The organism is Chlorogloea sp. CCALA 695 (assembly GCF_003003885.1).
Classification (GTDB): Bacteria; Cyanobacteriota; Cyanobacteriia; order Cyanobacteriales; family Chroococcidiopsidaceae; genus Aliterella.
The window spans coordinates 115,037-171,232 of the sequence record NZ_PVWN01000002.1 but is presented as its reverse complement, the minus strand read 5'-3'; the positions used below and the strand labels follow the sequence as shown (position 1 = coordinate 171,232).

Here is a 56,196-nt window from a genome sequence, read left to right as displayed (position 1 = left end):
CTAAAACAAGTGCGTAAGAACCTGTACCAGCACCAATATCTGCAATGGTCGCAGCCTGGGAGGGTGCAAGAATTTCTAGTAATTTTTCAGTAATACGTGGATCGCTTCTTCTCGTTTGGGCGTAGCTTTTCCCAATTACGTCATAGAGTGACATCCCATATCCTCAAGACACTTTAAGAAATTTTCTGAATATATTTTAAGGTACAAGAATAAAAGACTTTGCACGTTGCGTAGCAATTTAGATAGCCACTACAACATTTCTTGGTAGGAGTCACTTGAGTAAACGGATAAAACCTGCTTGCTCAAAATGTCGGTCAGTGGTCAACGCCTCTTGACAACCTTTATGTTTCATCACAATGAAAGATGTACAGTCAACCAAAGACCAAGCTTTGTCTACTCTACTTTTGCATGGTTTCCAAGCTAGAGCATCTGTTACATCATCAATATGAATAACCTCAACATAAGCAACTGTTTTAATCGCATCAACAATTTCAAATATCCGCGATCGCTCAACCCGCAGTGGGCTATTTAATAATGCTACCAATTCAGTAATTACATAATTTGTCGTACAAATTTTTGTTTGTTGTTGAACCGCTAAACGAAAATATTGCTCTGCTTGTGGATAGTAAGGTTGAGTGTTAACAAAAAGACTTGCCCAACCGGACGTATCAACAAACAAACTACTCATCCCTTTTTAATTCCTGACAAAGAGATTGTCCAATATAGTAGTCATGATTCTCGGCTAAATCGGGAACATCTACACTGAGAGAACCAATTAGTCTTAAAAGTGGGTCTGTTTCTACTTTTGGTACTGAGTTAGATGGCAGTAAAGTTGTTAACTGCTGTGATAGGACTTGTAACACGATTTCCTCTAAAGACTTGTTTAAGCGTTCTGCTTGGGCGGTTAATGCCTGCTCTAAATCATCGGAAAGAGTAATCGTAAATATTTTAGCCATAGCTCCTCTTTCGGGCGGGATTGAAACTATTTTAATTGATTGCGAAGTCTCAACGCATCAAAATAAAAGACTTCGCACGTTGCGTAGCAATTTAGATAGCGGTAGATGATTGTTTTGAGGAAGTGCGATCGCATCTATGTACTGTTCCTACTGCGATCGCATCTATTGTTATGGCTTACTTACTATGTTGAAACAACACTAGAATGACCAGCGACAATTTGAATAGAGCCAGTAGAGGATTTTGACCAAACACGAGTGTACCGAATCCGAACATCAATTGCTGTGGCTTCGTAGCTGCCCAGCAGGTGCATTTGAACCGAAACAATCGCAAACTCTTGATTGAACCCAATACGCTGCTCGGAGGGCGTAAGTTCTCTTAATTTAAGCGCTCCAGATTGGTGAATAGCAAGGTCTTCTTGCTTACTAATAATCTGACCTAAATGGTTCGTGAAGATAAGTTCAGGTGCAATAAGTGCGTCTAGCTCGGCTACATCGGAGTGCAGCATCGCTTGCCTAAGACGTTCTTCCAATTCAACAACTTTCACTTGAGAATGTTGAGCCATAAGAAATTTTTTGCAGGATGCCTAGATATTAATTATGTGGAAACTTTCTGCCTTACACCCTTACTGCTTGCTTCAAGCAAAACGAATTTTTAAGTAATCTTCTTCCATTTTTGCTCCCGCAGGTTGCAGCGCTGCTAAAGCTTGAGGCAAAACTAAATTCCGCCGATGATTGCCAATAGTAATATTTAGCTCATCACCCGTTTTATTTAGCTGAACTTGGTTTTTAGGAATACCTGGTAAGTAAATCTCTAAGCTGTATTGATTTTCTTCTCTAACAACTCTTAAGGTAGTTTCTTTGTAATAAACTTGCGTCGGATCTTCGTTGTCGTATAAGGTATCTTTCAATCTTTCCAATGCTGCTAAACCGCACATTTCCTCGGAATACAAAGGAACTTCTTTAACGGGTAAAGGGTGGAAATTTTCGTGAATTTCTTGGCGATATTGCTCTTGATTTTCTTTCCAACGTTTAAAAAATGGATCTTGAACTTCGGCGGGAATAATTCTATTTGCTACTACTAAATCGGTTGCTACGTTGTACAAACTTAAGTAAGCATGGGCGCGTAAAGATTCTTTAATTACCATTTTTTCCGGGTTGGTAACTAACCGCACAGAAGTTTGCGTATTATCGGTTAATACTTTTTCTAAAGCCTCAATTTGTTCGTAAAATTCGTAAGGAGCGTCCATTACTTCTTTATTAGGCAAAGAAAACCCGGCAATTGGTCTGAAAAATGGCTCTACAAGCGGTCTTAAGGCTACAGATATATTTTGAAATGGTTTGTAAAAGCGGCGCATATACCAGCCGCCAACTTCTGGTAAGCTTAGTAAGCGCAAAGCTGTACCTGTAGGCGCAGAATCGATAATTAATACATCAAATTCGCCTTCGTCGTAGTGGCGTTTCATCCGTACTAAACCAAAGATTTCATCCATCCCTGGCAAAATTGCTAATTCCTCCGCCTGAATGCCGTCTAAGCCACGCGCTTGCAATACTTGGGTAATGTAGCGTTTGACGGCTCCCCAGTTGCCTTCTAGCTCCATTAGCGCGTCTAATTCTGCTCCCCAGAGGTTAGGGCGTATTTGTTGCGCTTCGTGTCCTAATTCTAAGTCAAAACTATCTGCTAAAGAGTGCGCGGGATCGGTACTTAATACCAGTGTACGGTAGCCAAGCTCTGCACAACGTAGCCCTGTAGCCGCCGCTACAGAAGTTTTGCCAACTCCGCCTTTACCTGTCATTAAAATTACGCGCATGATATAGTTTTGTCCTATTGTGAGAAATTATTAATATTTATTTACTTTATCTTATATACAGATCGCACTGTAGCAACATTTTTGTCATGGTTGCCCCTAAACCAATTTGGCGGATTTAGATTAAGGTTGATTTAACTAAGGCGTTTTGTAGCAATAGTGGCTCAATAATGCTAAGAATCTTTTGTTGGAGAGGGTTTAGGTGCATATTAAATCAGTTGACTTAATAGCTATAGAAATTAAAATTATGTAAATATTTAAGAATTAATTAAGAAAGTGCGATCGCACTATGAGAGATAATAGAGATGAATTATTTAAGGTTTCTTGGCACAATCTACCTTGCGAGTGGGTTGTGCTATTCATTAAGTATTAATCTCCCCCAAACTCCACAAGCTTACCAATATTAAAATCTATCCTGATCCAACCTGCTAGTCGGCGCAGATTGTCTAATAATAGTAAAGGGATTTGCCAATGATGCACCATCAGAAAAGGTAAGGGATCGTTAAAGGCAAAAATTGACTCTTTCCCGCGCCTAATATTTTTAAACCATGTCTGCAATTGCTGCAACGATCTAATTTCATTTAGCCGCCAAACCTCATGATATAGCCAGTAAGTGGGCTTGCTATCAGTTAGCGGTTGCAAGGGCTTTAATGGTTGACTGCTCAAATAAGCTGACGCTACCCCTGGATGGTTGTAAAACATCGTAATGGCGGAGTGCGTGCGGGGGTTGCATTCAATAGCGTAGATATTCCCGTTTTCTGCTCTAATAAAGTCAAAAGAAGCTTGTCCGGTGACTCCCAATTGTTTAACAAAATGGCTCACCCATTGCAAAATCTCTGGTTGATCGACGTTTTCATAATTCACTTGAAAAGCTGAGGATTCACAACAGCAATGCAATCTCAACTCTCCATCTCTGACGGTGCTATGAGTGCAATACTCTTTCCCTGTGATAAATTCTTGCATAATCCAGGGCTTTTCCTCGCTGATGGGTAAGCTATTTACAAAAGCTGCGGTTTCTGCGCGGGTATTACAGGGAAGTTTAGTTAAGTTTAAGCGTCTAACAGAATCGTAGGGAATGCTTTTAAGAATATATTTATTTTGCTCAGTAGAGAAATCAAAGTCAAGGACTTGTTGAGGATGAGTAATTTTGTAGGATTTGGGGACAGATAAACCAAAACTTTGCGCTGTTTGAGCAAAAGCAAATTTATCATCGAGCATTTTAGTAATATCAGCATCAAAGTGAAACACCTCGCAGCAGCCAGCTAAAGCGGGTTTAGCTAAAGAGTCATAATAGCTAGAAATTGGACTGCATACAGGAATGTATACATCAATATTTTCTTTTTTTGCAATGTTAACTAACGCTTGAATATAAGCTTCGGGATCTTTTTGTGGTGCAGGTACAGTATAAAAAGCATCGACAGCGCGAGAAAATCGATGTCCAGTTAACCAATATTTATCAGTCTCAATTAAAACTACTCGATGTCCCGCCGCATAAAACGATCGCGCTAATTGCAACGCTTTTGTCATTTTACCGCCACTAATCAAGATATTTTGAGCTTTCGCAACGGTAGCTTGGGGAAGTTTTGGTTTTGTTAGTAACGCTACTAAAACAACGATGCAATTAAAGGGAAATGCCAAAGCAAGTAGTAATAGAGTACCCAGATTTTGAAACAATGCCAACACTTGCGCGTCTCCCCATCAAAAATTTGTTGAGGGCGCACAACATAGGTACGCCCTTAAAAGTTAAACTCGCCGAATAATCGTCAAACCATCACGAATTGGTAACAATACTTGCTCCGTGCGCGGATCTTCTGCCACTATCTGGTTAAACTCGGCGATCGCTTTGCCATTGGCGGATTGCTCTGATAAGTAAGGCTGCCCTTGCAACAAGGTATTATCTACACAGATAAAGCCTTGGGGCGCTAAGAGATTGGAGTCTAACAGTTTTTTGTAATACTCTACGTATTCCTCTTTATCGGCATCAATAAACGCCAAATCGAAACACTCTCCCTTAGCGGCTAACTTATCTAAAGTTTCTAAAGCCCCACCTACTTCTACTTCTATTTTTGCCCCGTGAGGAGAAGATTCAAACAACTTTTGAGCAAATTTAGCAACGTAAGCATCCACCTCGCAAGCTACCAAACGTCCATTTTCTGGCAAAGCTTCCGCCATTGCTAACGCCGAGTAGCCTGTAAACATCCCAATGTCTAAAATACTTTGAGCGCGACTCATATAAACAAACATTTTTAATGCTTGTCCTTCTAAGTGTCCCGAAAGCATTTCTTGTTCTAACTCTCGCCCAGTAGCACCATCATTAAACTTTTCGCTCCATTTTTCCGCTTGGGTACTTAAAGCGATTTCTCTTAATGCTGGCGATTGGGTGGTAGTACAATTTTCTATGTAAGGATCTATCCCCGCCGCTAGCAACAGCGCTGTTTCTAACTGTTTGATGACAGGAGTTGCTACAAGCGCCTCTCTTGCCATCATTAGCGCCGTTTCTAGTTTTTCTACCAGTATTCCCAAAGGAGTAACCGGGCGAGGAACTAATTTAGACATTATTAGTTCCTACCAATTGTTGAACGCTACCAACATAACCATCAATTCCTGCCCCTGCACGAGGATAGGTTGCACAAAGGCGCTTATGTTCGCTTAAAGCCGCCTCTAATTCTTCAATGGTTAAATCGTTCACAAAGCAGCATTCGCCGATTGGTTTAGGCATGGCGGCGCGTTGCAAGCCGTCTCTAGTTTGGGTGATAGACTCGGTGGCATACCACAGTAAATCGATATCTAGGAGAGGATGATCTAAAGCTAAACCGATTTTGCTCATTAAACCCAAAATGCGATCGCGTTCTGCAACGGTAATGTAACCTCGTAATTGGGCGATCGTTGCAGTCAATGCCATGTCAATATTTACTGCATGACCGTGTAATAAAGGCACAGAAGGCGATAATTCTAATGTTGGACTCCAGGTGTGTCCGTAAGCAATTACCCGGTCTAAATCCAATTCATGCAAGTTGGGGGTTTCTAATTCCAGCATGGTTTGGATTGCTTTATAGGTTACTTCTTGAGCAACAAGTTTAATTTTTTCGCTTGCGTCAATGTAGCCAAAATGAGTATTAAGTAATTCTTCCCCATACTCCGCTAATAGCTCGAATACTTCAGAGTTTGAAACTACAGCAATTTTGACTAATTCTGCCATTCCATTGCGTACTTCTGAAGTTGGCAAGGTTTGTAAAAATGAAAAGTCTAAAATTACTTTTTTTGGTGCGTGGTAAGCGCCTAAACGGTTTTTAAGTTTGCCGTGATTGACTGCAACTTTAATTGCTACTCCCGCATCTACTAAGCCAATTAACGTTGTCGGGATGCGAATATAGTTTGTACGGCGACGATAAGAGGCGCAAGCAAAACCTGCTACATCGGTTGTCAAGCCACCACCTACTACCAAAACAGGCTCTTTGCGGACTAAACCAAAGTCAGCAAACCCATCGATAATTGCTTCAAAGGTTTCTAACGTCTTTGTGGGTTCGGTAATTGCAAGTTCAAATACAGTTAAATCAATGTTGTAGTGCTTAAAGTATGCTTCAAGTTGACTACCATACAACCGATTGACATTGCGATCTACTACTGCTAAACATCGCCCAAAATTGTTATAGCTTTGCGCTAATTCTGGGTTGTTGATGTCAAAAGCTCCGTTGACGAAAACCAGACTAAAATCAATTTTTTCGTATCCTTCTACATGAAAGGCAGTTTCAGTCGCTTCAAATTTTGCTTGAACAATACTCATGGTTTTTAGTTTCCTTACAGTTAACAGCGATTAATACAACAAGTGTTGCACATTTGAAAACGTTGCTATTGAGTCCAAAGCATCGCTTGATAGCGCGAACTAATGAAAACTAGGAGCCTTCTAAATTTTTCATTTAAAAATGACGGTATAATCCCAAAAATCACCGTTTCTAGCAGTTGCGAAAGGATAAATTGATCTCGTACCTAATTTAACATCGCCCCAAGATTTTTACACTACCAAAAGGTAGAAATAATATTAAAAAGTTAGGATTTAGGGTTAGGAAAGTGCTAAGGAAATCATGGGGTTAGATTTAAGGTATTTATGCTTGTTTTTGCTCTAAAATCGCGTTAAAGACGATTTAACTAATGTTGCTTTCTGGCTTAACTGAGATTGAAACAGTTTCTAAGGCTCAACCTCTCTTAGACTTAGAGTTGTCAGCAGTTTTTTTTCGCCGATAGTCAAAGTTAGGCGATAAAAACTGCTGTTTGAACTAATTGCTTTGCTCAACTAATTTCTATGAATGAAGACAAAAAATCAATAGAAGCGCCTTTGTGGTTGAGGGTTTGGCGCTCCCAGCAAGAGAATTTTCAGCTAATTTTTATTGCTTTGTGTTTGGCGCTGCTGATTCGTGCTTTTGTTGCCGAACCGCGCTATATTCCCTCAGATTCTATGCTACCAACTTTACATACAGGCGATCGCTTAGTGGTCGAGAAACTCTCTTATCATTTCCACGCGCCAACAAAGGGAGACATTGTCGTTTTCCATACTCCCCTGCAACTACAAACTGCCTACGATAAAGAACAAGCCTTTATCAAGCGTGTAATTGCGACTCCTCAAGAAACCGTAAGCGTTACCAATGGCAAAGTATATTTAAACAACCATCCTTTGCAAGAAAGCTATATTGCCGAACCTCCAGCTTACCGCTTATTACCCCAACAAGTTCCTGCACATAATTTGTTTGTAATGGGCGATAACCGCAATGATAGTAACGATTCTCACGTTTGGGGATTTTTACCAGAACAAAATATTATTGGACGGGCGAGGTTTCGTTTTTGGCCGCTTAACCGCATCGGCTTTGTCTAAAACTGCAAATAATACATCAACTGGCTAATTACAGCCCCACTTAGCGATAGCCGCCGTTGAAAATCTACTAAGTTGCGGTACGTACCTTGCAAGTGACGATTTTGGACTATAAATTGAGCTAAAGCTAAATCAATGGCGGGAATTTCTGCTAATTGCTCAATTGTGGCAATATTTGGGCTAATTGCTTTTACAGCAGAAATTTCATCGTAGTAGCAAAACTTGAGTACAGGTACTAAAGGTTGCAAGTGTTGAACAGAAATACTTAAAGCTGCGGCAATATCTTCAATGCAGCAAAATTGTACTCCAGCTTGACATAGTTGCACCAAGTTTCGCGCTTGATGGATGGATAACCCAGGTAGTCGCAACCAATCGTCTACCTTGGCTGTATTGACATCGATCATAATACCCAAATCGGCAGCGATCGCAATTTCTGCATTTGTTTGCATTCGATAAAAAGGATCGTTTAATAGCTTAGTGCGAATTGAAGGTAGCCATTGCATGAATTAATTGATTGTAAATGCTTAAGCAATTTTATCTAACATTTGGCGGCGTTTCTGCTCAAACTCGTATTCCGAGATTAGCCCATCTTCGCGCAAAGAGTCTAGTTGACGCATGGCTTCAGAAATTGCTTTAACGTTATTTGGCGCTATTAATATCTGAGGCGAACTTTGGTTAAAGTTTTCGTCAAATTCTGCTTCATTTTGTAGTAAATACCATACACCCTCAATGGCACTAGCGGCGCGTGGGATGGGTGTCCAAGACAATAGCAAATATACCACCCCCCACAAAGGCTGACCCAAATAAAACTTATGCCATCCAGCAATGGGGCTAAGGATTCCTGTTAAAGCTAAAACTGCGGCAATTTTTCGACTTTTTGAGCGCTCAATCATTTTCCGGCAACTCTACATAGCAAGATAATTTATATACATATAATTGCTATATAGTCAAGGAGAGAAATCTCGCTCTTTAGGATATTCAAGCTAAACCTTAAGCCTAGACTAGAATGATACTAAACGCCAAAGTACACATATTTTGGGCGATCGCACCTTTGTTATCCAACGCTATGGGATTTTTTGACTCTGAGATAGTCCAACAAGAAGCCAAACAACTGTTTGAAGAATACCAAGCCTTAGTAAAGCTTGGTAATAGTTACGGCAAATTCGACCGCGACGGCAAAAAGCTATTTATTGAGCAGATGGAGGCGATGATGGAGCGCTATAAAATCTTTATGAAGCGCTTTGAGCTATCAGAAGATTTCATGGCGCAGATGACGGTAGAACAGCTCAAAACCCAACTAAATCAATTTGGGGTGACTCCGCAGCAAATGTTCGACCAAATGAACTTTACTTTGGAGCGGATGAAAGCTGAGTTAGAAAAGGGAGTGTAGAGACGTTGCAACGCAACGTCTTTGCTATCTCTTAGGGCGATCAAAATCCGATGCCGGACGAAAGTTTTGAGCAGGTATACCTTTCAAAGCTTTACTCATAAAGTCGCGCCAAATCGGAGCGACAAAAGTACCACCAGTAGAACCTTGACCCAAAGGTCGATAGTTATCATTTCCTACCCATACAGCCGTAGCCAGTTGCGGTACATAGCCCACAAACCAAATATCCCGCTCGGAAGATGTTGTTCCCGTTTTCCCGGCGGCGGGGCGACCAATTTGGGCAGCTTTTCCTGTACCGTTATTAATTACCCCTTGCATGACACTTGTTAGTGAAGCTGCTGCCCAAGGCTCAAGGACTAATTGCGGTTTGGGGGTATTGTCTAATAAAACATTTCCACTGCTATCGGTGACACGGGCAATCACCGTAGGATCCGATTGCCAACCATAACTTGCAAACGTGGCATAGGCATTAGCCATTTCTAAAGGAGTTACGCCAATTGCTCCCAATGGCAGAGAGGTTACAGGCTCCATTGGGCTATTGATACCCAAAATACGGCAAGTTTCGATCACTTTATTCATCCCCACAGCCCGTCCGATTTTAATTGCTGGAATATTGCGCGATACTTCCAAAGCTTTCCGAATCGACATAGATCCGCTAAAAGAGCTATCGTAGTTTTTGGGATAATAGTAACCACTAGCTTCTCGATACCGGACGGGTGTATCGGAAACAATCGAATTGGGCGTATATTTGCCCGATGCAAAAGCTGCATAGTAAACAAAGGGTTTAAACGCCGAGCCAGGCTGACGAATAGCTTGAATTGCGCGGTTAAATTCGCTCTTTTTAGGATTTACACCCCCTACCAAGGCTTTAATAAAGTGCGTGCGCGGATCGATCGCCACTAGAGCCATTTGATCAGCGCGAACACCTTGACGACGCAACCTGCGATGGGAATTAACTACTGTTTCTTCTGCCATAGTTTGCATTTTGGCATCAATCGTAGTTTGTACCCGCATTCCACCTTTTAAAACTGCATCGCGCCCAAAGCGTTGAATTAACTCGCCCGAAGCGGCATTTGTCACATAGGGACTTGCACTACCTTGGAAAGATTTAATCTTACCTAGCTTAATTTTTTGGGTGCGGGCTTTGGTTTCCTCTTGGGGTGTAATCCAGCCTAAATCGCGCATTCGTCGTAATACTATATGCTGTTGCTCGGTTGCCTTTTTAATATCTACAAACGGGCTGTATTCTTGAGGTGCTTTGATTAAACCTGCAAGCATTGCCGATTCAGCTAAGGTTAAAGTTCCTGCCGATTTGTTGAAATAGCTACGAGCAGCAGTTTGTACGCCATAGTTGTTATGTCCCCAATAAATTTGATTGAGGTACATTTCCAAAATTTGGTCTTTGGTCAAAATTTGTTCAATCCGAATTGCCAATACGCCCTCGGCTAGTTTGCGGCTAAAGGTACGCTGGCGTGAGAGAAAAACATTTTTCATCAACTGCATAGTCAAGGTTGAGCTACCTTCTCTCACTGAACCTTTTTGATAGTTGACTACTAACGCCCGTCCGACACTGATCGGGTTGATGCCTCTGTGGTAATAAAAATTGCTGTCTTCAATCGCAATTACTGCCCTTTTTAATTCTGGGGAAATTTTATCTAGAGGTGTAACCTCGCGGTTAGCTTCCCCGTGAATACTAGAGAAAAGCTTGCCTTTAATGTCGTAAATGTAGCTAGTCTCCGCAGGAACATAGGTGCGTAAAGCTCGCACATCGGGCAAGTCACGGAAGCTAATTGCTAAACCAACTAATCCTCCTGCCGCGATCGCACTACTTAACATTGTAATTGTGAGGAGGGTTCCCCCCGTTACTTTGGTTATGTCCCTAACAAACTTAAAACTAGGGCTACTTTTATCTTTTTTGTGAATAATACTCGTTGACACAGTTACTTAACTTCCTCACTTAGATAATTAGGATTAGTAGTGGTAGTAGCAGATTTTTTTAATAATTGGTTAAAGAAATTTTCTCCCGATTTCCAGAGACAAGAGAGTTAATTTTTGCAATTATAGTAGGTTGACGAGCCGAACAATAAAAGTAAATTGCTAGTGAATGTAACTAATTTAGCTAAAAAAGCAGCCAATAGTAATTTGGGGTTAAGAGAAAAGTTTACATTAGAGTTGAAAAAACAACTTGTTGAGCGGATGCAAAACCTAGAAATAACTAACATTGAAACCGTTTCCCAACTTGGCACAGGTAATAATTGGCTGCATCGGGGGACAAGTGAAATTTTCCCCAATCGCCCAGATAGCAATAATCCCCAAGAAAGTCTAGCAAGACTGATTGAAACTACAAAGCGACCTTTGCGGATAAAACTGGGCATCGATCCAACAGGAGCAGATATACATCTCGGTCATAGTATCCCTGTGCGAAAACTACGGGCGTTTCAAGATGCGGGACATATAGCAGTTTTGATTATTGGTGATTTTACTGCTAGAATTGGCGATCCGACAGGCAAATCAGAAGTACGCCGTCAGCTAACCGAGGAAATGGTAGCGCAAAATGCCCAAAATTATCTAGACCAAGTTCGACCGATTTTAGATTTTGATACCCCTGGAAGGTTGGAAATTCGTTACAACTCGCAGTGGTTGGCAAAACTAGATTTATCAGAAATTTTAAACTTGCTGTCAACGATGACTGTAGGGCAAATGTTGGCAAAAGAAGGATTCAGCGATCGCTTTACCCAAGAAAATCCGATTTATCTGCACGAATTTCTTTACCCATTAATGCAAGGTTATGATTCAGTTGCTATTGACGCAGATGTAGAATTAGGCGGTACAGACCAAAAATTTAACATCGCAGTGGGGCGAGACTTGCAAAAACATTTCGGCAAAACACCCCAGTTTGGGTTATTAATGCCAATTTTGTTAGGGACAGATGGCGTACAGAAAATGTCTAAGTCGCTGCACAATTATGTAGGCTTATCCGAAGATCCGTTAACCATGTACTCAAAGCTCGAAAAAACCCCTGATAGCTTACTAGAGCAATATTTTGAGTTGTTGACAGATTTAACTGTAGAACAATTGCCAGCACAGGCGCGCGATCGCCAAAAACTCCTAGCTTTAAACATTGTTACTCAATATCACGGCAAAGAATCCGCGCTGCAAGCTCAAAGCGCAGCTTTATCAATAGTCAGTGGTAGTACAACGCAATCGGCTGCTGTACCAGAGTTTTCCCTTTCCTCAATCCAGTTTCCGACCAAGCTCGTAAATATTTTAAGTGGTAGCAGTTTATGTAAAAGTAATGGAGACGCGCGGCGGCAAATTCAGGGGGGCGCTATTCGCTTGGATGGAGAAAAAATCGAGCAAGCCGATTTAGGTTTTGATGAACCTAATCCTTTATATGACAAGGTTTTACAGTTTGGCAAAACCAAATTTATCCGCCTAGTACCGTAAATAGTATGTCATCTCAAATTATTGTCCCTCTAGACGTAGCTACCGAAGCTGATGCGATTACTTTAATTGACAAGTTGCCAGAAGTTACTTTTTGGAAAGTGGGTTTAGAGTTATTTGTCAGCACTGGCGCTAATGTAGTAAAAATCCTCAAAGAGCGGCAAAAAAAGGTATTTTTAGACCTCAAGCTGCACGATATTCCTAATACCGTTGCTGGAGCAAGTCGGGCGGCGGCGCGGTACGGTGTAGATTTACTTACAATCCATAGTACCTGTGGTAGAGAAGCGCTGACTTTGGCTCATGAGGCAATTCAACAAGGAGCAATAGAGGCGGGGGTTACACCAACTAAATTGATTGCAATTACTGTACTGACAAGCCTCTCATCGCGGCAGCTTGCCTTCGAGCTAAAAATCCCTTTAGAATTACCAGAATATGCGCTGCATATGGCTTTAATGGCTCAAGAATCGGGGCTAGAAGGGGCAGTTTGTTCGCCGCTTGAAGTAAAGCAACTAAAAGATAGTTGTGGTAAAGATTTTTTGCTAGTTTGTCCGGGTGTACGTCCAACTTGGGCAGAATTGGGAGATCAAAAGCGGAGTATGACACCTTCAAAAGCGATCACACTAGGGGCAGATTATTTAGTCATTGGTCGTCCAATTACGGCGGCGGTGGAGCCTAGAGTAGCTTGGCAGCGCATTTGTGACGAAATAGCAGCAGCATGAGATTCCTAGGGATTGTAGCTTGTCTGTTATGGCTTACGGGTTGTGGTGCGATCGCTCAAGTTCCTGTATCTGAATGCCAAAAACAAGATATAGAAACTCTCACAACTGGTTTAGTCAAAGACTTACCCAACTATACTAATCGCGTCAATCAAAAGTCTCGCCGTTTAAAACGAAGCGTAGATATTTATAGTTACGTACTGATAGCTGGAAAAGCAGAATTTGCCCCCTTATCTCTTGGCCCTGGGGAGTATTTGCCAACGTTACCAGTTGCCGAGCAGCCGCAGCAAGTGTTTATCACTACTTTAGAGCGACAGTATACGAGCAAAAAATTAGTTCAATTGCAACAGTATCATTGGCTATTTTTGACCCAAACAACGGGCGGTTGGCGGTTGGCGTTTATGTTTTCGCGGACGGGGACTTATCCCAACTCTCAACCACCCACGCCGCCAAGAGAAAGCAGTAATGGCTCCGTTGCTCAAGCTGTAAAAACTTGGCTGCGAGATTGCCAAGCGGGAACACTACGATAATTAATTAGGCGAAAATTTTGGGGTGTGGCTTTCTCTTCCGAAACTCTGTGGAGGGAAACCCTCAAGAGCAGATTTTGCGCTGCCTTCCAACAAAGGCGATGCTTGCTAAACTTAAATCAGCAATCTGTACCTAAAATAGTTATGTCTGTTGCCAAAGATTCAGAACTTATCGAAAGTACCGCCGAAGATGTTATCTTTCCTCCAGGAGAAATCTATAGCGACGAGCCACCTTTGGAAACCGAATTGCATTTGCGGCAAATTATCCTACTATTACAGTGCCTTGAATTGTGTTGGCAAGACCGAAACGATTTTTATGCTGTAGGTAATTTAACTATTTACTATAGCCAACGCCAGCGCAAAAGCGAGGATTTTCGGGGCCCAGATTTTTTTGTTGTTTTGGGGACAGAGCGCAAACCTCGCAAAAGTTGGGTAGTTTGGCATGAAAACGGCTTGTATCCCAATATAATTATCGAGTTATTGTCTGAGTCAACAGCTAAAGTAGATCGAGGCTTAAAAAAGCAGATTTATCAAGATACTTTCCACACTCCCGAATACTTTTGGTTCGATCCAGACAGTTTAGAATTTGTCGGATTTTGTCTAATTGACGGCACGTATCAGCCTATAGAACCAAATGCTCAAGGCTGGATGTGGAGTCAGCAGTTAGAACTATATTTAGGTATTCACGAGCAAAAATTACGCTTTTTTACAGCCGTTGGGTTGTTAGTTGCGACACCTATGGAACTTGCTCAACAACAAACTCAACTTGCTCAACAGCAAACTCAAAAAGTAGTAACTTTAGCCGCCAAATTACGCGAATTAGGTATCGATCCAGATACAGTTTAAGAAAAAAGGGCGATCGCATTACTACTTAATGCGATCGCCCTTTTTTAACTATTCTTCAGGATAAACCCACTTTGGCGGTTCATTCATTCTTTTTTTTAGCCTTTCTTCCGCAATTTCTAGCATCCGATCTAAAGAAGTTTCCTGGATAAATTTCGCTGACTCTTGCTTATACTCTAAGTTGGGGCATTTGTCGCCCAAAACACAGCCATTAATGCAGGCAGTGGCACAGTCAATCGTAGTTTCTGGCATATAAAAGTACGAAAATTGTTGTATTGGTAACTGTTTCTGATTATAAAACTTCGACTAGCGCGATAGAGCCACAAGCTCGCAGCGCTTCGCATTTCTACTATGTTATAGCTAGTATAAGTAGCGATACGCCTAGAGATTGTGAATGTTAGCAACCAATGAAACTATAGCTGCGATCGCAACGGCGATTGTTCCGACTCAAGGTAGTGTAGGAATTGTGCGCTTATCAGGGACTACGGCGCTAAAAATTGCTCAACAGATTTTTCACTCCCCAGGTTCGCAAGTATGGGAGTCTCACCGCATTCTTTATGGCTACATTCGCCATCCTCAGACGCAAAAACTAATTGATGAAGCTTTGCTATTAATTATGCTTTCTCCCCGCTCCTACACCCGCGAGGATGTAATAGAACTTCATTGTCACGGGGGAATTATGGCGGTACAGCAAGTCTTGCAACTATGTTTAGAAGCTGGTGCAAGGTTGGCGCAACCGGGAGAATTTACTTTAAGAGCATTTTTAAACGGGCGCTTAGACTTATCTCAAGCAGAAAGTATTAACGATTTAGTAGGGGCAAAATCTCCCCAAGCAGCACAGGCGGCTTTAATGGGGTTACAAGGGTTCTTGCGATCGCCTATTGTTCAATTACGAGCTACTTGCTTGGATATACTAGCAGAAATTGAAGCCCGGATTGATTTTGAAGAAGATTTAATACCGCTTGATATCGAGGATATTACAGCCAAAATCAGGCAATTATTAGCGGAAGTAAGTGAAATACTAGCAACGGCTGACCGAGGCGAACTATTACGCAGTGGATTGAAGGTAGCTATAGTTGGTAGACCAAACGTTGGTAAATCTAGCTTACTAAATGCGTGGAGTAAATGCGATCGCGCGATCGTCACAGATTTACCCGGTACAACCCGTGATGTAGTAGAATCTCAGCTAGTTGTCGGCGGTATTCCGGTACAAGTGTTAGATACGGCGGGAATCCGAGAAACAAACGATAAAGTAGAAAAAATCGGTGTAGAAAGAAGTCTTACCAGCGCTCAAGGTGCAGATTTAGTATTGCTGACAATTGATGCTGACGCAGGTTGGACAGAAGCGGACGCAGACATCTATATTTCTGTACAACATCGTCCGGTAATTGTAGTCATTAATAAGATTGACTTAGTAGAAACCAAACCCCAACTACCCGATCATATTACACGTATCGTTGTGACGGCGGCGGCACAAAATAGAGGTATTGAGGCGTTAGAGCAAGCAATTTTGACCACCGCACAAACGGGAATTGTCAAGTCTGCTGACATGAATTTAGCCATTAATCAAAGACAAGCGGCGGCGTTGACAAAAGCCAAAATCTCGTTAGAACAAGTAATTGAAGCAGTAAATGCTACCTTACCGTTAGATTTTTGGACAATTGACTTGAGGGGAGCAATTCAAGCCTTGGGGGAAATTACTGGCGAAGAAGTTACAGAATCAGTGCTTGACCGAATTTTCAGCCGTTTTTGCATTGGGAAATAATTTTTAAGATGTAAATTTACTTTTTTTGCTGCAATACAAGACTAAGAGCGTAAATAGGATAATCCCGACTAAATATTTAATTGCGTCGTTAACATTGGGATTGGGTGAGAAAAAGCCCTCAATAGTCCCAGCAATTACCAACATTGGTACTATAGCAAATATTAACTGTACTGCCTTAGAACCATAAAATCGCAAAGCATCTAGGCGGCGATACTTACCAGGAAACAAAATTGCTCTGGCGATTAATAACCCCGCACCGCCAGCAAAAAATATAGCTGGTAATTCCAGCGCACCGTGAGGGAAAACAAAAGCCCAAAATGGATAAGCTAAATTATTTTGCCCGACTAAAGTAGCGATCGCCCCAATACTTAACCCGTTATAGCCCATGATATAAGCTGTATATAATCCGGCGGTCATACCTCCAGTTATTGCTGCAAAAGATACAGAGATGTTGTTGACTGTAATACCGCTAGAAGCTAATGGCTCAATCCCAACAATTGAACCCATCCATAGCTCATGCTTGTCTCTAACTTTTGTAATTAATTCTTGCGGCACTATTAAGGGCAAAAATGCCGGATCTTGCCAAGCATACCACCAGGCGATCGCTGCCCCGAATAAAAATATCCCCGTCGCCAGGGCAATATATCCTGATGTCTGCTGGATTAACAGTGGTAAACCTGTGCGATAAAACTCTTTTACCGCTTGCCATTCTTGTCGCCTTGAACCTTGATAAATTTGGTTATAGCCGCGAGTTGTTAATGATTGTAAATTTTGAGTAATTAAATTACCTGCTTGTTGGGTACGAGCGCGGGCAAAATCTGCGGCTACCGAGCGATACAAGCTTGCTAGGGTTGCTATTTCCTCAGCTTTTAACGATTTAATCCCTTTTTTCTCTACCTGCCCTAGTAACGCATCTAGACGCTTCCAGTCTGTTTCTCGTCTGGCAATCCAACGTTGAATGTTCATTAACTTTGTGGGCAATAAGACTTTGCTAACTTAAGATAGCGCTATTCCCCTAGATAGATATGTAAAATCCCTGGAGAATTATTATGGCTCAAAGTTCAGCGCAGCCTCTAAGTGTTGGTAATATTGTTACTACCGCTTTTCAACTCTATAAAAATCGTTTTAAGCCTTACTTTTTGTTGGCGCTTAAAGCCTACTTTTGGTTGCTAGTTCCGGTTTATGGTTGGGCGAAGTTTTTTGCAATTTCGGCGCTGATTTCTCGTTTGGCTTACGGGGAATTAGTTAATCAACCAGAAACTATCAAGGATGGGACATACTTTGTCAATTCTAAAATGTGGCAGTTTTTAGTTGCAGCCATACTCCTCGGATTAATTGCTTTAGGTGCGTACATTGCTTTGGTGATCGCTATTGGTATTGCGGTAGTGTTTGGCGGATTAGTTGGCTCTCAACTAGGTAATAGTGCGCTTATAGCGATCGCTTTTATTGTGGCTGGAGTCGCTTTTATTGCTTTTATTGTAGGATTTTTGTTGATTTTAGTCCGCTTTTATATATATGAGTTACCTTTAGCCATTGAAGATAATACTGATTCAACTTCAACTATTAGTCGTAGTTGGGAGTTAACTAAGGGCTTTGTGGGGCGGATTCTGTTAATTTCTTTTGTCGCGGTTTTAATTACCCTTCCTTTATTAGTTTTAGGACAAATTGTTAGCGCAACACTTCAATCTTCCTTGGCAGTCTTAATCGAACAACAATCTATCTTAAGCCTACCCCTAGTTGTTATTTATTTGGGCTTAAATTTTGTGTTGGGTGCTATACAGTTACCTTTTACCCAAGCAGTCAAAGCCGTGGTTTACTACGATTTGCGGACTCGTAAAGAAGGATTGGGATTGAATCTACGCGATCGCAATATTTAATCAGATAATTATTATGGCTCAAAGTTCATCGCAGCCTTTAAGTGTTGGTAACATAGTTACGACTGGCTTTCAACTCTATAAAAATCGTTTTCAGCCTTACTTTGTATTAGCGCTTAAAGCCTACTTTTGGTTGTTAGTTCCGGTTTATGGTTGGGCAAAATTCCTCGCAATTTCGGCGTTAATTTCTCGCTTAGTTTACGGTGAATTAACAAATCAACCAGAAACAATTAATGGTGGGACAAGGTACGTCAATTCTAAAATGTGGCAGTTTTTACTTGCAGGATTACTTTTAGGTCTTATTAGTTTAAGTGTATGGATTATTTTGCTGATCGCATTGATTATTGTATTTGTTGTTATATTTGTGAGCGTAGCTTTAGTATTTAGGGAATTGGTTTCAACCTTACAACAAAATACTACCACGAGTACAGTTATTGGTGCGATTATTCTTACAATTAGCATCATTGGATTAATGTTGCTTCTGCTACGCTTTTTTGTATTGGAATTACCCTTAGCAATTGAAGATAATATCAATGCGACTTTAACTATCCGCCGTAGCTGGAAGTTAACTAAAGGTTTTGAAAGTCACATTCTATTAATTTATATTGTAACTTTTCTAATTACTTTACCTTTATTAGCTTTATTAGAGAGTGCTTGCTATTTAATATATAAATCCTCTTTTGGTAACTTTTTAACTGCCTATCCTTTGGTTGCTTTAGTTATTTTAGAGGAAATTATCCGTAAAATGTTTCAAGTTTTGCTTAACGAGTCAAATGGGCAGAAACAAATTTTTAATTTGCTGCTTTGGATTTTAAGTCTTTGCTTGAGTATTGTAGTTGGCGCTATACAATTACCTTTTTGGCAAGCAGTTAAAGCAGTGGTTTACTATGACTTGCGGACTCGCAAAGAAGGCTTAGGATTAAAATTACGCGATCGCAATATTTAACTTATTATGCACATTTTTAATCGTGTCACTCACCAAACACCCGAAAGTATAGAACTAGAATTTACTCTAGCAGGCATTGGTAGCCGGGCTTGGGCATTGGTAATTGATTATAATATTTTGGGGGCGATTTTAGTCGGCTTTTTAGCGATTATCTGGGCAATTTCTAGCGTATTAATAGAGGGTTGGGGGAGAACTTTCGGTACTCGAAATATAGAATTATGGTTAGGTGCGATCGCCTTTATAACTGCCTTTGCAATTTATACCAGCTATTTTGTCTTTTTTGAGACTTTGTGGCAAGGACAAACGCCGGGAAAAAGGTTAGCTAAAATTCGTGTTATTCAAGATGATGGCAGATTAATCGGGCTGCAACAAGCAACTTTGCGAGCTTTAATTAGAAGTGTTGATGACACCTTTTTTATTGGTGCATTGCTAATTATGCTTACAAAAAAAGAAAAGCGATTAGGAGATTTGTTAGGGGGAACTATTGTGATTCAAACTGAAGCATCAACCACCTCTGCAAGTTTTCCCGTATCTAGCAAGGCGCAGGAAATAGCTGCTCAACTACAACAAAGTTCAGCTAATTTTAGTCAGTTATTACCCGATGAATTTGCAACTATCCGCGACTATCTCCAACGACGGGAGAAAATGACCCCAAAAGCAAAAAATGAGGTAAGTTTGCAACTTGCCAAGCAGACTAAAGCAATTATCGGCTTAGATAAGCTTCCTACACCCGTTGAACCTGATGTATTTTTAGAGGCTGTCTATTGGGCATATCAACAACAATAAACCTCCTGCACGAATAAACCGAGAGATTTCATGCAAGGACTTTAAAGGAATCTAATAGATATTTTCCCCCCTTTTTTAAGGGGAGTCAAAAAGCGGTGTAGCTGAGCCTGACCGCTTTGTTGACGTGTTCTTGGGGGCTGTCTTTAAAACATCCTCCAATCTCAAAGTTATTTCCTACTCTTACCCACCCATACCAGGAATTAAACTACCACTAAGACGCTTGAGCGCACGTCCCGCCACCTCGCTGTAACCCATTTCGCCACAAAGGATTTTACCCATGCGCTGAGTAGCAGAGGGGCGCTTAACTCCGACTCTGTAGCCAATTCCGGGAACTCGGTAAAATACCGCCGCCAAACGCTGCGCCCAGATCATTTCCGATCCCCATTCTTCGGTAATAACTTGGGTGTACTTCTCCAAAGCATTCAAATCGCCACCAATGGCGCGATCAATTGATTCTGCGGCTTTTAAACCGCTAAAAATTGAGGGGCGAATCCCCTCGGCGGTCATTGGATCGACAATACAAGCGGCTTCCCCGGCTAAAACGGCATTTTGAGTATGCAATCGTTGATTGCCATCCCACAAACAGAGGGGATGCCCGTATTGTTTGGTAGTTTTCATATCAATGCCAAACAAGGTGCTGTATTCGCCTAAAATCTTCTTAAAGTCTTGCCCTTCACCCCCTCGAAAAGTCCCAATCCCAATCGAATAACCGTCAGCTTTAGGGAAGTTCCAAATATAGCCATTTTTGACCATCCCAAACTCGAAATGAGCAATATTACTGTTTTCGACCTTGGCGATCGCCTCTGCCTCTAAAGCTGCTCCCAAACGGCGCTGACGCTCTTTAAAACCTAGTAGCTTCGCCATTGGCCCTTTAGCACCATCGGCTGCAATCAAAAACCGTCCGTTAAAGGAACCATTGCTAGTATTAACTTGCCAAGAGTCGTTTTTAAACTCAATGCTTTTAACTTCGGTACTATCTTTTAATTCTGCGCCTTGTTTCTGGGCTTGCTGAATCAAAAAATGATCGAAAACATCACGCCTGACCATCCACATCGGTTCTGGTGTATTTAATTCTGCTTGTACCGGATCGTCCATTTTCCAGGTGTAACGAATGGTATTGACTTTAACAGAAATTGCTGGAGAAAAGTCAAAATCAAACCACTTGGCGATCGCAGGCGATACGCCACCGCCACAAGGCTTATAACGTGGCAGCGATTCTTTTTCTAACACTAAAACGGAATGCCCTTTTTTAGCTAAATGATAAGCAGCCGTGCCACCTGCGGGGCCTGCCCCGACAATAATGCAATCGTACATAATCCTAAATTTAGCTCCGTTTTATACTTAAACTGGTAGATATCCTGAGAAGACTTTAACTAATTTTGCGCTTTTATTTACAGACCTGTTGGGAGCAAATAAGCATTTTACAAAAACAATACAATTGCCTAAAGAGCAATAAATACGTCTAAGTTACTCTTAGATCCTGAATTTGCCAAGGGCTGAGAGAATATTAATTATCCTGTTTTGAGTTAGATAGTTGTGATTCCTCCTAGTTCCCCCTTCCAAACCCAAACCCGCAAAGCCGATCATTTACGAATCTGTCTAGAGGAGGATGTGCAATTTTATGCTAATACCAACGGATTAGAACGTTATCGTTTTACTCATTGTTGTTTGCCAGAATTAGATCGCAGCGAAATCGATTTAACTACTACCTTTTTGGGCAAACAGCTATCAGCACCTTTACTAATCTCTTCAATGACGGGCGGTACAGAACAAGCCCGAATCATTAACCAGCGTCTAGCCACTGTTGCCCAACACTATAAAATAGCTATGGGTGTGGGTTCTCAAAGAGTAGCTGTAGAAAAGCCGATTGTTGCTTCTACCTTTGCTGTGCGATCGCTCGCTCCTGATATTCTCCTATTTGCTAATTTGGGCGCGGTGCAACTCAACTATAACTACGGTTTAGATCAATGTCTGCAAATGGTCGATTTGCTCGAAGCTGATGCCTTAATTTTGCACCTTAACCCCCTACAAGAGTGTATTCAAACTAAAGGAGATACAAATTTTCGCGGACTGCTTGACAAAATTAGCATTTTGTGCGGCAAGTTACCTGTGCCAGTAATTGCTAAAGAAGTAGGGAACGGGATTTCGGCAGCAATGACGAAAAAACTAATAGAAGCGGGAGTAAAAGCAATTGATGTAGCTGGAGCGGGGGGGACATCTTGGGCAAGAGTAGAAAGCGAAAGAGCCGAAACACCCTTGCAAAGGCGCTTAGGCATGACTTTTGCTGATTGGGGTTTGCCTACGGCGGAGTGTATTACAAGCATCCGCGCCGCCGCGCCAGGAATACCTTTAATTGCTTCTGGTGGCTTGCGTCATGGCTTAGATATCGCAAAGGCTTTAGCGTTAGGCGCAGATATTGGGGGGATGGCATTACCCTTTTTGCAGGCGGCGGCTCAATCGGAGGCGGCTCTAGATGAGTTAGTTAAGGTGTTGATTGCCGAAATGACAACGGTGCTATTTTGTACAGGAAATGCCACGATAGAGCAACTAAAATCATCGTCAGCTTTGCAAGCGCTAACAGGAGAAGTCGCCTAACCCACGAATTGGCTACTCTTTAAGTTAGATTGGTGGTTTATCTTACTGGCAGCAAAACGTAAACATAGTTAGCTGTTAGCTAACCGTTAGGAATATCAAAATGCGTAATTTTATTAAACAAACCTTTACAAGCGCGATTGGTAGCTTGCTAGGGCTATTTATTTTTTTTGGACTGGGAACTGTGGGATTGATAGGACTGCTAATCGCCGCAGGTCAAGATAAAAGTACCCAAGTAAAAAATAAATCGGTATTGGTATTAGATTTAGCGCTAAATATTACTGATTCTAAGCCCAACTCTAGCAGCAGCGCCGCTTTGCAAGAAGCACTATCAGGAGAAGATAGAAATAGAGTTACGCTGCGTACTGTTTTAGATACCTTGGAAAAAGCTAGGCGCGATCCACGCATTGTTGGTATTTATTTAGATGGTAGTAGAAGTAGTGGGGAAAGTTCTACAGGCTTTGCCACGCTTAAGGAAGTAAGATCCGCTTTAGAAAAATTCCGCGCCGCCGGAAAAACTATTGTTACATATAACGTGGAATGGAGCGAACGAGATTATTATTTAAGCTCCGTAGCCAATAAGATTATTATCAATCCATTGGGAGCGATGGAACTTAACGGTTTGAGTTCTCAACCGATATTTTTAGCCGGAGCTTTAGAAAAGTACGGTATCGGGATTCAAATTATCCGAGTTGGCAAATTTAAAGCCGCCGTTGAGCCATTTATCTTAACTAAGTTAAGTCCAGAAAACCGCCAGCAAACCGAGAGATTATTGGGCGATGTATGGGGAGAATGGCAAAGCGCCGTTAGCAAGAGCCGCAAGGTAAGCATTGATAAATTGCAACAAATCGCCGACAATCAAGGCATACTTGAAGCTAGTGTTGCCAAAAGTAATGGTTTAGTTGATAAAGTCGCGTATTTTGACGAAGTTTTGGGCGATCTTAAGCAGTTAACGGGTAGTAAAGCCGAAGAACGAACCTTTGAGCAAGTTAGTTTAGTAGATTACTCTGAAGTTTCTGGGAAATCTTTGGGTGTAGAGCGCAACTCAAAAAATCATATTGCGGTTGTTTACGCTGAAGGTACGATTGTAGATGGACAAGGGGGAGTAGGAGAAGTAGGAGGCGATCGCTTTGCGCGGATATTTCGCAGGTTGCAGCAAGATAAAACTGTAAAGGCGATCGTTTTGCGAGTCAATAGTCCGGGGGGTAGTGCAACGGCTTCAGAGGTCATGCAGCGCGAAATTAAGCTTGTAGGTAAAACAAAACCTGTAATTGTCTCTATGGGTGATGTGGCGGCTTCGGGTGGTTACTGGATTGCTACCGATGCTAACCGCATTTTTGCCGAGCCAAATACAATTACTGGCTCTATTGGCGTGTTTGGAGTATTGCCAAACTTTCAGAAACTTGCAAATAATAATGGCATTACTTGGGATGTAGTCAAAACGGCAACTCTTGCTGACAGTCAAACTGTTTCTCGTCCTAAGTCTCCTCAAGAATTGGCAGTTTATCAAAGTTCTGTTAACCGACTTTATAATTTGTTTTTGAGTAAAGTTGCCCAAGGGCGCAATCTTCCAGCCCAAAAAGTAGCAGAAATTGCCCAAGGTCGAGTATGGTCGGGAGTAGCAGCAAAAGAAATTGGCTTAGTTGATGAAATTGGCGGTATTGATGCAGCGATTAGTTACGCGGCTAAACAGGCAAAGTTAGGCAATGATTGGCAAGTAACAGAGTATCCCGCAGTCCGCAGCTTTGAACAACGTCTATTTGGTCAATTAGGCAACGAAGCGCGGGTAAGATTGGGCGGTGAGGCTACGAGTAAGTCAAAAGATTTGCTAACGGTGGAGTTTTTGAAATTACAAAAAGAGTTAGAGGTATTGCAAACAATGAACGATCCAATGGGCGTTTATGCTCGTTTGCCGTTTACCTTGCATATTGAATAAAAATGTAGATTCTTAAGCACGCGCTGCGAAAGTAGTCAGTAAAATCACGGTTGTATTTTGAAACTATACCTATAGAATTAGGGGAAGTTTAAGTATATAAACGCGATCGCCCACATCTACACTATGCACATAAAAAATAAGCGTTTGGCACTGTTAGTAATTTCTTGTAGTGCCGTTGGTGTAATTTTAGGCGGTAGTGCTAGTTTGGCAGACAGCAATCAATGTTGGGAATCTAAAGAGGTGACAAATGCTTGTCTCCTTCAAGAGCCATTAGTTAAAACTATGCAAGGCATGAGTACGGGTTTAATTGCTGGATTTACTGCCGCCGTAGTAGCGGCATTACAAATCAAACACGATGAGTAAAGTTGAATTTTTAACCTTTAACGCTAATTATCCCCGCGATCGCTGCTGCTACAGCCGAGGTAAAAGCCGAACCAAATAACCACCACGCGGCGGTTTCTTCTACCTTTTGAATAGCGTGCGCTTGAACAATAGCTTGTTGTTTGCGGGTTTGCTCGATCAGTTGTTCTAATTCTTGACTAAGTTGGATTGATTTGTCTTCAGTGTGGTCAGGTTGAAGCACGGCAAGTATAGTCTCTGGTGCAGATTTTGGCGGTTGTTGTCCCCAAAGCTGTAGCCAATAGGTTTCTAACTGCTCCATAGCTTGATTGACATCGTTTTTAGAAAAGTCTGTGCGGCTGCTAACTAAGTCGACAAAAGTTTGTCGCCCAATGTTTTGAATTTGGTGTTCGCGCGCGATTGACTGCATTTCTGGTTCAACAATCAATTTTTCAAATTCCCCTTGGAGTTGATGGCGATCTTCTTCTGGTATTCTTAACTGTTTTAGGTAACTTGAAATCGCTTCCCGGCTGCGATCATAATCTATTGCCGTACTAAGTTCGCGGCGTACCGTAGTTGCGGCGGCTTCGGCTGTAGAGACAACGCGATCGCTTACTTGTTTTGCTCCTAGGGCGATCGCTGCTGTACCAATAATTCCTTGCAATCCAGAAGTTGCCGAATTGACTACTGTACCAATTACAGATCCCACAGTAGTTACACTAATCCAAATAAGTAAAGTAAAGTATGTTGCCCAAATTGTTAGCCCAAAAATTGCCCCTAAAACGGAATCATTTACTAAGCTGAGTTTTACAGCCAAAAAACAAGCCCCAAATAAAGTAATGCTAAGAGTTCCCAGGGTTCGTAAGCCTACTATTGTGCCAATTTTGTCAATGGTATCGTCTAAAGTTTCTGACTTATCCAATCCCTCGTCGGAGTCTGAGTAAGAAATACCCAAAGCAATAAAAAAGTTAGCTAGTAGTAGCTGAAAGGCAAAAGCTAAAACTAACCCCGCAATTAAGACTAAAAAGCCTTGAGAGCCTGAAAACACGGTATTCGTAACGCTTCCAAAAGGTAAATAAGTAATCGCGCTTCTAAATTCTCGAATTATTCCCACCGACTGCAACATAAATTTTTGTTAACTTCGCTTCTTATTTGATAATACTTTTGCCTCCCTTGATAACTCTCTCTAACGAGCGAAAAATAGTTTTTAACTGCGAATACTAAACTTTTAGCCGATTAAAAACGGTAATTGCGATCGCGTACCCAAAGACTAACTGGTACGCCATAACCGCCCTTATTTACCTTAATTTCTACTACTAGCGACTGCTTTTGTCCTCTTTGCGCCTGCATAATAGCTTGGTTAATTTCTTGTTGCTGAGATTCGGGGAAGTAATAAGTCTCCAATCCGTAGCGAATCATATTAGCTGCTCCTTTGCCCTTTAGAGCTATCTGATTGGCTGGTAAAGATGTTGGGCTACTGCTACTCACTTTTACAGGTTTCCACGCTAGAGGCGGCTGTTTTGCCCCGTCTGGTGGCGATTCTAAGACTACATACAACTCTGTCTCTGAGTCTAAGTAATCTACATTTTTATTTTTTTGCTGCTTACTTATTTCTTGCCAACCAGGAAGCTTTTTTAAGGTTTCTAGGCGAGAAATGTCATAACTTAAAGTTTGCGAATAACCCCGCAATGGATCGTAGGGATCTACAGGAATTGTCTGTAATATCACAGTTTTGCCTGTAATGTGCGTATAAACAGATTGGGCGGGGGGAACTAATACTAGCCCGATTTGCAGTAGCAAAGGTACAGCAAACCGCCATAGAGGTAATGGCGATCGCGTTTCTTCATTTTGTGTCATAAAAACCTCTTAAGTTTTAATTAGTAGGATTGCCAAAAGTTCTGACATATTTCTCAAACCAAAGCCCAATTGCAATTACTCCAACTCCACACAAGACAAAAACTAAAGACTTGATAAGTAGCCCAGTATCAGCTAAGAAAAACCAATTTAAAATTCTACAAATTAGTAACAACAATCCGAACCAAAAAGCGCGTCTTTGCCCGTGCGTTAAGCCTTCTCGCATCAATCCAATTGAGAGCATAAATAACATTGCGTTAAATGCAAAGGTTGCTAATTCAGGAATTGGCGCAACGAAAGTATGCCAGAGCGGGATTAAAGCAGTAATACCTATTAATAAACCGACAACTATTGTTGTCAAATCTTGAGAACGTAACGGGCGATGTCTAGTCATTTTTTGTCCTAAACGTACCCATTGCCAAACTCCAATTATGATTAAAGCTAAAAGGCTTATTAGCGGAAATAAATTTACTTTTGTTAAATCCGTTTGTAAAGATTCGGGCGGTAAAATAGCCCATAAGCTATAGAAAGAAAAGGAGTAAAATACACCTGCTAAGTAAATAAGCGCAAGGTTTTGAGAAATTGCCTTAAAAGACTTTGATATCGCTCGATTTTCTCTAAAGTCGTCGTAACTCCATAACAGTATTGGCGGTAATGCAAAAAAAAGCGCGATCGCCCAACCTAATATTTGTAGCGTAGATAAATTGAATAATCTACCTATTCCGTAGCTGTAGAAATATACATTACCCATCAAAGCTGAGACAATTGCGATCGCACTAAATGCAAATACCCACCGCGATTTACACAAGTAAGCTAAAGGTACAAACATTATGCAAGCAATTATGGGCATATGTTCCCCTAATACAGATGACCAGGTAAGTTTTTGATACAGCCAAGGACTATCAAATGAACTATTGATAGCAAATCCCCATTGACCAATCCAAATTAGCAGAATAGCGAGTAAACTTAATGTAGTTAAACGCAAGCTATAAGCCATTACTAATACACCAATCCCCCAAGCAAACATTAGTTCATAAAATGGATTATCGACGTGGTAAATCTGCCCCATTAATGCTATATTTGCGCCTAATATCAAGGCTCCTAAAAGTAGCAATCCATTACCAAGGCGCTGGTTAGATTCCCTTGATTTTCTCCAAATATAAAATCCTGTAGTATTTACACCTACAAGTAAACTTATGAGTAACAAAACTTTGAAATTTTTTGATAACTCTTGCCAATTAGATGCTACAAAAGTAATTATTCCTAAACCAACTAAAATACATCCAAGTCCGATTAAAACCATGACAAATAGGTTTCGAGAAGATGTATCAAGCGCATTAAATTGATAGCGTTGTGCTAGTTGTTCGTGTTGGGAATCATTAATTATTCCTTCGGTGCGCCATACTTCTGCTTCTTGGCGTAATTGGCTGCGAAACTTGTCTGTAGTCATAAATGCCTCCTTTTTTATCAACAAAATGTTAATAAATTAAAAGTTTTATTAATTTGAAAGCTATATTGGTTTTATTGTCAAACTATAAAGAGAAATCAACTTCCTTGGCTGTGACACTTTAGATGATGGTATATTTCTTTTATCTAAACTATCTAAGTAAAATATTATTGAATTGGTAAGACTTTTAGCTCTTTATATCCTGTCTGCACGTCAATAGTTCTAATAAAGGTAAAATCTTCACTTAAACCAATAACAATTTCTGCTGTTGTGTAAATAATGCAGCCAGTTTCTAAATGTCCGCCAATAGTTTTACCTTGGCAATCGGCTATTGTTATATGTAAATGAATGCCAGTTTTAGCTAATGTGCCATTGAGAGAAAGGATTTCAAATTTGTCTTGCAAAACTGTAGAAACACTTTGATTAGCAAAACGGATAGTTGCCTGTTTTAAGCTACCTATTGCTGTTAAAATAAATCCTGCTTTTACGTCTTTTTCTTGAGTAAATAATTCTAAAGCTTGGCGTAAATCTTGTTCGGGTTTGAGTCTTAAAGCAAAAGTTTTCATAACAGCAACATTGGTATATATACGAGTAGAAATTAAACTTGTTATAAATATATCCGTATTTATACTATCACTCGTACCTAAGTAGGCTTCTTAAAATGAGTGAAATTAGCTATTTTTAGGAAAAGTATAATGACTGCACCCTTAGCAGAATGCCAAAACTTGCAAGTACAAGTTGAAAGCATACTTCAGTTATCGCATCAAGAAACAAGTTTGCGATCGCAAGATACAACCCCTGTGCAATCTAGTTTAAGAAAAGCAGTTTCCCCAACCTTTGAAATTGTCTTTGCTGGTGCGTTTAGTGCGGGTAAATCGATGCTAATCAACGCCTTGCTAGAAAGAGAACTGTTATACAGTGCGGAAGGACACGCTACGGGTACAGAATGCTACATTTTTTATGCGGAAGCCGAACAAGAAAAAGTTATTCTGACTTTCTTAAGTGAAGTAGAAATTAGAGAACAAGCGGTAGCGTTATGTCAAAAGTTAGGATTAACACCACCGAGTAATATTAATCAAGCTGACATGGTTGATTTGTTGCGTCAAGGATGCGTATTAATTATTCAAAAAGAAGGCGGTGAGAGTAAATCGGAACGCGCCAAACAAGCTAAGGCTTTGATACTTTTATTAGAAGGATTTGAAGCAAACCGCGATCGCATTCATTCGCTAAATAATGCTACTTATTCGATGGAACAGTTTAACTTTTCAACGCTTAAAGAAGCCGCCAGTTATGCGCGTCGTGGGAGTAACAGCGCCGTTTTAAAGCGGATTGATTACTATTGCAACCATCCTTTATTAAAAGATGGCAATGTTATTATTGATACACCTGGAATTGATGCACCCGTACAAAGGGATGCAGAACTCGCTTATCGTAAAATTGAAAACCCCGATACCTCCGCCGTTGTCTGCGTACTAAAGCCTGCATCTGCGGGAGATATGACGAAGGAGGAGACAGAATTAATAGAGAAAACAAACTCTAATATCGGAATACGCGATCGCCTTTTTTATGTATTTAACCGAATTGATGAAACTTGGTTCAAACCGGAGTTAAAGCAACGATTAGATAGGTTAATTAATTCTGAGTTTCAAAATACTACTAGAGTCTACAAAACCAGTGGTTTGCTAGGGTTTCATGGTAGTCAGGTTAAACAATATACAAATAAGAGCGATCGCTTTGGTTTAGATTCTATCTTTGCTGAGAGTGTTAAAGGTGCGGATGGACAAGAAGAAACGCCACAATTTGTTAATGCTTTAATGCAATATTGCGCGTTGGCGGGTAAGTTGTCTGCTACCCAATTTCGGATTGATGTGCGAGGATATGAAACGCCAAATCAAAACTATGAACGTATTTTAGATGATTATGGAATGCCACTAATTGAGCAATTGATTTTAGATAGTGGAATTGAGGAATTTCGCTCGGCTATTACTCGTTATTTGACCGAAGAAAAGCGCCCTCAATTGTTTGCAAATTTAGCTGACGATTTACAACCAGTGTGTATTAACTTACGCAACAACTATCTTGATAAACATCGAGAATTAGACAGTCAACCCCGCGAAATTGAAGCTATGAAATCGCGGGAATTGCAACTATTAAGTAAAGAATTACAGGACTTGGGAGAGCAGTTTTTACAGCATATTGAGTTAGAAGTCAATCAATTAGTAAATAATAAATGCGAGAGTTTTGAAAAAGATTTTCTTTTGCTACAAACTCGAATGATTGGCAAATTGGACGAATTGATAAATACTTTTTCTGTGGCGGAAGCCTACAGCCGTGCTACTCTCAGCCATCGCCGTAATGCTACAGCGCCATTGATTGCTGTTTTAGTGGAAGCACTTTATTATCTATCTAATGAATTGGAAGATGTTTTAGTCAAATCTTGCCAAGAAGTGATTAATAGCTTTTTTCAACGCTTAATTGAGCGAGTGCAGAAAGCAGAATATTACAGTCATTTGTACAGATTATTGGGAAATGATGCGGGAATTGTAGAACAAATAAAAGGATTGGAAATTTTAGTACAACATTCTTTAATGGATGCCGCAAAAGTAGAATGCGATCGCTTTGTTAGAGAAAGTCCAAGGTTTTACGACGAAGGGACATTCTCGATCTATCAATTTCGTCAAACATTAGCGCAAACATCCCAAGGCTACGACAGCGAAAGTATGGTACAAGCAGAACCAGCAATTAGGCAACTATTGAAGTTAGATTTTGAGCCAAAAGTATCCGAAACTATCCGCAAAAACTTCCGCGCTAATATTAATGCTGTTCTCAAAAGTCGATTATTACCACTTGCGGAAATCCAAGCAAATGATATTTTGCAGCAATACAATAATGCTCGTAATCATCTAGAGCAAACTTTGGAAAAAGAAGCCGAGGAAAAAATTGCTGGGAATATGCGATCGCAAAAGGAAGTAGAAAGTAATATAGCTGTTTACAATCAAGCGGTTTGCGGTATTAATGATTGCTTATATGCAATGCAATTAAACAGTCATGTGTTACCAATAATTACTGATTCTGATTTTAAATCAGTTATCGTTGATACAGAAGTCTTGAAGGAAGCATTAGCAGTTTAAATTAAAGATAAAAAGATAAAACCCACCTATACCGATTCTATAAGTTACTTAATTTATATAGGTGGTTTTTATGTCCAGGTACTAATTGAAAAAACGCAACCACTTTTAAGGAAATAAATTGAGATGGAAGATAAATTTTATCAGCCGAATTATGGTGACGATGATGTTATAACATTCAATTCATCTGAAATGTGCAAATTTGGTAGGTTTAAACAAGTATTGCAATCGGCTTTGCAAAGTAAATTACCCGATACTTTAGTTGAATATTTAGAAGCTCAGGGAATAACAGGAACAAGTATTCGTGAATATCAAAAGGGTTCGTTTAGAGTGGAAAATTATAACCGGAAGTGGTTTATTGATGGAAAAAATTGTGAAATTTTAAGTATTGGTGCTGGAGGCTGGCAAAAAGGTAAGTTGAGAATTAAGTTTACTTTAGAATTTTGTCCTGATGAGCCTGAAGTTGAGGAACTAACACAAAGTAATGATGTAGAAATTAATCAAACCGAATCACCACTTGACGATATTCGCCAATTGATGAGCAAAGATACTCAGTAGAATAATTCATGAGCAAAACGCCACGCATTCTCATTCCGCCAGAAGTGAGGAAATATGTCTTTGAGCGCGATCGCTATCATTGCCAAAGTTGCGGTAAAACTAACTCAGAAGCTAATCTAAATGTCGATCATATTATTCCTTTAGCTCGTGGTGGCAAAAACGATCTCAGCAATCTACAAACTCTGTGTTGTACCTGCAATCAACGTAAACGCGATCGCTTAGATCCGCGATTTAGACGTTATTTTGACAGATAAGTTATTATTGAATCTCGCTTTTACTGAGCCTATGCCTGAAAATTTTAGTAACAAATCAAACAGTAAAGAAAATACGGCATTTTCAAGCCGAAAGTCTTACTCAAAAACACTATTACGCCTGGTGTTAGCCGTCGCTATTTTAGTAACAGCTTTTCCCTTACTGTATGAATTTAAGTCGAGAGTTGGAATCGATATAGTTCATGGAGTACACGCCGGAACCTTTTTTGAAAAACACTCTCGCGGACTGATTAAATGTCAATGGTTGTATCCTTATCATTGTCCTAGTGATCGCATGACCTAAAGTTTTTATCGCTATCTAAAATTAAAGTTAGGGTAGTGTTTTGCCTACCCCATAACACTTTTAAGCTAATTGTTCTAGCAAATTATTTACCCCAATACCCAACTTTTGACCCAAATGCAACAATTGCTGTAACTGACTAAAATTGCCAATTTCATCACCTTGACTTGCAACAGATTGGCGACACTGCGAGACTATTTGCGGTAACTGGCTAAAATATAGCTCCTGAGACTTACCCAAACTCAAGCCAAGATTTAATTGCTTTGCTACATCAATCAAGCGCTCAACCTGTTGTATTGCCTCTACAGTAGCCGAATTAGTATCGTGCAATAGTTGCCAGAGCGATCGCAAAATTAATTGCTCCATTGTCTGCTTACCTGCGGGTATATGCAAATTACAGCGCAGATGTTTGGCTTCTGTAGCCGTTGCTTCTAATTCTCCCAAATGATGCAAACTTACTTGAATATCGGCGATTTCTTCCCACATTAGCTTTAAAACATTGACGCAACGGTGCTTTAAAGCAATCTCCGCCGCTACTTGCAACTCTTGGGGTACGTCTAGCTCGTCGCGGTGAAATGCCATTAGTACGCCGTAATTATCGCGGTAAACTTGAGTATAAAGCTGATCGAGCCTTGTCAAAGTTTCGTGACTTAGTAGCTCCATAATCCGATGTCTTTCTTCAGCGAACAGATTTTGCAAACTAAAAGTCTGATCCCCAAATACCTCATTGATTGCCAAAATAGTCTGCGCTGCACTAGCTTGTTCTAAAGAGCCAAATACTTTGTCTTTTAACTGGCTATAAGTTCTCCGTCCGGTAAATGGTTGAATGCAGCAATGAAAATCCCAACCGCCTAAATGCAATACCGCAAAGGTTAAATGTTGACTTTCCCAAGTAATATCAGAAACTAAACGCAACTGTCCTACAGCCAAAGTTAGCGATCCCATCCGTTGTACTTGATAATCTACTTGATGGGCGGTGTAGCAATAAATGCGCTGTACCGAACGATTAGACGTGCGATCGCCAAACAATGAACTAATGGCATACTGAGCGGCTACTTGTCTAAACCCAATTTGCGCTGTTACTACCAATTGTCGATAAATTTCTGCGCCGTGCTTAAAGGACTCAACATTGCTCGGTGCTTGGGTTAAGCGTTTAACAAAAGCTTTTTCTAACTGTACTCCGGCTACATCTCCTGCCAATTCTAAAGCACGACCAGCATAACGCAAAATTTGCGTACCTTCGGGGCGGGAAATTTCTTCAAAAAACCAGCCGCAACTTGTATACATTAATAAAGCGTGACGCTGCATCTCCAGTAAACGTAAAGCGTCTACTTGCTCTAAAAGTGTGAGTTTGTGGGATTGGTGGCGGTTGAGGAAACGGCTAACATTAGCAATCGAGCGATCGCGCATTACCTGTATATACTCATCCCTTACTAGCCAGGGATCGCGGAAAAATAGCTTTCCTGTCTCCTCATACACCTTAACTAACTGCTCTCTTAGCCAATCAAGAGACTCGCGCAAGGGTTTGCGCCATTTTTGATGCCATACGCCACCTTCACCACCACAACCACAATCATCTTGCCAGCGATCGACACCATGAGCGCAACTCCAAGCTGTTATCGGCTTTAATTCCACTTCCCAAGTAGGGGGATTGATACTTAAATAGTGGGCGTAGTTAGTTACTGTCCAATTGCGATCGGGAAACTCATTTAAAAAAGCATAGGCTAAAGTCTTTTCTGTACCTTTTTTGTGATGTCCAAAAGTTTCGCCATCGGTAGCCACAGAAATTAACTGCGATGAGCGATGATCCCCGCGTACTGCTTGTCCAATTCTGCCACTTAAGCGATCGGCACTATACAAGTCATCGTTAAAGCCCATATCGCGGGAGATTGGGCCATCGTAAAAGAAAATATCAATGTAGTCACGATCGCGATCGCCCCCAGGTAAAAAACATCTGTAAGGACGAGTTGCATCAATTTGACTACCGCCCACTTCATACCATTCACCCCTATTTTCGTCTGGGTTAGCTAAATTTCGGCAACGTAGCGCTTGAGATGGTGCAAGCACTATAAACCTAATTTTCTCAGCAATCAAGGCTGCTATCGTTGCATAATCTACCGCCGCCTCCGCCAGCCACATTCCTTCGGGATCGCGCTTAAACCGGGATTTGAAATCTTCTTTACCCCAGCGAATCTGCGTATGCTTATCGCGCTCGTTGGCAAGGGGCATAATGATGTGATTGTATACTTGAGCGATCGCATTTCCATGACCATTCAGGCGATCGCAACTATGGCGATCGGCTTCTAAAATGCGCTGATACACTTCCACATCGTACCTTTCTAACCATGACATCAGCGTTGCGCCGATATTAAAGCTCAAATACTCGTAGTTATTGACGATCCCCACCACATCGCCCCATTCGTCTACCACTCTTGCAAAGGCATTTGGGCGGTAACATTCGTGATGTATGCGTTCGTTCCAGTCGTGAAATGGAGCCGCCCCCGCTTGACGCTCAACCGCATCTAGATAAGGGTTTTCGCGGGGTGGCTGGTAAAAATGACCATGAACTGTAACGTAAACACCTGTCGCTGTTTGTAGGGGATTTGTGGCTGTAATGTCATTACCTTGATATTGCGTAACAGCACTAACGGGATCGGCAGCAAAAGTCATGTAGTATTAATCCAAAATTATTGTTGTTAATAAATATGCAGAACCCAAGGATTGAAGACAAATTCAACTAAACAATGGGTTTGTAATAGCAAATCGTTACGGAAAGATGGTAAAAAGTTCTAGAGTTTGCGTTTTTCATCTTATAGAGGCTGATTCTAATCACTTATTTAGGTTGATTGCCTCAGTTGGTAGTACACGCAACTTTTACTCTTAAATCTTAAGTAACGCCTCAAATTAAGTCAACCTAATATTTTGACAACACTTGGGCGATTACTTTACAAAGCTACACTTTTAATTACAGGCTGTTAGCTTAATCCAGACTTTCCGCCAAGCTGGGCAGAAAAGCTGTTTTTCCAAGGAATTAGGAACAAAATTCGCAATGTCTTTCAAAAATGGTTTGTTTTTAGTTTTATTAGTATTTGTACCAATTTCGGCGGCGGCGCACTTTTTACACTGGGGAGAACTAGCAGTATTTATTACGGCGGGGTTAGCAATATTGCCTTTGGCGGCTTGGATGGGGAGCGCTACAGAGGAAATAGCTGTAGTAGTGGGCCCAACTTTAGGCGGCTTTTTAAACGCTACTTTTGGCAACGCTACCGAGCTAATTATTGCCTTAATTGCTCTCAATGCGGGGCTTGTCGATGTAGTCAAAGCTAGTATTACAGGCTCAATTATTAGCAACTTACTTTTGGTGATGGGTTTTTCGATGCTCCTAGGCGGTTTGCGCTACAAAGAACAAGAGTTTCCTTCTTTTGTGGCGCGGGTAAATGCTTCGTTGATGAACCTAGCTGTAATTGCGATTTTGATGCCCACCGCCGTCAATTTTACATCTTCGGGCATTCCTGAAGCTATCTTACAGAACTTATCTATTGCAGTAGCGATCGTTTTGATTTTGGTTTATGGCTTAACGCTACTATTTTCAATGAAAACTCACTCTTACCTCTACGATGTGGGTTTAGCGGAAATTAAGCAAGTTGAATTAGCTGAGGCAAATTTGATTGAGGGCGAAACTGGTGTCAATTTATGGCTGTGGGTTGGGGTATTGCTAGGAGCAACTTTGCTTGTAGCGGTGGAATCAGAATTATTAGTAGGATCGCTGGAAGTCGCTACAGCGCAACTTGGTTTAACTTCGCTTTTTACTGGAGTTATCGTTGTCCCTATCATTGGTAATGCGGCTGAACATACTACGGCGGTTACAGTAGCAATGAAAAACAAAATGGATCTTTCAGTGTCCGTCGCTGTAGGATCGAGCTTGCAGATTGCTCTATTCGTCGCTCCGGTATTGGTTTTAGTTGGTTGGTTTACCCATAAACCAATGGACTTGAATTTTAATCCCTTTGAATTAGTTGCTGTGGCGGTGTCTGTATTGATTGCCAATTCTATTAGTTCCGATGGGCGCTCTAATTGGCTAGAAGGCACAATGTTATTAGCAGCTTATGTGGTTTTGGGACTGGCTTTCTATTACCATCCGGTGATTGCAGGTATTGGCTAATTCTTTTCAAATAATTAAAGACGTTCCACCGGAACGTCTCTACAAGCACAATAGAATTAGTCTTTCTATTCAATTTCTTATGACATCTATTGTCCCAACGTCTTTAAATTATCCAATTATCGCCAAATCAGAAGATAATTTTGCGATATTTTTCGCCCCCTTATCTTTAACTGAAGTTTACGACTTAGCCGACGATCGCGCTAATGGTGCAGTAGTAGTTATGAGTGGGATGGTTCGCAATCAAACCGGGGGGAGAGCGGTAGTTGCTTTAGAGTATCAAGCTTACGAACCGATGGCAATCCAAGTATTTCGCTCTATCGCCGCCGAGATTCGCCAGCAATGGCACGACGTTAACCGTGTAATTATCCATCACCGCGTCGGACGCTTGCAAGTTGGCGAAATCAGCGTTTTAATTGCTGTGGGTTGTCCTCACCGCTTAGAGGCGTTTGAGGCTTGCCGTTATGCGATCAATGCCCTTAAAGACAATGCTCCTATCTGGAAAAAAGAATGGTATGACGACGGAGAATGGAGTTGGATGAAGTGCTGTTGAGAACTGCCCCAAATCTACCATTTATTACCCTTTATAGCCTATTTTGTCAAATAAGTATAAGTAATCAGGATTAAATCCCTAAATTCCATTACTAATTGCGTTCAATAGCACGGTTGAAATCGGTAATTTTTCTCGTAGTATCTAAGATGAAGCAAAAGAAACTAAGCATTCGTTTTGATTAGCGAATCGGGAATTTGCTTTAGAAAAACTTATTAATGCCCCGATCAAGAGAGGAAATACGCAATGGCAACTTACAAAGTCACTTTAATCAGCGAAGCTGAAGGCTTAAATCAAACGATTGAAGTTGATGACGATACATATATTTTGGATGCGGCGGAAGAAGCTGGGCTTGACTTGCCTTACTCTTGCCGTGCGGGTGCTTGCTCCACTTGCGCGGGTAAAATCAAGTCGGGTACGGTTGACCAATCTGATCAGTCTTTCTTAGATGACGATCAAATTGAAGCTGGTTATGTCTTAACTTGCGTAGCTTACCCAAGCTCAGACTGCACCATCGAAACTCATAAGGAAGAAGAACTTTACTAATTAATGCGATCGCACTAATTAATAAAACAAGTTCTAAGGCAGGAATGTTCCTGCCTTTTTCATTATTAACGCTTGACTACGGCATTCAAAACCTGAAGTGTTGTCCCTGGATAGTAAAAGTTTAAAATCCGCTTGCTTGTCCAGCCTAACTCCGCCAAACGATAAGATCCGGTTTGACTCAATCCGACTCCATGCCCAAAACCGCCACCGACAAAAGCATAACCCCATAAGGGATTATTATCTTTTTTCACAGTTTCCAAATAAAATAAGGTGCTTCGGGGTGCAGAAAAGGCGCTGCGAACTTCGTCTTTAAACAAATTAAACGTCCCGATATCTGTTTGCACCGATAGCTTTAAAATTCTCCCTCCAGGCGATCGCTCTACTACTTCTAAGCTTTGAAGTTTTTGAAACCTAGCAAAAGGACTTCTATTTACTTCTAAGTATTTCTGCAAATCTTTTGTCAGTTGCTCTATACTGCTTTCTCTGCGCCAACGAAAGGTTTTCCAGCCAACCTCGTTAAATCCACGATTGATATTAATAAACTGCTGAAAGTTTTGCTCATTAGCTAAACTCTGGCGCGATAAATTCCACACACTCCCCGCCGCATCGACTATAGGCTTTAAATAAGGGCGATCTTCTCCATTCCAAACATCGCTAAACTTAGCCGTTACACCGCCTGTTGTTGAAGAATACAAAGCGTCTACTAATTGATTTTGATAGGTAAGAACTTGTCCCTTAGTTGCCGAAATTGCGCGATCGCTATTTGGATCTATGCCGCTCAATCCCTTATAAACTTGACAATGAACGTCGGCGGATAGTTCGTAGCCATCAATGGCAAAGCGACGCACATTTCGTAAAGCATAAGTTCGAGCGATAATTGTCTGCGCTTCTACAGCATTGTAAGGTGCTTTAGCGCCGATTTCGTTGGGTACTACGCCCCGCAAATAGCTTTCAACGGGAACATCATTAATTAGCGTATAACTACCGTAGGCGTTGCCCTGCAACCGCAAACGTCCGGGATAGGCGATCGCATCGGTTTTATTTTTAGCTTGACTAACTTGAATTACATTTTTAGTTGCAGAAATACTTAACTTTTCCCGGCTGTAACGATTGCCATTAACAATCCAGCTAAGTTTGGGCAATTTTTGGACAACTTTACTATCCAAATAGGCGATCTTATTACCTTTTGTTTGCAAGCTCCCCATCAACAACCGCCGCAATAACGGCGTATTGTATACATCTCTTTTTGCCCAAACCTCCCAACGCTCCGGTTGAGCAACTTCTACTTCTATACCTTGCGCTTTCCACCTTTGGGCGCTTTCTTCTGCCGTTTCAAAGCTGCGAAATACTCCCAAAACAACCCGCTCCGCCAATTCTGGCTTTGGCAATGGTTGCATAGCTATTTCTAACTTGAGACTTTTTGATTGGATAGTTTGTGGCTTTGTACCAGTATGAAAATTTATTGTTAAGCTATCTCCCGGTACAGCCTCCAGTAGCAATTGCTCGGTTGCTTCATCGCCAAAACGCTGTACTATGCCTACTTTCAACTCTTGCTCAGTGGATGCAGCTTTTACAGAGATTGCCGTCAATCCCAGTATGCAAAAGGCTGAAAAAGCGCTAACTACTAAATTCCGGTGCTGAAACTTCATATAAATATTACTTAAAGCAGATATATTACCAATTTCCTTTAACTCTTTGACTAAATCTTGTCCAAAAGGTTGCAAACTGAAGTCATAATGAGTACGATATAGAAGAAGATAAAAAAGTAGCATTACTATGATAAAGGTACAAGAGATTCCGCTACAGCAGATATATAGACCTTTACCGAGAGCCAACGATCCAGCTAAAGTTACAGCATTAATGGAGTCTATCGCCGAAATCGGACAAATTGAACCCATTGATGTATTAGAAGTAGACGGACAATACTACGGTTTTTCTGGTTGTCATCGTTACGAAGCTTGTCAGAAGTTGGGTAAAGAAACAATTATAGCGAGAGTGCGTAAAGCCCCCCGCGCCGTCTTAAAAATGCACCTAGCATAGAGAGATTTACAGTTAGCGTGTTTTAGGCAATCATTAAAGCCATAAAAAGCGCGAATTACATTTAGATTTCACCTAAATTGGAGAATTTATGCAAGCTCAAGGTTCGGTTTTTCCAGTCAATATTGGTATAGATGACGAAAACCGCAAGCTAATTGCGGAAGGTTTATCGCGGATGCTGGCTGATAGCTATTCGCTGTATCTCAAAACTCATAACTTTCATTGGAATGTCACTGGGCCAATGTTTCAAACCTTACATTTGATGTTTGAAACCCAGTATACAGAGTTAGCCTTGGCAGTAGATTTAATTGCTGAAAGAATTAGAGCGCTAGGCTATCCAGCACCGGGAACTTACAGCGAATATGCAAAACTAAGTTCTATTGCTGAAACTCCAGGAGTTCCCAAAGCTATAGAAATGATTCGTTTATTGGTAGAAGGTCAAGAAGCTGTAGTTAGAACCGCTCGGTCTATATTTCCCGTTGTAGACCAAGTAAGCGACGAACCTACCGCCGATTTATTGACGCAAAGAATGCAAATTCACGAAAAAAATGCTTGGATGTTAAGAAGCCTACTAGAAGAATAGAATCGGCGATCGCAATGTCCCAGTCATTTGAGTCAAATTATACCAACTCGTTGCGATCGCTAATGCAACGAGTTGGTATCGTCAGTTTTAAAGCTTTAGCTAGTACGGCGGGAGTTTCCCCAAGGCAAATTAGGCGGTTGCGACAAGGAGAAATAGCCCAAATGCGTGTAGAAAACGTAATTAAGCTGGCTCAATTGCTGCAAGTACCGATAAATGTTCTTGTGAAAACATTTTCAAATCTCGCTCCAGCACCACCACAGACTGACGATAAAACTATTGATACTTTAAAGCAAGAGTATCAAAGACTACAACACCAATTGGCACAACAAAGACAAACATTATTGCAAGAGTTTCAACTATCAAGCTTACAAGTATTGGAATCTTGCTTGTTGCAATTGCCGACTTTCGCGTTTAAAGTCCAACAAAACCCCGAAATCAGCGCCACAAAATTACTGCCCTTAATGCGCCCGTTAGAGCAATTATTACAGCAATGGGGAATAGAACAAATCGCGCCTGTAGGGTCAAAATTACCTTACAACGAGCAACTGCACCAACTTCTCAAAGGAAATGCTCAACCAGGAGACTTAGTTATAGTCCGCTACACTGGTTACATTCAAGGCGATAAGCTCCTATACCGCGCCAAAGTTAGCTTGATTGAATAATCCAATTACCAATTACCCATTACCAATTACCCATTACCCATTACCCATTACCCATTACCCATTACCAATTAGTTAAATGATACGATCAGCCCTTTGGCTGATGTTCTTTTATGTATAGATTTGTTCCACTAAGTAATGAAGCAAAATGTAAAATAAATAATGCGTAAAATCAACATTGGTCTATCGGAAGAACAAAGAGCGGGTGTAAGTAAACTGTTAAACAGTGACTTGGCAAACGCTTATCTGCTATTAATTAAGACAAAAAAATTTCATTGGGATGTAGTTGGCCCTCAATTTCGTTCTTTGCACCAGTTATGGGAAGAACACTACAAAGCTTTGACGATTAACATAGATTCCCTAGCTGAGCGTGTCCGCACTTTAGGGTTTTTCCCTGTAGGTACAGCCGCAGGATTTCTTGAATATGGTTCTATCAAAGAGCAATCAGACAATATTCCTCTAGCTACAGAGATGGTATCGCAGTTGGTAGACGACCATGAGGAAATTATCCGCAACTTGCGCGAACACGTAGATCAAGCTGGCGAAGAATTGGGCGACCAAGGTACAGCCGACTTTCTAACTGGATTGATGGAACAGCATGAAGAAATGGCTTGGATGCTGCGCTCATTCATTGAGGGTGAAAGTCTTACTGCTGATGGTAACAAGCCTGGTGCGAACAAAGTTCCTGTAGAAGCACACTCTAACTAGATTTGCTCTGAAATAAGCGATCGCATACAGGAGGAGAAAATAATTTCTCCTCCTTTGAAATTTTAACAATCTTGGACTTAGGCGATTGAAAAAATTAACCAAAACAAAGGGGCAAGGAATACCCCTTTGTTTTTAATCTTTGCCTAATTAATTACTAGGTTTTGCAGGCTTAACTTGAACATTAACTTTGACGCTAGTTACTCCTTTGATTTCTTTTGCCAAAGGTTCAACTTTTTGTAGCTGTTCATCGGTGGGAACAGTACCACTTACAGTTACTACACCGTCTTCTGCTTCAACCCCTAACTGACTTGCAGGAAGGTTTGCCTCTAACTTACTACGCACTTCGCTTTGCAAGTCTCCTTCGGCTCTATCAGCATCGCCACCACTCGCATTGTTGCGCTGTTCTCGCGCTCTGATATCAGAATTTAGCTGCTCTCTACGAACTTCGCTAGTGGCATCATTTTGAACTTGGGCAGCATCGTCCGTTTTTGGGGCTGCAACAGTTTCTCCGGCATTATTAGGTGCGTCAGTGCTGGTTTTGGCAGTGTCTTGACAACCAACTGTGCTGACAATTAAAAAGCTGCCAATTATCAAAGGAATAAATTTTTTCATTTTTGCCTCGTAACTTTTTTTTATTTGCTTGGTGAGCGATCGCTTAGGGTAATTGTTTTAGCCGAACGCTCCCCCCTTGAAACCCTTAAAAAGGGGGAAAATATATTGTTGTAACTAAATTTCTTCGCGACGATCAACAATTACTACTCTAGGATCGCCTGTCGTAGCGGTGCGATCACTAACTACGTCCGTAGTAGAAGTGGTATTTAATGTCTCTGGTGCATAACCTGTTGCTGTAGGAACCGCCGTTGTACTGCCTGGTATATCATAGATGCCAAAGTCTTCAATTCCTCTACCTGTCAAAACTGCTTCGGCTCTAGCAATTTCCGCCTCGTTACCGTCTACCATTACTAAGTAATGACCTCTAGACACGCGATCATTATAGGTCTTAGCTCTTTCTTCAGGAATTCCTAAGCCAACTAAAGCCCCAATTAAACCACCCGCCGCCGCGCCAATAGCTCCACCAGCTAAGGTTGTAGCGAGCGCTGTTGCTATTTCACCAGCTAATACAATCGGGCCCACACCAGGAATTGCTAAAGCTCCTAAGCCGACAAGTAAGCCTGTAGCACCACCTAACACTCCACCTGTCAGCGCTCCAGTACTAGCTCCTTCATCGGCTTTGTTGCCTACTTTGTCTTGAACATCAACTCCTTCAATATTGTCTTGGTTATCGTCTTTGGCAATAACCGAGATTTTGTTCATCGGAAAACCCGAATTATTTAATTCGTGAAGCGCGTGTTCTGCTTCAGAGCGAGTGCTAAATACACCTACTGCCCGTTTGTTTAAACCTAATGCCATTTTTTTCCTCCGTGTTGCGATGTGAACAAAGTTAGCGCAAATACAGAAGTTATATAACTATTTTTGCTAACATTACAAGTCTTGCTTTTTTATACCTAAATTTCATCGGTCTACAGGTGGAATATTTGCCTTTGACTATCAATAAACCTCTTAGGTAATTCACATTAGCCTTTAACCTATAGAGCTACCACCCGCAACTAGGCTAACCAAAGATGATACAAGTAGCATTTTTCAGCCTGCAAAAAGTAAGAATTTGGCTCCAGAGCAATAAAATTTGCATAATTTATCTAAGTAGTGTTGATCTTGACTGTATTTAGGGAATCCTAAGAACAATAGATTGGCTACAAAGATGAGTCAAGCTCGAATACACATTGTTCGGCAGGGGTCGAGGTAGGAATAAGTGATGGTAGAACCTGGAAATAGGCTAGTTGGTCGATTAGTCAAATCGGTAAGTACGATCGCGTGTCGGGAAAAACAAAGGCTCAAAGCCTTGTCAGAGTTTGGATTGCTCGAAGCTCAAACTATCCCCGTTTTTGAAGAAGCCATTCAAACGGCGGCGGAGTTGCTGGATGCCCCGATTTGTATATTAGGATTTGTGGATCGCCACTGTCACTTATTCAAATCTGCCGTAGGTTTATCGCGGCTGGGATTGATGAATAAAATTGCTCAAGAGCGCCAGCTACCACGAGCCGAATCTTTCTGCAACATTGTAGTAGAGAGTCATCAAGTTTTAGCGATTAACGACACGCTTTTATCTCCAGATTATGCCCGCAAAATGTTGGTGCAATACGGCATTCGTGCTTACTTGGGAGTACCTCTAATTGATGCTCAAGGCAACTGCTTAGGGGCGATTTCGATTATGGAGCAGTCGCCGCGCACGTTCACCCCTAAAGACATTCAAAGTTTAGAAATTATTGCCCGTTGGAGTATGAGCGAGTTTGAGCGTCAATGGTTAAGTGATCGCAAATCAGAACCAGAAACCTTAAAAAAGTATCCGGGTAATTCATCTCAACCCCTCTACGATCAAACCCTAACAAAATCAATTTTAGACAAAGTAAAAGCCGACAAACCCCAGGATTCTTTAGCTACGCCAGCACAACAATTTTGTCCGGGAGATTTTGTTACCGAAACTTTAAACGTCAAACTTGAACTATTAGAGCAGCTAATTCAAGAACTCCGCACGCCTCTAACATCCATACTCGGAATGGCGACAGTATTGAGTCGGGAAATTTATGGCCCCCTGATGAGCAAACAAAAGGAATATTTAGAGATTATTCAAAAAAGCGGCCGCTACTTACTATCGCTAGTCAACGAAATTTCTGAACTAGGAGAAATAACTAGCAAAATTGAAGACCTCGATCTAGCCACAGTAGATATTGAAATGCTGTGTCAGCAAGTAACACACAGCTTAGAAGCGGGGGCAAAACGCAAAGAACAACAAATTCGTTTATCTATAGAACGCGATCGCACTCGTACTTGGGTTATAGATAAAGAAAAAGTTCGGCAACTGTTGTATCACTTACTCTTTAGCGTTATTCAATCTACCAGCACTGGCAGTAATATTCGCGTTCATGTTTTTAGTTCGACCGATAGTAGAAAAATTGCCGTCTCAGTTTCTCATCCTTGGCTAGGAGATGGTTTGACGGATATGGAACCTTTATTTACTAAGTTGCCAGCCCTTAATAAGTCTCAACTTTTGCAAGAAGAAGATGCTGAAGTAGATGGCGATCAAAGTAACACAAACTTATTGCCACCGTCAGAGGATGAAGTGGCTGTACCGAACGATGCCTATAGCTCAATAGACAACGATAATAGTATAGAAGCGGAGGAGATAGCCCAAAGTAATCGGCAAATTTTCAAACAATTGTACTCTCTTGGCGAACTGCGCCTTTCTCTTAGTTGTTATTTGGCGCAATTGCATGGTGGGGAAATATCGATTGAATTGATCCCAGACTCTGGCTATCGTTATTTATTGAGTCTACCTAACTTGGAGAAACTAAAAAATAATTCTTAGCTAGAAATTATGGATAATAAGCTTCAGCACTAACCTCTTTGGTTGGGCGTAAATTAAATACCCTGCCCTTTTGGTTTAATCCCAGCTTTTTATCCTATGAATTTAATTTGGCAACAATTTACCCTCCGTAACCTGCCCCTGCAACAGTGGCAAAACGCCAGCTACCTGCACCGCCCAGTCGGACTACTACGCAACTGGCGACAAAGTAGCTGGTTGATGCAATGGTCAGAACCATTGGCGGCTTTATTAGTTAGCTTAGTATTTGGACTAGCGCCTTTTGTATCTAACGATTTAGTCAAAGTGTTGCTGCTTGCCTGTGGTAGTTTTTGGATACTGCTAACTGTGGCAGACGATGCCAAAACCAAAGTTACCCCAATTCATTGGTTAGTTTTGCTATATTGGGCAATTGCTACGGTGGCAACGGCTTTATCCCCCGTCAAGGCTGACGCTTTTGCGGGGCTAATGAAGCTAACTTCTTATTTATTGCTATTTGCGTTGTCAGCGCGGGTGCTGCGATTTCCTCGGCTACGAAGTTTCGTAATTGGCGTATACCTCCATGTTGCCCTAATTGTCAGCGTCTATGGGGTGCAGCAATGGTTCGATAAAGTAGAACCTCTAGCAACTTGGAACGATCCTAATTCAGCCCAAGCAACGGCAACGCGAGTTTATAGTTATTTAGGCAATCCTAATTTACTGGCGGGGTACTTGTTACCCGCCTTGATTCTAAGTTTTGTGGCGATATTTGCGTGGCAGAGGTGGACGGCAAAAGCTTTAGCGTTAACTATGTTTTTAGTCAATGCTGCTTGTTTGGCTTTTACTGGTAGTCGTGGCGGTTGGATTGCGACGGTAGTAGCAATGGTAGCGGTGGTATTTTTGCTGCGCCAGTGGTGGGCGCAATACTTGCCGAGTTTTTGGCGCAAATGGGCGATCGCAATTTTTATTGGTAGTTTGGCTATTTTATTATTAGCGGCAATAGTCTTGAGTGAATCGTTGCGCGATCGCCTTTTAACTATTTTTGCGGGTAGAGGCGACAGTAGTAATAATTTCCGCCAAAATGTTTGGGCGGCAGTAATAGAGATGATCCGCGATCGCCCGTTTTTGGGTATTGGCCCTGGTAATAATGCTTTTAATAAAATTTATCCTCTCTACCAGCGCCCCCGGTTCACGGCTTTAAGTGCTTACTCTGTGCTGCTAGAAATTGCTGTAGAAACAGGTTTTGTTGGTTTGGCGTGTTTCCTGTGGTTATTAGTTGTCACCTTAAATCAAGGCTGGGTGCAACTAATGAAGCTGCGGGAAACAAGAAGTCGTGAAGGTTTTTGGTTAATTGGGGCGACGGCAGTTATTGTCGGTATGCTGGCTCATGGAGCCGTAGACACGGTTTGGTATCGTCCTGAAATTAATACAGTTTGGTGGTTAATGGTGGCTTTAATTGCCAGCTATTACTCTAATCCACCGGGACAATTACCTCTAAAGTCGTAGGTTTTAAAGAGACCAACTAACGTATTTACTAAGTCAGTTACAGTAGCACTTTCATTTTCCCTTTGTTTTTCTACCTCGGTGTATTTTGTATGCAATATTCTTCGGAGTCATTAGCAGGTCAAACAGTTTTAGTGACAGGAGCCAGTGGCTTCATTGGGGAGCATTTGTGCGCTCGGCTGCATAGCACTGGCGCTGAGGTTCACGGAATTTCTCGCAGCGAACAGCCTGATAGCAATGCCTTGCGTTGGTGGCAGGGAGACGGGGCAAATTTAGCAGATATGCAGCGAATCTTAACGGCGCTCAAGCCCGATGTGATTTTTCACTTGGCAAGTTATGTCTCTGGCGATCGCAGCCTCAAAGCTGTACTCCCGACCTTGCATAGCAATTTGATTAGTACGGTCAATTTGCTGACTATAGTTGCCGATCAGGGGTGTCGGCGGCTAGTTTTGGCAGGCTCCCTCGAAGAACCAGAATTAGGGGAACTACCTATTGCTTCGTCGCCTTACGCGGCGGCTAAATGGTCTGCAAGCGTCTATGCGCGAATGTTTCATCAGCTTTATCAAGTTCCGGTAGTTGGAGCGAGACTATTTATGGTGTATGGCCCCGCGCAAAAGGATCTAAATAAGCTAATTCCCTACGTGACGCTTTCTCTATTGCGAGGTGAAGCGCCAAAATTGAGCAGTGGTCAGCGTCCAGTAGATTGGATTTATGTTGGTGATGTAGTAGATGGTCTAATGGCGGCAGCCCAAACTAGCAGCATTGATGGTGAAAACTTTGATTTGGGTTCTAGTACCTTGACTCCAATTTCTACAATTGTCCATCACCTCAACCAGTTAATTGACCCTAGCATTAAACCATTGTTTGGAGCCTTAAGCGATCGCCCCATGGAACAAGTCCGCATTGCCAATATTACAAGCGCCAGCGATCGCTTAGGTTGGCATCCTCAAACATCTCTTGAAGATGGATTAGCGCAAACTGTCGCCTGGTATGCTGCTCATAGAAACTAGCTTCTTTTTAATACTGATCTTAGCTATGCCAATAATTGATTAACCTTAATCCTGATAATAATTGCACCATTAATAGCACAACAATTAATCCATTTAAGGTTAAATGTACGGGAGTTGCCCACTGGCGGCGACGGAAACGTAAAATAACTGTGGCGCTAGTAAATAGTAAAGTAACAAGCGCGATCGCACTTAAGCCATGAGTAGCACCAGAAACTAACTTTAAAGCAAATTCCTCTAGCAGCCACACAATTGTAGTTAAAGACAATAAGCTAAGACCCAGATATTTATGAACTTTCATCTGGTTAAAAGTCTGCATTACATCTAGTCCACTTTTACCTAGTCTGGCGTTGCGGTAGCGCCACCCATAAGTTGCTACCACTGCCGCTAATCCAACAATTATTAATCCACTTAGCGGATGTAACCAAATTAGCCAGTTTAAAGCCACAAATGAATATTTCTAGTTTTACTTACTCTTTTTCGTACATTTGCTTATGTTTAGCAAGTAACTGGAGGTATTTAGGATTAGTTTTTGCCTCTGTCCACTTTAGTTTAAATATTGCCGCCGATTCGGCTTTAATTGGATCTACTTCATTGGGTAAAATCTCTTGTCTTGCTGCCATTACGGCGGCTTTTGTTAGTTCTTTCTGGGGATTTTGCTTATATTTTCTACCGCTTTTATGATTTGCATACCTGCGCGATCGCGTATAACCCATTTGGATAAATTTACGCGCCATATCTGCCCCCACAAAGTCATCTTTGTCAAGATATTCTAAAAACATCTCATAGATTTTTTCACTTGATTGCTGGGCAATTTCGGGATTTTTAAATCGCCAGTAAGGGAGAATTTCAGATTTATAAGGTTCTACTAAAAGTACGCCCTGTTCGCCTTTACCGACTCGATAAAGATCCGGGCGAGCGCGAAAATCAATAGTTTTAAAATCTAGGGAATAATCAAAAGGTATCATTTATAAAAATTAGAGACGTTTAGGCAACGTCTCCAGATAAAAGTGTTAAGAACTATTTTTTACCAGTAACTTTATCAGCTACTTTTTCTACACCCTCTATAGTTTTTTCGATAATGCCTTCTTCAGGATTTTCTTTTCTGTATTCCTTCACGTTTTCTTCAAAGACTTTATCTAGGTTTTTCTCAGCTTTTATTTGTTCTTCATAAGCTTGTTCGCGATCGCTTACCGATTGCTCACTGTCCATTTCCTGCATAGTTGAAGTTGCGGCAAAACTTGGCTGACTGCTAACAGCAAAGCTAGAGAGACTAATAAAACTAACTAACAAAATTACCAATACTTTCCGCAAAAAAGTAGCTAAAACTTGTTGCATAAAACGCTCCTTATTTTTTGACGTGTAAGGCTACAGTGCCAATAGGCAATGTATCCCAGTTACTAAATTCAAACTACGCAACAAATGTTACCCATGCCTACTATCCAAAGGTACATTCAATTGTTAAGCAGTTGTAGTTAAGGCATCGCCGCGCTACAACTGCTAATTATTCGCCCTTAAGCATCATCTAAAGCGGCAATTCCCGGAAGTTCTTTACCTTCTAATAGCTCCAAACTAGCACCACCACCAGTAGAAATATGGCTCATTTGGTCAGCAAGACCTACTTTTTCTACCGCCGCTACTGAATCACCACCACCAATAATAGTAGCAGCGCCCGTTTTGGTAAGTTCAGCTAAAGAATAAGCGATCGCTTCTGTCCCTTTGGCAAACTTATCAAACTCAAATACACCCATTGGGCCATTCCAAATCACGCTCTTGCAATCTGCTAAAGCCTCTTGAAAAGTTTTAATTGAGTCGGGGCCAATATCTAAACCCATGCCATCATCAGGAATGTTGTCAATACTAACTGTTTGAGCATTAGCATCAGCAGCAAACTTATCAGCGACAACTACATCAGTAGGCAATAATAACGCCACACCGCGCTCTTTTGCCTTAGCTTCCAATGATTTAGCAAGTTCTAGCTTATCTTCTTCTACTAAAGACTTACCGACACTAATTCCCCGCGCCTTGTAAAACGTAAAAATCATCCCTCCACCTAGGAGCAATTTGTCACACTTATCGATCAAAGTTTCAATTACGCCAATTTTACTAGAAACTTTAGAGCCGCCAATAATTGCCGCCAAAGGACGCTGAGGATTTTCAATCGCGTTTTGCAAGTATTTCAACTCTTTTTCGATTAAATAACCAGCAACCGAAGGACTAAGGTAGTGAGTTACGCCTTCAGTGGAAGCATGGGCGCGGTGTGCTGTCCCAAAAGCGTCATTTACATACACATCAGCATTAGCAGCTAATTGTTTAGCAAATTCGGGATCGTTTTTTTCTTCTTCAGGATAGAAGCGGACATTTTCTAGCAATAGCACTTGACCATTTTGCATTGCGCCCACCTTGGTTGTAACTTCCTCACCAATACAGTCATTGCATTTAATCACTTCTTGACCGAGTAATTCTGACAAACGTTTAGCTACAGGAGTCAAGCGCAATTTATCATCAATACCTTTGGGACGACCGAAGTGGCTGGCTAAAATTGTTTTAGCGCCTTTCTGCATTAAGTCTTGAATGGTGGGTAGGGCTGCCCGAATCCGGGTATCATCAGTAATGTTGCCTTGGTCATCTAAAGGCACATTAAAATCTACTCGGACAAGAGCGCGTTTGCCAGATAAATCAGAAGATGACAAATTTGCTAAAGTTTTTTTGGACACAGGGTTAATCTCCTAACGGTGGTTGTATTTTTTGGATTCAAAGGTTTAGCACCGTCCACATTTTACCGGAGCAAGGTATCGTAGGTATCTATTGATGTTTAAGACTGTTTTATTTCCCATCGATCGCAGCCGAGAAGCTCAAGAAGCAGCCCAAGTTGTTGTAAACGTTGTCCAGCTTTGCAGTAGCCGCTTAGTATTGCTATCGGTCGTAGAATCCCCCAGTGATGAATCAGAACAAATTATGACTTCCCCCGAAGCCGTAGCTCAGTTATTGCAAAAAGCCCAAGCTTTATTTAGTCAGCAAGGTATACAGGCGGAAGTTTTAGAAAGAGAGGGCAAACCAGCTTTTACAATTTGTGATGTCGCCGATGAAATTGGGGCAGACTTAATTGTGATGGGCTGTCGCGGTCTAGGATTAACCGAAGATGGCGCTTCTGAAAGCGTTACAAATCGAGTAATTAACCTTTCTCCTTGTCCTGTGCTGGTAGTGCCATGATAAAAGGCACGAGCGATCGCGCAAATCCTTGTAGAGACGTTGCAATGTAACGTCTCTACATTTCTAGATAATAAAAATCATGAAAACTCCCGCTATCCAATGGTATCCAGGTCACATCGCCAAGGCGGAAAAAGCCCTCAAAGAACAGCTAAAACTTGTCGATGTAGTTTTAGAGGTACGAGACACTAGAATCCCTTTAGCAACCCATCATCCCCAAGTCCAAGAATGGATAGGTAACAAGGAGCGGTTATTAATTCTCAATCGCGTAGATATGATTTTGCCTTCTGCTCAACAAGCGTGGATGCGATGGTTTAGAGAGCAAGGCGAAGAACCTTATTTTACCGACGCGCAAGCCGGGAAAGGGATAACTGCGATCGCCAAAGCCGCCCAAAAAGCAGGAATCGAACTTAACGAAAGGCGACAACAACGCGGAATGTTGCCCCGTCCTGTCCGGGCGGTAGTAATTGGGTTTCCTAACGTGGGCAAATCGGCTTTAATTAACCGCTTATTAAATCGGCGAGTTGTAGAAAGTGCGGCGCGGGCGGGGGTTACTCGTCAGTTGCGCTGGGTAAGGATTTCTGACCAACTAGAACTATTAGATGCTCCGGGGATTATTCCTAGTAAGCTAAATAATCAACTAAATGCGAATAAATTAGCTATTTGCGATGATATTGGCGATGCTTCCTACGACAATCAACGAGTAGCAACGGTTTTAATTGAGTTACTGCAAAAATTAGCGATTGATTCTCCAGGTTTGTTGCCAAACAATCCTTTAGGGACTCGGTACGACTTAGATGCTGTAGCTATGACGGCGGAAGATTACTTAATTGCCTTGGCGCAAAAACGCCACCAAGGAGATATAGAACGCACCGCCAGACAGATGTTGACAGATTTTCGTAAAGGGGCATTAGGCGCGATCGCTCTTGAAGTTCGACCGGAAGCCTAAAAGTTTGCCAAATTTGAGTTAATAGATAGAATTCTTCAAATAATTGCCGCCAAATGTGTTGTATCTTCATGGGCAATACTCTATGACTCAAAAACATATTTTATGTTCAAATTTCGTCAGTTAGCGATCGCTGTTATTGGACTGTCCACATGGGCTATGGTTATAGGAGTAGACGTACTCGCTCAGTCTGGCAACGTTCCCAAATTGGTTGCAGCAAGTTCCAGCTTCGTCAGTCCGCTAGTAGAACTATTTGGGGATGTTGCGGTCGGTGAAAAAAGCTTTGTTGCCTCAAATACTATTCTAAGCGCTGAACCTGGCACTAGAATTTGTATCGGTAATGAAACTAACTTGCAAGACAATATTCACTTTATAGCAACGCGTAAGGCTCCCGCTCCGGCGGCTAATTGCGGAGCAAAATCAAGCAGCACCCAAAACAAAGTTAGTATTGCTCACCAAGCCGTAATCAAAAATTCTAAGTTAGGCAACTTCAATTTTATTGGTTTTAGAGCGCGCATTATTAATAGCACCCTTGAGGATGGCGTGTTTGTATTACACGGCGCTACAATTACAGGCGTAAGAATTCCCAAAGATCGCATTGTGCCAATCGGCGCTAAAATTACAACTCAAGCTCAAGCTAATGCTTTACAACCCAAAGCCGAAGCCAACTCCGAGTTTCAAAATGAAGTATTAGAAGTTAACGAAGAATTTGCCGAGCATTACAACGAGCTATATCAAGAAAAAGGCTACGATGGGGTAACAGGTGTAAGTGCTGCACCAAAAACTTCTTGGAATACTAAACCCGTAGCACCAACAGTAGGTCAAAATGTTCGCTTAGAAGAATTTGCTCGAATTGTAGGCGATGTGCGGTTAGGAGCTAATAGCGTAGTTGGTGAACGGACTTCAATCCGCGCCGATGAAGGTGCGCCAATTATTATTGGTAACAATGCTGAAATTGAAGATCGCGTAACATTCCACGCTCTCAAAGGGACAAATATCAAAATTGGTAATAATCTCAATACTGACGATAATATTGTTTTTCACGGCCCTTTGGAAGTTGGCAATAACTTAACTATTGGTGACGATGCGGTGTTGTTCAAATCTATTGTCGGAAATAATGTAACTATTGGTACTGGTGCGATAGTCGTAGGGGTAACTTTGCGCGATCGCGTTTCTGTTCCCGATAATGCCCTAATTACTACTCAAGCTCAAGCTGATAAACTGCAACGAGTACGTCGTTAAGGTAAAACTATGAGTCGGACTAATGGGTATATTGGTCGTCGAGATTTTATCAAGATGGCAGGCATAGTGGCTCTTAGCAGTCCATTATTGCTAGGGAGCGCCGCCTTAGCTCAAGAATCTACTTCAAACATTAGTCCTACTTTGGCGCTCCAAGAGCTTGTAGAAGGCAATAGCAGGTTTGTTCAAGACAAGCGGCGAAATCCCCATCAATCGCGGTTACGTTTAGCAGAAATTGCTACAGAGCAACATCCTTTTGCTTCAATTCTTTGCTGCGCTGATTCGCGGGTTCCGGCGGAAATGATTTTTGATGCTGGTTTAGGCGATTTATTTGTCGTCAGAATTGCCGGAAACGTTGTTAGTCGTAGAGTTATGGGCAGTTTGGAGTATTCTACAAAAATCTTAGGCTCTCAACTAATTGTCATTTTAGGTCATGAAAGGTGTGGAGCCGTAACCGCCGCCGTTGAAGGTACGATAGAAGATGGCGAAATCGGCACTTTTGTAGAAGATATCAAGCCTGCATTAGCTAGAGTCAAGGATCTGGAGGGCGATCGCATTAACAACGCAGTAATTGCCAACGTCCAGTATCAACTAGAAGTATTAAACAAGTCAAAACTGTTGACAGATTTAGTTACCCAAGGCAAACTACAAATTGTCGGTGGGCGGTACGATTTGGATACAGGGGAAGTCACGATTATTTAATTAAACCCATGTCTTGCAAGCCTTGGCGTAACTGTTGCGCCGCAACGGGGTTTTGGCTCTCGTGCAAAGCAATCGCTCTATTAAAGGCGGCTAAACTATCGGTTACTAAACCTGCTTTTAGTAAGACAACGCCCAAATTTTGATAAGCTTCGGCGTAAATCGGATTAAGTGCGATCGCTCTATTGTAAGCTGCTACGGCTGCGGTAAAGTTTCCCATTGCTTTAAGTGTCAATCCTAAGTTGTAGTAGCCAGTGGCAAAATTAGGATCGATTTCTATCGCCGTTTGGAAAGCAGTTTTTGCAGCAATTAAGTCTCCAGTGGCTCGTTTTAAAGCCCCCAAATTGTTGTAAGCGCCTAGTTTGAGCATTGGATAGACAGAAGACGCGATCGCACTTTCATAATGAAACTGCGCTTTTTGTGCTTGTTTACGGCGGTTACACGCAATTCCTAAATGATAGTGAAGTTCGTATTCGATATCAGAACTTACATCTTTTGCTTGTAAACCGCGTTCTAATAATTCCATACCTTCAGGTAATAGATCCTGTTCAATATACAAAGCACCCAACTTACTACAAACGTAGGGATCTTGAGGATGAGCGGCTAAAAAGCCTTCCATTGCTGTTCTAGCTTTATTAAACTTGTTTAAAGAGACGATCGCATTTTTTTGATAACCAGCGTGATTAATCGCAACTCCTGGTAAATTGCCGATTTTCCAATGGGGTTCTCGTTCTAAAATTAGAGTTACGCTATCGTCTACCAAAGCGTGATAAGGACGAGAAAAATAGATATTAGGATGACGAAGAAACAAACGGGAAACTAAAGAATAAGGAGAACTTGCCGCCCCAACTTCAAAACGCAGTAAATTAATCAGTAAATATGCTTCGTTTTCTATTGCTTGTTTCAAACTAGGGACAATTTCTGGTAATAACAGTTCATCGGCATCTAATACCAATACCCAATCACCTTTAACGTACTTTAGCGCCTCATTTCGGGCAGCAGAAAAGTCATTACACCATTTATAGTCATAGACTTTAGCGCCGAAACTTTGAGCAATTTCTTTAGTGCGATCGCTTGAACCCGTGTCTAGCACAACTATCTCATCTACAACCCCTATTACACTACTTAAGCATTGAGGTAAAGCAGCTTCTTCATTAAGAGCGATCGCGCACAGGCTAAGTTTCATCGTTTAAGATATTTTTTTAACGGTTAAGCTATCATAAACAATAATTTTATTTCGACCGGAGTATTTAGCTGCGTAGAGAGCCTGGTCTGCACAATGAATTAAAGATTTTGCCTCAACCCCATCTTCTGGAAAAGTTGCCAGTCCCCCACTAATGGTTACGTTAACCGTCTGGTTTTCATCAATAGATAAAGCATAGGTAGAAATTAGTTGGCGGATGCGTTCTGCGACCGAGTAAGCAGTAGCGCTTGATGTTTCTGGTAAAATCACTATAAATTCTTCTCCTCCGTAACGGGATACCCGATCTAAGTCTCGAAACTCTTGCTTGAGCAAGGCAGCAATACTCCGCAAAGCCAAGTCTCCCGCTTGATGACCGTAGGTATCATTTAGTTTTTTAAAGAAGTCGATATCTAATAGCAGCAAAGTAAAGCAATGGTCGTAACGCCCGGAGCGTTCTAACTCATTTTTTAGCTGTAAGTTGAACTCGCGGCGATTGTATACTCCTGTTAGCTCATCTAGAGTTGCTAAATTTTTGAGTTCGGTTTGACTTTGTTCTAACTTTCCAATCATGAGATTAAAGGCTACGGCTAATTGCCCTAATTCATCTTGGTTTGTGAGGTTAATGCGATGAGAAAAATCACCATTTCCTAGGTGGGCTACCCCTTTTTCTAGGACGCTCAATGGCTGGACAATTGAGCGAATTACAATGGTGCTAGTTACAACTGCTACTGCTGTGCCTAACAGAAACGCTACTACAACAATCGCTCTCACTTTTCTTTTAACATTCCCGGCTTGATTTAAGTTTTCAGCGCTTTGGATATGAGTGAAAATTTTGTATAGCTGGTCAAGGCTACTAACAGCTTGAGAATTACGCTTGTAGAAGCCTTCGGCGGCTTGTACAGCGCGCGGGTTAGTGGCGGGATGATGATAGGCAAAAACTGTCTTACCAACGACTAAAGCTTGCTGCCATTGTTTCTGGCTAGCTTGGATCAGTATTTTTTTTTCGGGAAGATTAGAAGGTACAGCAAGGAGTAATGCAAAGGTTCGCTCTATTTTTTGACTGCTACGAAGAAAGCGAGTTTGAGCCGCATAATCGCCGTTAGTCATGTAATCTTTAACAGGAGAAGAATTTTCAAGAATTAACGATTCTAGATTAGCGACGGGAAACAACACTTCTAAATATTGATTTTCTGTTTTTTCAAAAGCATTGATACCCCTTTCAAAATAAAAAAGTGCGCCGCCTGCTAGCACAACTAAAGGTACAAACATTGCGCCCATTGCGATCGCCAAGCGGGTTTTTACCGATAATTTGTGCAAGGATGGCAGCGTCATGGGTAGCTAAGGCAGGATAGGCTTAGTATCTAGTGTTCCCTTTTTTTAAAGTTATCTAACTCCGTATTTTTACCAAACTAATTATTTAGGTTCGCACACTTGATTGCTGTCAACTTGGG

Annotated in this window: 60 protein-coding genes (2 of these 60 only partly in view); 31 read left to right on the top strand and 29 right to left on the bottom strand. The window is 41.4% G+C overall.

Going from position 1 to position 56,196, the window contains the following annotated elements:
* From C7B70_RS02235 to C7B70_RS02200, 8 genes are all read right to left on the bottom strand, one after another.
* Positions 1 to 154, bottom strand: the beginning of a protein-coding gene (locus tag C7B70_RS02235; RefSeq protein WP_106367437.1) for a class I SAM-dependent methyltransferase. It extends 575 nt beyond the left edge of the window; the window shows 154 of its 729 coding nt (coding positions 1-154); it begins with the start codon at positions 152 to 154; its stop codon lies off the left edge, out of view.
* A 117-nt stretch (positions 155 to 271) separates the two neighbouring features.
* The gene (locus C7B70_RS02230) at positions 272 to 688 is read right to left on the bottom strand and encodes a type II toxin-antitoxin system VapC family toxin (RefSeq protein ID WP_106367436.1); all 417 of its coding nucleotides are present in this window, start codon (positions 686 to 688) and stop codon (positions 272 to 274) included.
* Positions 681 to 956 (bottom strand): hypothetical protein, encoded by a 276-nt coding sequence (locus C7B70_RS02225; RefSeq protein WP_106367435.1) that lies wholly within the window; start codon positions 954 to 956, stop codon positions 681 to 683. The genes C7B70_RS02230 and C7B70_RS02225 overlap by 8 nt, the downstream gene beginning before the upstream one ends.
* Before the next feature lie 182 nt (positions 957 to 1,138).
* The gene (locus C7B70_RS02220; RefSeq protein ID WP_106367434.1) at positions 1,139 to 1,519 is read right to left on the bottom strand and encodes a nuclear transport factor 2 family protein; all 381 of its coding nucleotides are present in this window, start codon (positions 1,517 to 1,519) and stop codon (positions 1,139 to 1,141) included.
* Between the two features lie 72 nt (positions 1,520 to 1,591).
* Positions 1,592 to 2,764, bottom strand: coding sequence for a TRC40/GET3/ArsA family transport-energizing ATPase (locus C7B70_RS02215; RefSeq protein ID WP_106367433.1), 1,173 nt, complete (start codon positions 2,762 to 2,764; stop codon positions 1,592 to 1,594).
* A 366-nt stretch (positions 2,765 to 3,130) separates the two neighbouring features.
* Entirely contained in the window at positions 3,131 to 4,444 is a 1,314-nt protein-coding gene (locus C7B70_RS02210; protein ID WP_106367432.1) for an ATP-grasp domain-containing protein, read from the bottom strand.
* Positions 4,445 to 4,504: 60 nt separating this feature from the next.
* Positions 4,505 to 5,317, bottom strand: coding sequence for an O-methyltransferase (locus C7B70_RS02205; RefSeq protein ID WP_106367431.1), 813 nt, complete (start codon positions 5,315 to 5,317; stop codon positions 4,505 to 4,507).
* Positions 5,310 to 6,545: a sedoheptulose 7-phosphate cyclase gene (locus tag C7B70_RS02200; RefSeq protein ID WP_106367430.1), complete on the bottom strand. Its 1,236-nt coding sequence runs from the start codon at positions 6,543 to 6,545 to the stop codon at positions 5,310 to 5,312. Before C7B70_RS02200 ends, C7B70_RS02205 begins: the two co-directional genes overlap by 8 nt.
* A 516-nt stretch (positions 6,546 to 7,061) precedes the next feature.
* On the opposite strand from C7B70_RS02200, the gene lepB reads away from it, so the two are divergent.
* Entirely contained in the window at positions 7,062 to 7,628 is a 567-nt protein-coding gene (lepB, locus tag C7B70_RS02195; protein ID WP_106367429.1) for a signal peptidase I, read from the top strand.
* On the opposite strand, the gene C7B70_RS02190 is transcribed toward lepB, so the two are convergent.
* Together C7B70_RS02190 and C7B70_RS02185 are read right to left on the bottom strand one after the other, a co-directional pair.
* Complete coding sequence (locus tag C7B70_RS02190) at positions 7,625 to 8,128, bottom strand: ComEA family DNA-binding protein (RefSeq protein ID WP_106367428.1); 504 nt, start codon at positions 8,126 to 8,128, stop codon at positions 7,625 to 7,627. The genes lepB and C7B70_RS02190 overlap by 4 nt on opposite strands.
* Positions 8,129 to 8,149: 21 nt before the next feature.
* A complete protein-coding gene (locus C7B70_RS02185; RefSeq protein ID WP_106367427.1) occupies positions 8,150 to 8,518 on the bottom strand; it encodes an NINE protein in 369 nt (122 codons plus the stop codon).
* A 173-nt stretch (positions 8,519 to 8,691) separates the two neighbouring features.
* On the opposite strand from C7B70_RS02185, the gene C7B70_RS02180 reads away from it, so the two are divergent.
* The gene (locus C7B70_RS02180; protein WP_106367496.1) at positions 8,692 to 9,015 is read left to right on the top strand and encodes a DUF1825 family protein; all 324 of its coding nucleotides are present in this window, start codon (positions 8,692 to 8,694) and stop codon (positions 9,013 to 9,015) included.
* Between the two features lie 24 nt (positions 9,016 to 9,039).
* Here the strand turns inward: C7B70_RS02180 and C7B70_RS02175 are convergent, their stop codons facing one another.
* On the bottom strand, positions 9,040 to 10,950 hold the full coding sequence (locus C7B70_RS02175; protein ID WP_106367426.1) for a transglycosylase domain-containing protein: 1,911 nt from the start codon (positions 10,948 to 10,950) through the stop codon (positions 9,040 to 9,042).
* Positions 10,951 to 11,208: 258 nt separating this feature from the next.
* Between C7B70_RS02175 and tyrS the strand changes: the two genes are divergently transcribed.
* From tyrS to C7B70_RS02155, 4 genes are all read left to right on the top strand, one after another.
* Positions 11,209 to 12,459 (top strand): tyrosine--tRNA ligase, encoded by a 1,251-nt coding sequence (gene tyrS / locus C7B70_RS02170; protein ID WP_106367495.1) that lies wholly within the window; start codon positions 11,209 to 11,211, stop codon positions 12,457 to 12,459.
* Between the two features lie 5 nt (positions 12,460 to 12,464).
* On the top strand, positions 12,465 to 13,175 hold the full coding sequence (gene pyrF / locus C7B70_RS02165; protein ID WP_106367425.1) for an orotidine-5'-phosphate decarboxylase: 711 nt from the start codon (positions 12,465 to 12,467) through the stop codon (positions 13,173 to 13,175).
* Positions 13,172 to 13,702, top strand: coding sequence for a hypothetical protein (locus tag C7B70_RS02160; RefSeq protein WP_106367424.1), 531 nt, complete (start codon positions 13,172 to 13,174; stop codon positions 13,700 to 13,702). The genes pyrF and C7B70_RS02160 overlap by 4 nt, the downstream gene beginning before the upstream one ends.
* 141 nt (positions 13,703 to 13,843) lie before the next feature.
* Positions 13,844 to 14,545, top strand: a complete 702-nt coding sequence (locus C7B70_RS02155) for a Uma2 family endonuclease (protein ID WP_106367494.1) — start codon at positions 13,844 to 13,846, stop codon at positions 14,543 to 14,545.
* A gap of 48 nt (positions 14,546 to 14,593) precedes the next feature.
* Here the strand turns inward: C7B70_RS02155 and C7B70_RS02150 are convergent, their stop codons facing one another.
* Complete coding sequence (locus tag C7B70_RS02150) at positions 14,594 to 14,794, bottom strand: hypothetical protein (protein ID WP_106367423.1); 201 nt, start codon at positions 14,792 to 14,794, stop codon at positions 14,594 to 14,596.
* A gap of 142 nt (positions 14,795 to 14,936) precedes the next feature.
* On the opposite strand from C7B70_RS02150, the gene mnmE reads away from it, so the two are divergent.
* Positions 14,937 to 16,307: a tRNA uridine-5-carboxymethylaminomethyl(34) synthesis GTPase MnmE gene (gene mnmE, locus C7B70_RS02145; RefSeq protein WP_106367422.1), complete on the top strand. Its 1,371-nt coding sequence runs from the start codon at positions 14,937 to 14,939 to the stop codon at positions 16,305 to 16,307.
* 3 nt (positions 16,308 to 16,310) lie between these two features.
* On the opposite strand, the gene C7B70_RS02140 is transcribed toward mnmE, so the two are convergent.
* Positions 16,311 to 17,273: a stage II sporulation protein M gene (locus tag C7B70_RS02140; protein ID WP_106367421.1), complete on the bottom strand. Its 963-nt coding sequence runs from the start codon at positions 17,271 to 17,273 to the stop codon at positions 16,311 to 16,313.
* Positions 17,274 to 17,356: 83 nt separating this feature from the next.
* Between C7B70_RS02140 and C7B70_RS02135 the strand changes: the two genes are divergently transcribed.
* The 3 genes from C7B70_RS02135 to C7B70_RS02125 are packed head-to-tail and all read left to right on the top strand — an operon-like array spanning position 17,357 to position 19,913.
* Positions 17,357 to 18,184, top strand: coding sequence for a DUF975 domain-containing protein (locus C7B70_RS02135; RefSeq protein WP_106367420.1), 828 nt, complete (start codon positions 17,357 to 17,359; stop codon positions 18,182 to 18,184).
* A 13-nt stretch (positions 18,185 to 18,197) separates the two neighbouring features.
* Complete coding sequence (locus C7B70_RS02130; protein WP_106367419.1) at positions 18,198 to 19,127, top strand: DUF975 domain-containing protein; 930 nt, start codon at positions 18,198 to 18,200, stop codon at positions 19,125 to 19,127.
* Positions 19,128 to 19,133: 6 nt separating this feature from the next.
* Entirely contained in the window at positions 19,134 to 19,913 is a 780-nt protein-coding gene (locus C7B70_RS02125; protein WP_106367418.1) for an RDD family protein, read from the top strand.
* A 180-nt stretch (positions 19,914 to 20,093) separates the two neighbouring features.
* On the opposite strand, the gene C7B70_RS02120 is transcribed toward C7B70_RS02125, so the two are convergent.
* Positions 20,094 to 21,227, bottom strand: coding sequence for a geranylgeranyl reductase family protein (locus tag C7B70_RS02120; RefSeq protein ID WP_106367417.1), 1,134 nt, complete (start codon positions 21,225 to 21,227; stop codon positions 20,094 to 20,096).
* A 222-nt stretch (positions 21,228 to 21,449) separates the two neighbouring features.
* On the opposite strand from C7B70_RS02120, the gene fni reads away from it, so the two are divergent.
* The 3 genes from fni to C7B70_RS02105 all read left to right on the top strand — a co-directional run bounded on the left by fni (position 21,450) and on the right by C7B70_RS02105 (position 24,804).
* Positions 21,450 to 22,508, top strand: a complete 1,059-nt coding sequence (fni, locus tag C7B70_RS02115) for a type 2 isopentenyl-diphosphate Delta-isomerase (RefSeq protein ID WP_106367416.1) — start codon at positions 21,450 to 21,452, stop codon at positions 22,506 to 22,508.
* A 100-nt stretch (positions 22,509 to 22,608) separates the two neighbouring features.
* A complete protein-coding gene (gene sppA / locus C7B70_RS02110) occupies positions 22,609 to 24,441 on the top strand; it encodes a signal peptide peptidase SppA (protein WP_106367415.1) in 1,833 nt (610 codons plus the stop codon).
* Positions 24,442 to 24,564: 123 nt separating this feature from the next.
* Positions 24,565 to 24,804: a hypothetical protein gene (locus C7B70_RS02105; RefSeq protein WP_106367414.1), complete on the top strand. Its 240-nt coding sequence runs from the start codon at positions 24,565 to 24,567 to the stop codon at positions 24,802 to 24,804.
* Between the two features lie 10 nt (positions 24,805 to 24,814).
* Here the strand turns inward: C7B70_RS02105 and C7B70_RS02100 are convergent, their stop codons facing one another.
* The 4 genes from C7B70_RS02100 to C7B70_RS02085 form a co-directional block, all read right to left on the bottom strand.
* A complete protein-coding gene (locus C7B70_RS02100) occupies positions 24,815 to 25,906 on the bottom strand; it encodes a hypothetical protein (protein ID WP_106367413.1) in 1,092 nt (363 codons plus the stop codon).
* 110 nt (positions 25,907 to 26,016) lie between these two features.
* Positions 26,017 to 26,637: a GDYXXLXY domain-containing protein gene (locus C7B70_RS02095; RefSeq protein WP_106367412.1), complete on the bottom strand. Its 621-nt coding sequence runs from the start codon at positions 26,635 to 26,637 to the stop codon at positions 26,017 to 26,019.
* A gap of 16 nt (positions 26,638 to 26,653) precedes the next feature.
* Positions 26,654 to 28,084: a DUF2157 domain-containing protein gene (locus C7B70_RS02090; RefSeq protein WP_106367411.1), complete on the bottom strand. Its 1,431-nt coding sequence runs from the start codon at positions 28,082 to 28,084 to the stop codon at positions 26,654 to 26,656.
* Positions 28,085 to 28,248: 164 nt separating this feature from the next.
* Positions 28,249 to 28,647 carry a PPC domain-containing DNA-binding protein gene (locus C7B70_RS02085; RefSeq protein ID WP_106367410.1) on the bottom strand — a complete coding sequence of 133 codons (399 nt, stop codon included), beginning with the start codon at positions 28,645 to 28,647 and terminating at the stop codon, positions 28,249 to 28,251.
* 129 nt (positions 28,648 to 28,776) lie between these two features.
* On the opposite strand from C7B70_RS02085, the gene C7B70_RS02080 reads away from it, so the two are divergent.
* The 4 genes from C7B70_RS02080 (at position 28,777) to C7B70_RS02065 (ending at position 32,322) form a co-directional block, all read left to right on the top strand.
* Positions 28,777 to 31,212, top strand: a complete 2,436-nt coding sequence (locus tag C7B70_RS02080; protein WP_106367409.1) for a dynamin-like GTPase family protein — start codon at positions 28,777 to 28,779, stop codon at positions 31,210 to 31,212.
* 123 nt (positions 31,213 to 31,335) lie between these two features.
* The gene (locus C7B70_RS02075; RefSeq protein ID WP_106367408.1) at positions 31,336 to 31,767 is read left to right on the top strand and encodes a KGK domain-containing protein; all 432 of its coding nucleotides are present in this window, start codon (positions 31,336 to 31,338) and stop codon (positions 31,765 to 31,767) included.
* An 8-nt stretch (positions 31,768 to 31,775) separates the two neighbouring features.
* The gene (locus tag C7B70_RS02070; RefSeq protein WP_106367407.1) at positions 31,776 to 32,021 is read left to right on the top strand and encodes an HNH endonuclease; all 246 of its coding nucleotides are present in this window, start codon (positions 31,776 to 31,778) and stop codon (positions 32,019 to 32,021) included.
* A gap of 31 nt (positions 32,022 to 32,052) precedes the next feature.
* Complete coding sequence (locus tag C7B70_RS02065) at positions 32,053 to 32,322, top strand: hypothetical protein (protein WP_106367493.1); 270 nt, start codon at positions 32,053 to 32,055, stop codon at positions 32,320 to 32,322.
* Positions 32,323 to 32,382: 60 nt separating this feature from the next.
* Here C7B70_RS02065 and C7B70_RS02060 read toward each other — a convergent pair whose 3' ends face one another.
* Positions 32,383 to 34,989, bottom strand: a complete 2,607-nt coding sequence (locus C7B70_RS02060; RefSeq protein ID WP_106367406.1) for a DUF3536 domain-containing protein — start codon at positions 34,987 to 34,989, stop codon at positions 32,383 to 32,385.
* A 379-nt stretch (positions 34,990 to 35,368) separates the two neighbouring features.
* Here C7B70_RS02060 and cax point away from each other — a divergent pair, with 379 nt between their 5' ends.
* From cax to C7B70_RS02045, 3 genes are all read left to right on the top strand, one after another.
* On the top strand, positions 35,369 to 36,481 hold the full coding sequence (cax, locus tag C7B70_RS02055) for a calcium/proton exchanger (RefSeq protein ID WP_106367405.1): 1,113 nt from the start codon (positions 35,369 to 35,371) through the stop codon (positions 36,479 to 36,481).
* Positions 36,482 to 36,560: 79 nt separating this feature from the next.
* On the top strand, positions 36,561 to 37,031 hold the full coding sequence (locus tag C7B70_RS02050; RefSeq protein ID WP_106367404.1) for a molybdenum cofactor biosynthesis protein MoaE: 471 nt from the start codon (positions 36,561 to 36,563) through the stop codon (positions 37,029 to 37,031).
* Between the two features lie 243 nt (positions 37,032 to 37,274).
* Positions 37,275 to 37,574: a ferredoxin gene (locus tag C7B70_RS02045; RefSeq protein WP_009633314.1), complete on the top strand. Its 300-nt coding sequence runs from the start codon at positions 37,275 to 37,277 to the stop codon at positions 37,572 to 37,574.
* 65 nt (positions 37,575 to 37,639) lie between these two features.
* Here C7B70_RS02045 and C7B70_RS02040 read toward each other — a convergent pair whose 3' ends face one another.
* A complete protein-coding gene (locus tag C7B70_RS02040; protein ID WP_106367492.1) occupies positions 37,640 to 39,223 on the bottom strand; it encodes a SpoIID/LytB domain-containing protein in 1,584 nt (527 codons plus the stop codon).
* A 127-nt stretch (positions 39,224 to 39,350) separates the two neighbouring features.
* On the opposite strand from C7B70_RS02040, the gene C7B70_RS02035 reads away from it, so the two are divergent.
* The 4 genes from C7B70_RS02035 (at position 39,351) to C7B70_RS02020 (ending at position 41,561) form a co-directional block, all read left to right on the top strand.
* Complete coding sequence (locus C7B70_RS02035) at positions 39,351 to 39,614, top strand: ParB N-terminal domain-containing protein (protein ID WP_106367403.1); 264 nt, start codon at positions 39,351 to 39,353, stop codon at positions 39,612 to 39,614.
* An 88-nt stretch (positions 39,615 to 39,702) separates the two neighbouring features.
* On the top strand, positions 39,703 to 40,194 hold the full coding sequence (locus tag C7B70_RS02030) for a Dps family protein (protein ID WP_106367402.1): 492 nt from the start codon (positions 39,703 to 39,705) through the stop codon (positions 40,192 to 40,194).
* On the top strand, positions 40,164 to 40,856 hold the full coding sequence (locus C7B70_RS02025; RefSeq protein ID WP_233220791.1) for a helix-turn-helix transcriptional regulator: 693 nt from the start codon (positions 40,164 to 40,166) through the stop codon (positions 40,854 to 40,856). Before C7B70_RS02030 ends, C7B70_RS02025 begins: the two co-directional genes overlap by 31 nt.
* A 159-nt stretch (positions 40,857 to 41,015) precedes the next feature.
* Positions 41,016 to 41,561: a Dps family protein gene (locus C7B70_RS02020; protein ID WP_106367400.1), complete on the top strand. Its 546-nt coding sequence runs from the start codon at positions 41,016 to 41,018 to the stop codon at positions 41,559 to 41,561.
* Positions 41,562 to 41,708: 147 nt separating this feature from the next.
* On the opposite strand, the gene C7B70_RS02015 is transcribed toward C7B70_RS02020, so the two are convergent.
* The gene (locus tag C7B70_RS02015; RefSeq protein WP_106367399.1) at positions 41,709 to 42,173 is read right to left on the bottom strand and encodes a BON domain-containing protein; all 465 of its coding nucleotides are present in this window, start codon (positions 42,171 to 42,173) and stop codon (positions 41,709 to 41,711) included.
* Between the two features lie 114 nt (positions 42,174 to 42,287).
* Positions 42,288 to 42,971: a general stress protein gene (locus tag C7B70_RS02010; RefSeq protein ID WP_106367398.1), complete on the bottom strand. Its 684-nt coding sequence runs from the start codon at positions 42,969 to 42,971 to the stop codon at positions 42,288 to 42,290.
* A 403-nt stretch (positions 42,972 to 43,374) separates the two neighbouring features.
* Here C7B70_RS02010 and C7B70_RS02005 point away from each other — a divergent pair, with 403 nt between their 5' ends.
* The 3 genes from C7B70_RS02005 (at position 43,375) to C7B70_RS01995 (ending at position 47,471) form a co-directional block, all read left to right on the top strand.
* Positions 43,375 to 44,985, top strand: a complete 1,611-nt coding sequence (locus C7B70_RS02005; protein ID WP_106367397.1) for a GAF domain-containing sensor histidine kinase — start codon at positions 43,375 to 43,377, stop codon at positions 44,983 to 44,985.
* 96 nt (positions 44,986 to 45,081) lie between these two features.
* Positions 45,082 to 46,464: an IctB family putative bicarbonate transporter gene (locus C7B70_RS02000; RefSeq protein WP_106367396.1), complete on the top strand. Its 1,383-nt coding sequence runs from the start codon at positions 45,082 to 45,084 to the stop codon at positions 46,462 to 46,464.
* Between the two features lie 89 nt (positions 46,465 to 46,553).
* Complete coding sequence (locus C7B70_RS01995) at positions 46,554 to 47,471, top strand: NAD(P)-dependent oxidoreductase (protein ID WP_106367395.1); 918 nt, start codon at positions 46,554 to 46,556, stop codon at positions 47,469 to 47,471.
* 19 nt (positions 47,472 to 47,490) lie between these two features.
* Here C7B70_RS01995 and C7B70_RS01990 read toward each other — a convergent pair whose 3' ends face one another.
* The 4 genes from C7B70_RS01990 to pgk form a co-directional block, all read right to left on the bottom strand.
* Complete coding sequence (locus C7B70_RS01990; protein WP_106367394.1) at positions 47,491 to 47,916, bottom strand: DUF4079 family protein; 426 nt, start codon at positions 47,914 to 47,916, stop codon at positions 47,491 to 47,493.
* Between the two features lie 22 nt (positions 47,917 to 47,938).
* Positions 47,939 to 48,436 (bottom strand): DUF4385 domain-containing protein, encoded by a 498-nt coding sequence (locus C7B70_RS01985; RefSeq protein WP_199191998.1) that lies wholly within the window; start codon positions 48,434 to 48,436, stop codon positions 47,939 to 47,941.
* A gap of 52 nt (positions 48,437 to 48,488) precedes the next feature.
* Entirely contained in the window at positions 48,489 to 48,806 is a 318-nt protein-coding gene (locus tag C7B70_RS01980; RefSeq protein ID WP_106367393.1) for a hypothetical protein, read from the bottom strand.
* Between the two features lie 176 nt (positions 48,807 to 48,982).
* Positions 48,983 to 50,185, bottom strand: a complete 1,203-nt coding sequence (gene pgk, locus C7B70_RS01975) for a phosphoglycerate kinase (protein WP_106367392.1) — start codon at positions 50,183 to 50,185, stop codon at positions 48,983 to 48,985.
* Between the two features lie 94 nt (positions 50,186 to 50,279).
* On the opposite strand from pgk, the gene C7B70_RS01970 reads away from it, so the two are divergent.
* The 4 genes from C7B70_RS01970 to C7B70_RS01955 all read left to right on the top strand — a co-directional run bounded on the left by C7B70_RS01970 (position 50,280) and on the right by C7B70_RS01955 (position 53,565).
* A complete protein-coding gene (locus C7B70_RS01970; RefSeq protein ID WP_106367391.1) occupies positions 50,280 to 50,681 on the top strand; it encodes a universal stress protein in 402 nt (133 codons plus the stop codon).
* Between the two features lie 79 nt (positions 50,682 to 50,760).
* Entirely contained in the window at positions 50,761 to 51,627 is an 867-nt protein-coding gene (ylqF, locus tag C7B70_RS01965) for a ribosome biogenesis GTPase YlqF (RefSeq protein WP_106367390.1), read from the top strand.
* Between the two features lie 102 nt (positions 51,628 to 51,729).
* A complete protein-coding gene (locus C7B70_RS01960; RefSeq protein ID WP_106367389.1) occupies positions 51,730 to 52,866 on the top strand; it encodes a carbonate dehydratase in 1,137 nt (378 codons plus the stop codon).
* Positions 52,867 to 52,875: 9 nt separating this feature from the next.
* Positions 52,876 to 53,565 (top strand): carbonic anhydrase, encoded by a 690-nt coding sequence (locus C7B70_RS01955; protein WP_106367388.1) that lies wholly within the window; start codon positions 52,876 to 52,878, stop codon positions 53,563 to 53,565.
* On the opposite strand, the gene C7B70_RS01950 is transcribed toward C7B70_RS01955, so the two are convergent.
* The 3 genes from C7B70_RS01950 to C7B70_RS01940 form a co-directional block, all read right to left on the bottom strand.
* Positions 53,558 to 54,748: a glycosyltransferase gene (locus tag C7B70_RS01950; RefSeq protein WP_106367387.1), complete on the bottom strand. Its 1,191-nt coding sequence runs from the start codon at positions 54,746 to 54,748 to the stop codon at positions 53,558 to 53,560. The genes C7B70_RS01955 and C7B70_RS01950 overlap by 8 nt on opposite strands.
* Before the next feature lie 3 nt (positions 54,749 to 54,751).
* Entirely contained in the window at positions 54,752 to 56,077 is a 1,326-nt protein-coding gene (locus C7B70_RS01945; protein WP_106367386.1) for a diguanylate cyclase, read from the bottom strand.
* Between the two features lie 81 nt (positions 56,078 to 56,158).
* A protein-coding gene (locus tag C7B70_RS01940; protein WP_106367385.1) for a type II secretion system protein J crosses the window boundary here: on the bottom strand, positions 56,159 to 56,196 show its 3' portion. 994 nt of this gene lie beyond the right edge of the window; only the last 38 of its 1,032 coding nucleotides appear in the window; its start codon lies off the right edge, out of view — the gene reads right to left on this strand; its stop codon occupies positions 56,159 to 56,161.

Bases quoted from the DNA above. Each gene is read 5' to 3' on its own strand.
- C7B70_RS02220 (WP_106367434.1), bottom strand. From the start codon at position 1,519: ATGGCTCAACATTCTCAAGTGAAAGTTGTTGAATTGGAAGAACGTCTT.
- C7B70_RS01980 (WP_106367393.1), bottom strand. From the start codon at position 48,806: ATGCAACAAGTTTTAGCTACTTTTTTGCGGAAAGTATTGGTAATTTTG.
- C7B70_RS02160 (WP_106367424.1), top strand. From the start codon at position 13,172: ATGAGATTCCTAGGGATTGTAGCTTGTCTGTTATGGCTTACGGGTTGT.
- C7B70_RS02040 (WP_106367492.1), bottom strand. From the start codon at position 39,223: ATGAAGTTTCAGCACCGGAATTTAGTAGTTAGCGCTTTTTCAGCCTTT.
- C7B70_RS02105 (WP_106367414.1), top strand. From the start codon at position 24,565: ATGCACATAAAAAATAAGCGTTTGGCACTGTTAGTAATTTCTTGTAGT.
- C7B70_RS02185 (WP_106367427.1), bottom strand. From the start codon at position 8,518: ATGATTGAGCGCTCAAAAAGTCGAAAAATTGCCGCAGTTTTAGCTTTA.
- C7B70_RS01985 (WP_199191998.1), bottom strand. From the start codon at position 48,436: ATGATACCTTTTGATTATTCCCTAGATTTTAAAACTATTGATTTTCGC.
- C7B70_RS02205 (WP_106367431.1), bottom strand. From the start codon at position 5,317: ATGTCTAAATTAGTTCCTCGCCCGGTTACTCCTTTGGGAATACTGGTA.
- C7B70_RS02085 (WP_106367410.1), bottom strand. From the start codon at position 28,647: ATGAAAACTTTTGCTTTAAGACTCAAACCCGAACAAGATTTACGCCAA.
- C7B70_RS01950 (WP_106367387.1), bottom strand. From the start codon at position 54,748: ATGAAACTTAGCCTGTGCGCGATCGCTCTTAATGAAGAAGCTGCTTTA.
- C7B70_RS02010 (WP_106367398.1), bottom strand. From the start codon at position 42,971: ATGGCATTAGGTTTAAACAAACGGGCAGTAGGTGTATTTAGCACTCGC.
- C7B70_RS02080 (WP_106367409.1), top strand. From the start codon at position 28,777: ATGACTGCACCCTTAGCAGAATGCCAAAACTTGCAAGTACAAGTTGAA.
- C7B70_RS02140 (WP_106367421.1), bottom strand. From the start codon at position 17,273: ATGAACATTCAACGTTGGATTGCCAGACGAGAAACAGACTGGAAGCGT.
- C7B70_RS02230 (WP_106367436.1), bottom strand. From the start codon at position 688: ATGAGTAGTTTGTTTGTTGATACGTCCGGTTGGGCAAGTCTTTTTGTT.
- C7B70_RS01945 (WP_106367386.1), bottom strand. From the start codon at position 56,077: ATGACGCTGCCATCCTTGCACAAATTATCGGTAAAAACCCGCTTGGCG.
- lepB (WP_106367429.1), top strand. From the start codon at position 7,062: ATGAATGAAGACAAAAAATCAATAGAAGCGCCTTTGTGGTTGAGGGTT.
- C7B70_RS02190 (WP_106367428.1), bottom strand. From the start codon at position 8,128: ATGCAATGGCTACCTTCAATTCGCACTAAGCTATTAAACGATCCTTTT.
- C7B70_RS02180 (WP_106367496.1), top strand. From the start codon at position 8,692: ATGGGATTTTTTGACTCTGAGATAGTCCAACAAGAAGCCAAACAACTG.
- C7B70_RS02155 (WP_106367494.1), top strand. From the start codon at position 13,844: ATGTCTGTTGCCAAAGATTCAGAACTTATCGAAAGTACCGCCGAAGAT.
- C7B70_RS02060 (WP_106367406.1), bottom strand. From the start codon at position 34,989: ATGACTTTTGCTGCCGATCCCGTTAGTGCTGTTACGCAATATCAAGGT.
- C7B70_RS01970 (WP_106367391.1), top strand. From the start codon at position 50,280: ATGTTTAAGACTGTTTTATTTCCCATCGATCGCAGCCGAGAAGCTCAA.
- C7B70_RS02120 (WP_106367417.1), bottom strand. From the start codon at position 21,227: ATGTACGATTGCATTATTGTCGGGGCAGGCCCCGCAGGTGGCACGGCT.
- C7B70_RS02090 (WP_106367411.1), bottom strand. From the start codon at position 28,084: ATGACTACAGACAAGTTTCGCAGCCAATTACGCCAAGAAGCAGAAGTA.
- mnmE (WP_106367422.1), top strand. From the start codon at position 14,937: ATGTTAGCAACCAATGAAACTATAGCTGCGATCGCAACGGCGATTGTT.
- C7B70_RS01995 (WP_106367395.1), top strand. From the start codon at position 46,554: ATGCAATATTCTTCGGAGTCATTAGCAGGTCAAACAGTTTTAGTGACA.
- C7B70_RS02200 (WP_106367430.1), bottom strand. From the start codon at position 6,545: ATGAGTATTGTTCAAGCAAAATTTGAAGCGACTGAAACTGCCTTTCAT.
- C7B70_RS01960 (WP_106367389.1), top strand. From the start codon at position 51,730: ATGTTCAAATTTCGTCAGTTAGCGATCGCTGTTATTGGACTGTCCACA.
- tyrS (WP_106367495.1), top strand. From the start codon at position 11,209: ATGCAAAACCTAGAAATAACTAACATTGAAACCGTTTCCCAACTTGGC.
- C7B70_RS02020 (WP_106367400.1), top strand. From the start codon at position 41,016: ATGCGTAAAATCAACATTGGTCTATCGGAAGAACAAAGAGCGGGTGTA.
- C7B70_RS02050 (WP_106367404.1), top strand. From the start codon at position 36,561: ATGACATCTATTGTCCCAACGTCTTTAAATTATCCAATTATCGCCAAA.
- C7B70_RS02135 (WP_106367420.1), top strand. From the start codon at position 17,357: ATGGCTCAAAGTTCAGCGCAGCCTCTAAGTGTTGGTAATATTGTTACT.
- C7B70_RS02100 (WP_106367413.1), bottom strand. From the start codon at position 25,906: ATGTTGCAGTCGGTGGGAATAATTCGAGAATTTAGAAGCGCGATTACT.
- C7B70_RS02000 (WP_106367396.1), top strand. From the start codon at position 45,082: ATGAATTTAATTTGGCAACAATTTACCCTCCGTAACCTGCCCCTGCAA.
- pyrF (WP_106367425.1), top strand. From the start codon at position 12,465: ATGTCATCTCAAATTATTGTCCCTCTAGACGTAGCTACCGAAGCTGAT.
- C7B70_RS02045 (WP_009633314.1), top strand. From the start codon at position 37,275: ATGGCAACTTACAAAGTCACTTTAATCAGCGAAGCTGAAGGCTTAAAT.
- C7B70_RS02005 (WP_106367397.1), top strand. From the start codon at position 43,375: ATGGTAGAACCTGGAAATAGGCTAGTTGGTCGATTAGTCAAATCGGTA.
- C7B70_RS02015 (WP_106367399.1), bottom strand. From the start codon at position 42,173: ATGAAAAAATTTATTCCTTTGATAATTGGCAGCTTTTTAATTGTCAGC.
- C7B70_RS02035 (WP_106367403.1), top strand. From the start codon at position 39,351: ATGATAAAGGTACAAGAGATTCCGCTACAGCAGATATATAGACCTTTA.
- cax (WP_106367405.1), top strand. From the start codon at position 35,369: ATGTCTTTCAAAAATGGTTTGTTTTTAGTTTTATTAGTATTTGTACCA.
- sppA (WP_106367415.1), top strand. From the start codon at position 22,609: ATGCGTAATTTTATTAAACAAACCTTTACAAGCGCGATTGGTAGCTTG.
- C7B70_RS02065 (WP_106367493.1), top strand. From the start codon at position 32,053: ATGCCTGAAAATTTTAGTAACAAATCAAACAGTAAAGAAAATACGGCA.
- C7B70_RS01955 (WP_106367388.1), top strand. From the start codon at position 52,876: ATGAGTCGGACTAATGGGTATATTGGTCGTCGAGATTTTATCAAGATG.
- C7B70_RS02225 (WP_106367435.1), bottom strand. From the start codon at position 956: ATGGCTAAAATATTTACGATTACTCTTTCCGATGATTTAGAGCAGGCA.
- C7B70_RS02215 (WP_106367433.1), bottom strand. From the start codon at position 2,764: ATGCGCGTAATTTTAATGACAGGTAAAGGCGGAGTTGGCAAAACTTCT.
- C7B70_RS02130 (WP_106367419.1), top strand. From the start codon at position 18,198: ATGGCTCAAAGTTCATCGCAGCCTTTAAGTGTTGGTAACATAGTTACG.
- C7B70_RS02070 (WP_106367407.1), top strand. From the start codon at position 31,776: ATGAGCAAAACGCCACGCATTCTCATTCCGCCAGAAGTGAGGAAATAT.
- ylqF (WP_106367390.1), top strand. From the start codon at position 50,761: ATGAAAACTCCCGCTATCCAATGGTATCCAGGTCACATCGCCAAGGCG.
- C7B70_RS02125 (WP_106367418.1), top strand. From the start codon at position 19,134: ATGCACATTTTTAATCGTGTCACTCACCAAACACCCGAAAGTATAGAA.
- C7B70_RS02095 (WP_106367412.1), bottom strand. From the start codon at position 26,637: ATGACACAAAATGAAGAAACGCGATCGCCATTACCTCTATGGCGGTTT.
- C7B70_RS02030 (WP_106367402.1), top strand. From the start codon at position 39,703: ATGCAAGCTCAAGGTTCGGTTTTTCCAGTCAATATTGGTATAGATGAC.
- C7B70_RS02150 (WP_106367423.1), bottom strand. From the start codon at position 14,794: ATGCCAGAAACTACGATTGACTGTGCCACTGCCTGCATTAATGGCTGT.
- C7B70_RS02075 (WP_106367408.1), top strand. From the start codon at position 31,336: ATGGAAGATAAATTTTATCAGCCGAATTATGGTGACGATGATGTTATA.